The sequence below is a fragment of the Stenotrophomonas sp. YJH_SMC_37 genome, assembly GCF_059370035.1.
This window is the reverse complement of sequence record NZ_JCAFTG010000010.1, coordinates 107,479-165,149: the sequence shown is the minus strand read 5'-3', so window position 1 is coordinate 165,149 and position 57,671 is coordinate 107,479. Positions and strand designations below refer to the sequence as shown.

Annotated in this window: 46 protein-coding genes (2 of these 46 only partly in view); 18 read left to right on the top strand and 28 right to left on the bottom strand. The window is 66.9% G+C overall.

The features are described from left to right. Together prfB and AC5P8J_RS15350 are read right to left on the bottom strand one after the other, a co-directional pair. Nucleotides 1-885 (bottom strand): peptide chain release factor 2 gene (gene prfB, locus AC5P8J_RS15355; RefSeq protein ID WP_134735681.1). Its coding sequence is split into 2 segments (ribosomal slippage): nucleotides 1-809 and nucleotides 811-885, totalling 1,125 coding nucleotides; it reaches 241 nt to the left of the window's first position; the frame shifts between segments, so codons are not numbered across the junction. 253 nt (nucleotides 886-1,138) lie between these two features. Then, nucleotides 1,139-4,048 carry a DUF2135 domain-containing protein gene (locus tag AC5P8J_RS15350; protein WP_494540244.1) on the bottom strand — a complete coding sequence of 970 codons (2,910 nt, stop codon included), beginning with the start codon at nucleotides 4,046-4,048 and terminating at the stop codon, nucleotides 1,139-1,141. 131 nt (nucleotides 4,049-4,179) lie between these two features. Between AC5P8J_RS15350 and AC5P8J_RS15345 the strand changes: the two genes are divergently transcribed. Then, entirely contained in the window at nucleotides 4,180-5,214 is a 1,035-nt protein-coding gene (locus AC5P8J_RS15345; protein WP_164145175.1) for a DUF1176 domain-containing protein, read from the top strand. A gap of 64 nt (nucleotides 5,215-5,278) precedes the next feature. Here the strand turns inward: AC5P8J_RS15345 and recJ are convergent, their stop codons facing one another. After that, nucleotides 5,279-7,036 carry a single-stranded-DNA-specific exonuclease RecJ gene (recJ, locus tag AC5P8J_RS15340; RefSeq protein WP_478405840.1) on the bottom strand — a complete coding sequence of 586 codons (1,758 nt, stop codon included), beginning with the start codon at nucleotides 7,034-7,036 and terminating at the stop codon, nucleotides 5,279-5,281. 158 nt (nucleotides 7,037-7,194) lie between these two features. Here recJ and AC5P8J_RS15335 point away from each other — a divergent pair, with 158 nt between their 5' ends. Beyond that, nucleotides 7,195-8,235, top strand: a complete 1,041-nt coding sequence (locus AC5P8J_RS15335; protein ID WP_206621747.1) for a DUF1176 domain-containing protein — start codon at nucleotides 7,195-7,197, stop codon at nucleotides 8,233-8,235. A gap of 99 nt (nucleotides 8,236-8,334) precedes the next feature. Here AC5P8J_RS15335 and AC5P8J_RS15330 read toward each other — a convergent pair whose 3' ends face one another. The 5 genes from AC5P8J_RS15330 to dapB form a co-directional block, all read right to left on the bottom strand. Further along, nucleotides 8,335-9,252 (bottom strand): Regulatory protein, RpfE type, encoded by a 918-nt coding sequence (locus AC5P8J_RS15330; RefSeq protein ID WP_014646995.1) that lies wholly within the window; start codon nucleotides 9,250-9,252, stop codon nucleotides 8,335-8,337. 4 nt (nucleotides 9,253-9,256) lie between these two features. After that, entirely contained in the window at nucleotides 9,257-9,721 is a 465-nt protein-coding gene (greA, locus tag AC5P8J_RS15325; RefSeq protein WP_026347191.1) for a transcription elongation factor GreA, read from the bottom strand. A gap of 8 nt (nucleotides 9,722-9,729) precedes the next feature. Then, the gene (gene carB / locus AC5P8J_RS15320) at nucleotides 9,730-12,972 is read right to left on the bottom strand and encodes a carbamoyl-phosphate synthase large subunit (RefSeq protein ID WP_188250568.1); all 3,243 of its coding nucleotides are present in this window, start codon (nucleotides 12,970-12,972) and stop codon (nucleotides 9,730-9,732) included. A 148-nt stretch (nucleotides 12,973-13,120) separates the two neighbouring features. Further along, entirely contained in the window at nucleotides 13,121-14,248 is a 1,128-nt protein-coding gene (carA, locus tag AC5P8J_RS15315) for a glutamine-hydrolyzing carbamoyl-phosphate synthase small subunit (RefSeq protein ID WP_031270821.1), read from the bottom strand. A 289-nt stretch (nucleotides 14,249-14,537) separates the two neighbouring features. Further along, the gene (gene dapB, locus AC5P8J_RS15310) at nucleotides 14,538-15,266 is read right to left on the bottom strand and encodes a 4-hydroxy-tetrahydrodipicolinate reductase (protein ID WP_031270820.1); all 729 of its coding nucleotides are present in this window, start codon (nucleotides 15,264-15,266) and stop codon (nucleotides 14,538-14,540) included. Nucleotides 15,267-15,483: 217 nt separating this feature from the next. Here dapB and AC5P8J_RS15305 point away from each other — a divergent pair, with 217 nt between their 5' ends. Then, a complete protein-coding gene (locus AC5P8J_RS15305) occupies nucleotides 15,484-15,945 on the top strand; it encodes a DUF4304 domain-containing protein (protein WP_019661458.1) in 462 nt (153 codons plus the stop codon). Nucleotides 15,946-16,032: 87 nt separating this feature from the next. On the opposite strand, the gene AC5P8J_RS15300 is transcribed toward AC5P8J_RS15305, so the two are convergent. From AC5P8J_RS15300 to AC5P8J_RS15290, 3 genes are read right to left on the bottom strand one after another with little or no spacing between them, the layout of a single operon-like run. Next, nucleotides 16,033-16,281, bottom strand: a complete 249-nt coding sequence (locus AC5P8J_RS15300) for a DUF6587 family protein (protein WP_021204545.1) — start codon at nucleotides 16,279-16,281, stop codon at nucleotides 16,033-16,035. Next, nucleotides 16,281-18,146, bottom strand: coding sequence for a ferrous iron transporter B (gene feoB, locus AC5P8J_RS15295; RefSeq protein WP_180877888.1), 1,866 nt, complete (start codon nucleotides 18,144-18,146; stop codon nucleotides 16,281-16,283). The genes AC5P8J_RS15300 and feoB overlap by 1 nt, the downstream gene beginning before the upstream one ends. Continuing rightward, nucleotides 18,143-18,397 carry a FeoA family protein gene (locus tag AC5P8J_RS15290; RefSeq protein WP_494540245.1) on the bottom strand — a complete coding sequence of 85 codons (255 nt, stop codon included), beginning with the start codon at nucleotides 18,395-18,397 and terminating at the stop codon, nucleotides 18,143-18,145. Before AC5P8J_RS15290 ends, feoB begins: the two co-directional genes overlap by 4 nt. A 119-nt stretch (nucleotides 18,398-18,516) precedes the next feature. On the opposite strand from AC5P8J_RS15290, the gene AC5P8J_RS15285 reads away from it, so the two are divergent. The 5 genes from AC5P8J_RS15285 (at nucleotide 18,517) to yeiP (ending at nucleotide 22,091) form a co-directional block, all read left to right on the top strand. Beyond that, nucleotides 18,517-19,305, top strand: a complete 789-nt coding sequence (locus AC5P8J_RS15285) for an enoyl-CoA hydratase-related protein (protein WP_134731727.1) — start codon at nucleotides 18,517-18,519, stop codon at nucleotides 19,303-19,305. Between the two features lie 2 nt (nucleotides 19,306-19,307). Next, nucleotides 19,308-19,709 (top strand): VOC family protein, encoded by a 402-nt coding sequence (locus AC5P8J_RS15280; RefSeq protein WP_134731729.1) that lies wholly within the window; start codon nucleotides 19,308-19,310, stop codon nucleotides 19,707-19,709. Then, the gene (locus AC5P8J_RS15275) at nucleotides 19,706-20,602 is read left to right on the top strand and encodes a hydroxymethylglutaryl-CoA lyase (RefSeq protein WP_494540246.1); all 897 of its coding nucleotides are present in this window, start codon (nucleotides 19,706-19,708) and stop codon (nucleotides 20,600-20,602) included. The genes AC5P8J_RS15280 and AC5P8J_RS15275 overlap by 4 nt, the downstream gene beginning before the upstream one ends. A 101-nt stretch (nucleotides 20,603-20,703) precedes the next feature. Continuing rightward, the gene (locus AC5P8J_RS15270) at nucleotides 20,704-21,474 is read left to right on the top strand and encodes an SDR family oxidoreductase (protein ID WP_014646983.1); all 771 of its coding nucleotides are present in this window, start codon (nucleotides 20,704-20,706) and stop codon (nucleotides 21,472-21,474) included. Nucleotides 21,475-21,524: 50 nt separating this feature from the next. Continuing rightward, entirely contained in the window at nucleotides 21,525-22,091 is a 567-nt protein-coding gene (gene yeiP / locus AC5P8J_RS15265; RefSeq protein WP_005409468.1) for an elongation factor P-like protein YeiP, read from the top strand. 162 nt (nucleotides 22,092-22,253) lie between these two features. Here the strand turns inward: yeiP and AC5P8J_RS15260 are convergent, their stop codons facing one another. From AC5P8J_RS15260 to AC5P8J_RS15245, 4 genes are all read right to left on the bottom strand, one after another. Continuing rightward, on the bottom strand, nucleotides 22,254-22,946 hold the full coding sequence (locus AC5P8J_RS15260; protein WP_021204541.1) for a COG3650 family protein: 693 nt from the start codon (nucleotides 22,944-22,946) through the stop codon (nucleotides 22,254-22,256). An 83-nt stretch (nucleotides 22,947-23,029) separates the two neighbouring features. After that, entirely contained in the window at nucleotides 23,030-23,422 is a 393-nt protein-coding gene (locus AC5P8J_RS15255; RefSeq protein ID WP_019661450.1) for a nuclear transport factor 2 family protein, read from the bottom strand. Further along, on the bottom strand, nucleotides 23,403-26,552 hold the full coding sequence (locus AC5P8J_RS15250) for a multidrug efflux RND transporter permease subunit (protein ID WP_021204540.1): 3,150 nt from the start codon (nucleotides 26,550-26,552) through the stop codon (nucleotides 23,403-23,405). The genes AC5P8J_RS15255 and AC5P8J_RS15250 overlap by 20 nt, the downstream gene beginning before the upstream one ends. A 36-nt stretch (nucleotides 26,553-26,588) precedes the next feature. Further along, nucleotides 26,589-27,734: an efflux RND transporter periplasmic adaptor subunit gene (locus AC5P8J_RS15245; RefSeq protein WP_021204539.1), complete on the bottom strand. Its 1,146-nt coding sequence runs from the start codon at nucleotides 27,732-27,734 to the stop codon at nucleotides 26,589-26,591. Nucleotides 27,735-27,863: 129 nt separating this feature from the next. Here AC5P8J_RS15245 and AC5P8J_RS15240 point away from each other — a divergent pair, with 129 nt between their 5' ends. Both AC5P8J_RS15240 and AC5P8J_RS15235 read left to right on the top strand, forming a co-directional pair. After that, nucleotides 27,864-28,580, top strand: coding sequence for a response regulator (locus tag AC5P8J_RS15240; protein ID WP_010482545.1), 717 nt, complete (start codon nucleotides 27,864-27,866; stop codon nucleotides 28,578-28,580). After that, nucleotides 28,580-29,656: an ATP-binding protein gene (locus AC5P8J_RS15235; RefSeq protein ID WP_021204537.1), complete on the top strand. Its 1,077-nt coding sequence runs from the start codon at nucleotides 28,580-28,582 to the stop codon at nucleotides 29,654-29,656. Before AC5P8J_RS15240 ends, AC5P8J_RS15235 begins: the two co-directional genes overlap by 1 nt. Here AC5P8J_RS15235 and AC5P8J_RS15230 read toward each other — a convergent pair. The 3 genes from AC5P8J_RS15230 to AC5P8J_RS15220 form a co-directional block, all read right to left on the bottom strand. After that, entirely contained in the window at nucleotides 29,634-31,469 is a 1,836-nt protein-coding gene (locus AC5P8J_RS15230) for a DUF7844 domain-containing protein (RefSeq protein WP_495216941.1), read from the bottom strand. The two genes, AC5P8J_RS15235 and AC5P8J_RS15230, sit on opposite strands and share 23 nt — an antisense overlap. 70 nt (nucleotides 31,470-31,539) lie before the next feature. Then, nucleotides 31,540-31,839: a DUF2388 domain-containing protein gene (locus tag AC5P8J_RS15225; protein ID WP_021204535.1), complete on the bottom strand. Its 300-nt coding sequence runs from the start codon at nucleotides 31,837-31,839 to the stop codon at nucleotides 31,540-31,542. A 62-nt stretch (nucleotides 31,840-31,901) separates the two neighbouring features. Then, a complete protein-coding gene (locus AC5P8J_RS15220) occupies nucleotides 31,902-33,290 on the bottom strand; it encodes an FAD-binding oxidoreductase (RefSeq protein ID WP_021204534.1) in 1,389 nt (462 codons plus the stop codon). Between the two features lie 169 nt (nucleotides 33,291-33,459). Here AC5P8J_RS15220 and serA point away from each other — a divergent pair, with 169 nt between their 5' ends. Beyond that, nucleotides 33,460-34,701, top strand: a complete 1,242-nt coding sequence (serA, locus tag AC5P8J_RS15215; RefSeq protein WP_019661444.1) for a phosphoglycerate dehydrogenase — start codon at nucleotides 33,460-33,462, stop codon at nucleotides 34,699-34,701. A 76-nt stretch (nucleotides 34,702-34,777) separates the two neighbouring features. Here serA and AC5P8J_RS15210 read toward each other — a convergent pair whose 3' ends face one another. Together AC5P8J_RS15210 and AC5P8J_RS15205 are read right to left on the bottom strand one after the other, a co-directional pair. Beyond that, nucleotides 34,778-35,170 carry a hypothetical protein gene (locus tag AC5P8J_RS15210; RefSeq protein ID WP_021204533.1) on the bottom strand — a complete coding sequence of 131 codons (393 nt, stop codon included), beginning with the start codon at nucleotides 35,168-35,170 and terminating at the stop codon, nucleotides 34,778-34,780. After that, complete coding sequence (locus AC5P8J_RS15205) at nucleotides 35,170-35,784, bottom strand: NUDIX hydrolase (protein WP_495216940.1); 615 nt, start codon at nucleotides 35,782-35,784, stop codon at nucleotides 35,170-35,172. The genes AC5P8J_RS15210 and AC5P8J_RS15205 overlap by 1 nt, the downstream gene beginning before the upstream one ends. Before the next feature lie 132 nt (nucleotides 35,785-35,916). Here AC5P8J_RS15205 and AC5P8J_RS15200 point away from each other — a divergent pair, with 132 nt between their 5' ends. From AC5P8J_RS15200 to mtnC, 5 genes are all read left to right on the top strand, one after another. Next, complete coding sequence (locus AC5P8J_RS15200) at nucleotides 35,917-37,392, top strand: amino acid permease (RefSeq protein ID WP_005416354.1); 1,476 nt, start codon at nucleotides 35,917-35,919, stop codon at nucleotides 37,390-37,392. Between the two features lie 82 nt (nucleotides 37,393-37,474). Further along, a complete protein-coding gene (locus tag AC5P8J_RS15195) occupies nucleotides 37,475-38,902 on the top strand; it encodes an amino acid permease (protein ID WP_053500013.1) in 1,428 nt (475 codons plus the stop codon). Nucleotides 38,903-39,472: 570 nt separating this feature from the next. Next, entirely contained in the window at nucleotides 39,473-40,114 is a 642-nt protein-coding gene (locus AC5P8J_RS15190; RefSeq protein WP_026347187.1) for a methylthioribulose 1-phosphate dehydratase, read from the top strand. Between the two features lie 91 nt (nucleotides 40,115-40,205). Continuing rightward, nucleotides 40,206-40,763 (top strand): 1,2-dihydroxy-3-keto-5-methylthiopentene dioxygenase, encoded by a 558-nt coding sequence (locus AC5P8J_RS15185; protein WP_227853977.1) that lies wholly within the window; start codon nucleotides 40,206-40,208, stop codon nucleotides 40,761-40,763. Between the two features lie 3 nt (nucleotides 40,764-40,766). After that, nucleotides 40,767-41,462, top strand: coding sequence for an acireductone synthase (gene mtnC / locus AC5P8J_RS15180; RefSeq protein WP_021204388.1), 696 nt, complete (start codon nucleotides 40,767-40,769; stop codon nucleotides 41,460-41,462). A gap of 127 nt (nucleotides 41,463-41,589) precedes the next feature. On the opposite strand, the gene AC5P8J_RS15175 is transcribed toward mtnC, so the two are convergent. From AC5P8J_RS15175 to AC5P8J_RS15150, 6 genes are all read right to left on the bottom strand, one after another. Further along, entirely contained in the window at nucleotides 41,590-44,208 is a 2,619-nt protein-coding gene (locus AC5P8J_RS15175) for a beta-mannosidase (protein WP_227853978.1), read from the bottom strand. A gap of 101 nt (nucleotides 44,209-44,309) precedes the next feature. After that, nucleotides 44,310-45,536, bottom strand: a complete 1,227-nt coding sequence (locus tag AC5P8J_RS15170; protein WP_227853979.1) for an AGE family epimerase/isomerase — start codon at nucleotides 45,534-45,536, stop codon at nucleotides 44,310-44,312. Then, nucleotides 45,533-46,528, bottom strand: coding sequence for a carbohydrate kinase family protein (locus AC5P8J_RS15165; RefSeq protein ID WP_021204386.1), 996 nt, complete (start codon nucleotides 46,526-46,528; stop codon nucleotides 45,533-45,535). The genes AC5P8J_RS15170 and AC5P8J_RS15165 overlap by 4 nt, the downstream gene beginning before the upstream one ends. A 7-nt stretch (nucleotides 46,529-46,535) precedes the next feature. Beyond that, entirely contained in the window at nucleotides 46,536-47,849 is a 1,314-nt protein-coding gene (gene fucP, locus AC5P8J_RS15160) for an L-fucose:H+ symporter permease (RefSeq protein WP_019661435.1), read from the bottom strand. A 60-nt stretch (nucleotides 47,850-47,909) separates the two neighbouring features. Beyond that, the gene (locus AC5P8J_RS15155) at nucleotides 47,910-48,959 is read right to left on the bottom strand and encodes a LacI family DNA-binding transcriptional regulator (RefSeq protein ID WP_155029460.1); all 1,050 of its coding nucleotides are present in this window, start codon (nucleotides 48,957-48,959) and stop codon (nucleotides 47,910-47,912) included. Between the two features lie 96 nt (nucleotides 48,960-49,055). Then, nucleotides 49,056-51,521 (bottom strand): GH92 family glycosyl hydrolase, encoded by a 2,466-nt coding sequence (locus AC5P8J_RS15150; protein WP_495216939.1) that lies wholly within the window; start codon nucleotides 51,519-51,521, stop codon nucleotides 49,056-49,058. 1,092 nt (nucleotides 51,522-52,613) lie between these two features. Between AC5P8J_RS15150 and AC5P8J_RS15145 the strand changes: the two genes are divergently transcribed. Together AC5P8J_RS15145 and AC5P8J_RS15140 are read left to right on the top strand one after the other, a co-directional pair. Next, nucleotides 52,614-55,691, top strand: a complete 3,078-nt coding sequence (locus AC5P8J_RS15145) for a TonB-dependent receptor (RefSeq protein ID WP_021204510.1) — start codon at nucleotides 52,614-52,616, stop codon at nucleotides 55,689-55,691. 200 nt (nucleotides 55,692-55,891) lie between these two features. After that, a complete protein-coding gene (locus AC5P8J_RS15140; protein ID WP_021204511.1) occupies nucleotides 55,892-56,086 on the top strand; it encodes a heavy-metal-associated domain-containing protein in 195 nt (64 codons plus the stop codon). A 79-nt stretch (nucleotides 56,087-56,165) separates the two neighbouring features. Here AC5P8J_RS15140 and cueR read toward each other — a convergent pair whose 3' ends face one another. Then, nucleotides 56,166-56,621: a Cu(I)-responsive transcriptional regulator gene (cueR, locus tag AC5P8J_RS15135; protein ID WP_019661429.1), complete on the bottom strand. Its 456-nt coding sequence runs from the start codon at nucleotides 56,619-56,621 to the stop codon at nucleotides 56,166-56,168. An 11-nt stretch (nucleotides 56,622-56,632) separates the two neighbouring features. Beyond that, on the bottom strand, nucleotides 56,633-57,671 hold the 3' end of the coding sequence (locus tag AC5P8J_RS15130) for a heavy metal translocating P-type ATPase (protein WP_188249757.1). The gene runs 1,463 nt beyond the window's last position; 1,039 of the gene's 2,502 nt are visible here — the last part of the coding sequence; its start codon lies off the right edge, out of view — the gene reads right to left on this strand; it ends in the stop codon at nucleotides 56,633-56,635.

The window sequence follows — 57,671 nt, the reverse complement described above, 5'->3', positions numbered from 1 at the left end:
AGCTTGGCGGCCAGCATCTTCATCGCGTTGTCGCGGTTCTGGTGCTGGCTGCGGCCGGTCTGGCAGGCCACGACGATGTTGGTCGGGATGTGGGTGATGCGCACCGCCGACTCGGTCTTGTTGACGTGCTGGCCACCGGCACCGGACGAACGGTACACGTCGGTACGCAGGTCGGCCGGGTTGATGGTGATGTCGATGTTGTCGTCGATTTCCGGCGACACGAACACCGAGGTGAAGCTGGTGTGGCGGCGGTTGTCCGAGTCGAACGGCGACTTGCGCACCAGACGGTGCACGCCGGTCTCGGTCTTCAGCCAGCCATAGGCATAGTCGCCTTCCACGCGCAGCGTGGCCGACTTGATGCCGGCGACGTCGCCACCGGACACTTCCATCAGTTCGGTCTTCCAGCCGCGTGACTCGCACCAGCGCAGGTACATGCGCAGCAGGATCTCGGCCCAGTCCTGGGCTTCGGTGCCGCCGGCACCGGCCTGGATGTCGACGAACGCCGCCGCATTGTCCATCTCGCCGGAGAACATGCGCTGGAACTCCAGCTTCTCCACGTGGGCCTGGTGCTTGTCCAGGTCGGCGACCACGGCCAGGGCGGTGTCCTCGTCCTGCTCGGACTCGGCCAGCTCCAGCAGCTCGGTGGCATCGTTCAGGCCATCGAGCACCGAGGCGATGCCGCCCACGGTCTTTTCCAGGCTGGAACGTTCGCGGCCCAGGTTCTGGGCGTACTCGGCGTTGTTCCAGACGTCGGGGCTTTCCAGCTCCCGCGTTACTTCTTCAAGACGCTCTTTCTTGGCGTCGTAGTCAAAGATACCCCCGAAGCGACAGCACGCGATCGGTCAGATCGGTGATGCGCTGGCGGACAGGATTCAGTTCGATCATGTCGGCGGTTATGCATTCAAAAGATGACTGGTAATGATACCGCAGGCCGTGGGCGCCCGGAATGAGGGCCTGGGCCTGCGCCGGGGAGGCTCGAGCGTGATGTGTCGGCGCTGCATTCAGGCAGGCGGTACCCGCCTTGGCGCGGGGAGCCGGCCAGGCTGCAGCCGACCCCACACAGGGCCTCCTTGCCCCAGAGCGGCGTCGACGAGGGTCTTCCTTGGTCCACCCTCGGACGGCCACTTGGGGCAGATGACTATTTAACCTCGAACTCGCCCACCAGCACGGTTTCGGCGCGGTCCTTCAACCGCATCGTGACCATCTGGTCCTTCTGCTTCGACGTGCCCCAGTGGGTGGTCAGGCGCAGCATCAGCGTCGTCGCCCCGGTCACCAGCTGCTGGCGGCTGCCGAAGTAGTTCGCCTCCACCTTGTACTTGCCCGGCTTGGCATTGCGTAGCGAGAACTGCTCGGGACCATAGCCGCCGGTGAAGTCCTGCGACATCTGCCCGCCCTGGTAGGTCAGGCGGTTGCCGTAGTAGGCGCGCTCGCCGTTCGGGTCGGTCACCCACAGGTCCATGTCGCTGTTGTCGGCATCCCACGACAGCACCACCCGCAGGTCCAGCGGCATCGCCTGCAGCAGGCGCGGGTCGATGCTGGTGGTATCCAGCCGGGGCGTGCTGCGGGCCACCAGGTTGGTCAGCTCATCCAGTGCGATCAACGCGATGCCATCGAAACGGCTGTCCCACGGCCGCACGACCACCTGGTAGAGCGGCACCAGCGCCTGCTGCGGCTTGCCGGCCGCTGCCAGTGCCAGGCCCAGGTCGCGGAAGCTCTGCGGTTCTTCCTGGCCCATGGCCAGCACCTGCTCGAACACCGGCACCGCCAGCGCGGGGGCATCGGCCTGCATCAGCCGGTAGCCGAGCACGCGCAGCAGGTGGCGGTTGTCCAGGTCCATCTCGGCCAGGTTCGACAACACGCGCAGGGCCAGCTCGCGCTGGCCCTGCTCCAGCAGCAGGTCGGCCACGTCGAGGAAGAATGCGCTGCTGTCGGCATGTGCATCGCGCTCGGCCAGATAGCGGTCGTACAGTTGCGACGCCGGGCCCTGGCGCAAGCGCCGGGCGACGGCCGAATCCGGCTGCCACGCCGCCAGCTGGATACCGAGCTCGCCATCGTTGGCGGCAGCGGGTGTGGCGACAAGGCTGCCGGTGACCGTGATCAGATCCAGTGCCTTGTTGGATGCAGACGCCGAGCGACGTGCACGCGCGCTGCTGGCTTCCATGCGTTGCTCCGCTGCCGCCATCGGCGCGGGGGCAGGCGGAGCGGCAGGTGCGGGCGCGGCGAGCATCGCAACTGGCGCCGATTCCATCGCATGGTCCGCAGAAGCCACTTCCAGTGCCCCGCCCTTCGCCTGCGGCGGAATTCCCTTCGGCCAGCTGCGGTTCCACCACTGCTGGCGCTCCTTCCAGCGTGCCGCCACTTCATCCAGGCGCTGGCGATCTGCCGCGGCGCGATCCGCCAGCTGCACTGCGAAACGTGCATCGTATTCGGTGCGAAGCGTGCCAGACGGACGGATCGCATAGCGCAGGTAGTCCTCCAGGGTCTCCAGCACGATCAGCGAGGTATCCGGCCCCACCAGGCCAAACTGCTGGGACAGGCGCTGCATGGCCTCGCGGTTGCCGCGACGGTCGGCGGCCAGCTGCTGCAGGCGCGCCTGCGCCCACAAGCCCGCCAGCAGTTCTCCGTCGTTGCTCTTCTGCGTGGCGGGCAGCGCCTGCCATTCGCCACCACCCACGCGCACCCGCATCGGCACGCCGTCGGCGGCCAGTCGTGCGTGCAGCCACAGCCAGCCCTGGGCCTCACTGCGACGATCGATCACCACGTCCTGAACGCCACGACCCGCATCAACCTGCACGTCCAGCGGCGACGACAGCAGCTCGCGCGCCGCCGAATCGACATCCTCGCCCAGCGCAACGAAGCGGCCGCCACGCGCTTCGCTCCAACCACGCAGTCGCACGGCATCGGTGCGCGCACCGGCGCTGCTGACCGCAAACAAGCGTTGATCCGGCGCCATCGCCGGCAGCTGTTCCGGCCCGTAGGTCAACAGTCCATCGCTGACCAGCAGGTATTCCTTCACGCCCGGCTGCGGCTGCCACTGCGCCAGCGCGCTGGCACCGTCAGGGCGCACCGCCTGCAACGCTGCGCGCAGCTCGTTCCAGTTGCCGGCGCGGATACGGAATCGACGCACCGGCTCGGCGCGATCGCGCAGTACGGTCAAGGCCACGGTGCCGTCACCCAGCGCGGCGAAATAGCGATCCAGCAGGGCGAACTCACGTGTGCGATCGCGCTGCCCCGCCGAACCGGAGCCGTCCCACAGCAGGCCGATCTCGCTGGGCAACGTGCGGGGTGTACTGCTGGCCGCCACCGGCAGCTGTGCCAACAGGTAGTGCCCATCCTGCCAGGGCGCCACCTGCACCTGTGCGTGGCGGGCTGCCGGCAGGTTCCACTGGAGTTGCTTCGGCAGCTGCGCACCCTTGCCCTGCCACTGCAGCTGGCCCGCGCTGATGCGGAATGGCGCAGTACCTGCGGTGGCCGCGTCGGGAGCATGCACCTTCAGTTCAACCGAGGCTGCACCGGCGGCGAACTGCAGCGGCAGCGTCCACTGCCAGCTTTGGCCGGCGAAGGCCAGCGGTTCGCGGATCACCAGCTGCACACGCCGACTGCCACCGGGCGGCAGCGGGTAGACGCGCAGGCGGAACTGGTTGCCGGCGGTCTGTTCCAGCAGGCCCGGATCGACACCACGGCGGGCGATTTCCTCGAACACCTGGCGGCCGCGGTCCTTGGCCACCGGCACCGCGTCACGCATCTCGCCGTTGATATCCAGCGCGAAGCCGGTGATCTGCTGGCCATCAGCCAGCGGGAACTGCAGCTCACCCTCCAGCACACGACGGTTCGGGTTGTGGAATTCCAAGGTGATCCGGGTCTGGGCAACGCCGGCCTGGACCTCGCCTTCGATGCGGGCGTGTCGCAGTTGGACCGCCTGCTCGGCAGCCGGGGCAATCAGCAACGGCGTGCTAGCCTGCGGCCGGGAGATCGGCGGCGACTGTGCGCCAGCGGGCCAGGCCGCAAGGGCCAGCAACAACACAGTGCAGCAACGGACGAAGACCATGACCGGACTCCAGTGGGATCGTGGATCGTTGAACGCACCAGCAACCGTAACGGGGTTGGCGCCTGTGCTCGCATCGACACACGCCCCTCCCAACCAGCACCATGGAAGTCCTCGCCACACAGGGATGCACCATGCGCCCGTTGATTGCCTTGATCCTGCTGGTCCTGGCCGGCGCCGCCGCCGCTGGCAGCGTGAAAGGGGTGCGCTTCGCCCACTACGACTGGATGCTGGCCTGCGACAACACCCGTACCTGCCGCGCCGCCGGCTACCAGGACGATGTCGGCGGCAACTTGCCGGTGTCGGTGCTGCTGACTCGCAAGGGCGGACCCGGCCAGCCGGTCAGCGCCGAACTGATGCTGGGCCAGTACAACGAGGTCAAGCTGCCGACACAGCTGTCGCTGCAGATCAACGGCAAGGATCTGGGCGCGCTGTCGTTGACCGCAGACACGGCGACACTGTCTACAGCGCAGACCAAGGCACTCCTGGCCTCGCTGGCGCGCAGCAGCCGCATCGTGGCGGTCGGCAACGATGGCCAGCGCTGGACGCTGTCCGATCGTGGCGCCTCGGCGGTGCTTCTGAAGATGGACGAATTTCAGGGCCGGCTGGAGACTCCCGGCGCGCTGATGCGCAAGGGGTCGCGCGCCGAAGCCTCAGTTCCTCCCGCACTTCCGGTGCCTACGCTGGTTCTGGCGCCATTGGTGGCGGCACGAGCCACCGATGCCGCACTGGAACACTCACCCGCACTGCGCGGGGCGCTGGCCGCGGCCAACCCGGGCGGCGACTGCGTCGCACTGACACCCGAAGGCCTGCCGATGGTGGACGGCCCGCAGGAGCTGCGCGTGTCCCGGCTGGGGAGGACTTCCCTGCTGGTGTCTACGCTCTGCTGGCGTGGCGCCTACAACGAAGGCATCGGCTACTGGGTAGTGAACGATGCACCGCCCTTCAAGGCCACGCTGGTGACCGCATCGGGCGGCGATGACGATGGTCGGGTAATCAGTTCGGCGCACAAAGGCCGCGGCTTGGGCGATTGCTGGTCCACCGCGAGTTGGGGCTGGGACGGGCGCCGCTTTGTGCAGACCGATGAATCCACCTCCGGCCTGTGCCGGCTGGTCGCGGCTGGGGGTGCATGGCACATGCCGACGCTGGTGACCGAGGTGACGCCCTGAGCTTGGCCAGTTGATTGGATCCACGCATAGCGCGCCGCCCACGGCCCCGCTCGCGAAGCGGCGCTCAAACCGGCAGGCAGTGCTCCACGATCAGCTGGATGGCGCTGCCGCCACGGTAGTCATCGCAGGCCAGCCGGTAGGCCAGGTGGACGTGACGTGATGGCGCGTTGCCGTGCCAGCCGCCGAAATGGATGGCGTTGATGGTGCCGGGTACGCCCGGCAGGCGCAGTTCCAGCTTGAGGTGGCGCTCCTTCAGCACGCGCCAGTTGGCCACTTCGAAGTGGCCGTCGAACAGTGGCTCGGGGAAACCCTGGCCCCACGGCCCGGCCAGGCGCAACGCGTCGGCGTGGCGATGGTCCAGCTCGTCCACGGCCAGCTCGCCGTCACTGAGCACCTGCTGCTGCAGTGCCGCCGGATCGAGCATTTCCAGCACCACCGCGACGAAGGCGGCCTTGAAGTCATCGACGTGGTCACGCCGCAGGCTGAGGCCGGCCGCCATGGCGTGGCCACCGAAGCGTTCGATCAGGCCCGGATGGCGCGCATCGACCAGCGCCAGGGCGTCACGGATGTGCAGGCCGGGAATGGAGCGCGCCGAGCCTCGCAGGATCTCGGCGCCGGGTTCGGCCGGGGCGAAGGCGATCACCGGGCGATGCAGGCGATCCTTCATCTTCGATGCGACCAGGCCGACCACACCCGGATGCCAGTCAGCATCGAACAGGCAGGCCGCCACCGGTCGCTGACCGGCCATGTCCAGCACCACCCGGGTCAACGCCTGCTCGGCGTCATCGGTCATCGACTGCTGCACGGCGCGCCGTTCCGAATTGATCTGCTCCAGCGTCTGCGCGATCTCGCGCGCCTGGCGCGGGTCTTCGGTCAGCAGCAGCGCGATGCCCAGCGCCATGTCTTCCAGCCGGCCCGCGGCGTTCAGGCGCGGGCCGAGTGCGAAGCCGATGTCGGTGGCGGTCAGTCGCGCGGCATCCCGGCCACTGGCTTCGATCAGTGCACGCAGGCCCACACAGCCCTGCCCTGCGCGCAGACGGCGCAGGCCCGCGCTGACCAGTGCCCGGTTGTTCGGATCCAGCGCCACCAGGTCGGCAACGGTCCCGACCGCCACCAGGTCCAGCAGCGTGGTCAGGTCCGGGCCCTTGCCATCCGCAAAGACACCTGCCTCGCGCATGTGCCGGCGCAGCGCCATCAGCACGTAGAAGATCACGCCGACGCCTGCCAGCGATTTGCTCGGGAACGCATCACCGTCCAGATTCGGATCGACGATGACATCGGCCGGCGGCAGCTGCGGCCCGGGAAGGTGATGGTCGGTGACCAGCACCTGCCAGCCGCGTGCCTTGGCCGCGGTCACGCCCGCATGGCAGGCGATGCCGTGATCGACCGTGACCAGCAGGTCCGGCTGCAGCGCGGCCAACTCTTCCACCAGCGACGGTGACAGGCCATAGCCATGCACCATGCGGTTCGGCACCGCGTGGAAGACGTGTTGCGCACCGAGCATGCGCAGACCGCGCACGCCGACCGCACAGGCGGTGGCGCCATCGCAATCGAAATCGCCGACCACCAGGATGCGCTTGTCGTTGGCGATGGCCTCGATCAGCAGACCCACCGCATCATCGATGCCGGTCAGCAGCTCAGGCGCGTGCAGATTGCCCAGCTTCGGCTGCGCCAACTCCGGTGTACCTGCGCCACGGCTGGCATAGAGACGCGCCAGCAGCGGCAGCGTGCCCTCCGGCCAACTGCCGGGTACGACCGCATCGCGGCGGCGGATCATCGGCGTATCAGAGGCGGGCTGCACAGCATCGGCGGCAAGGGACATCGGCATCGCCGGTTACGAAAGACCTGCACATCATAACGTGCACCACTCTCCCAGTCGGCTGCCGCTGCTGACGAGGCACCTTGGCTCTTCGGCCAGCAGCATTTGGATTTCACGACCGCATCTTCCATGCTTGCCTGCCCTGGAACGGACTTCCATCCATGACCCGCACCCTGCTGACCGCGCTGATGGCACTCACCGTGGCGCCGGCCGCCCACTCCGCCACGCCTGAGCCCAGGCCCGGGGTCGAATTCGAACACAACGACTGGTCGCTGGCCTGTGACAACACCCGCACCTGTCGCGCCGCCGGCTACAGTCCGGAACAACCCGGCAACCTGCTCAGCCTGATGCTTGAGCGCGCCGGCGGCCCGGGTACGAAGGTGCTCGCGCGGCTGCGCAATGGCGAGGATGGCGAAAGCCCGACGCCGACCGGGGCACTGCGCCTGCGCCTGAACGGCAAGGACCTGGGCCCGGTGCGCGACACCGGCGACGGGGACAAAGTGTTGTTGCAGCAGGCACAGACCGATGCACTGGTCGCCGCACTGCCGCGCCAGGCACGCATCGAGATCATCGACGGCAAGGGCAAGGCCTGGCCGATCTCCGACCGCGGTGCAGCGGCCGTACTGCTGAAGATGGACGAGGCACAGGGCCGGCTGGGCACCCCCGGTGCGCTGGTGCGGCGTGGCGACAAGCCCGAAGCAGGCGTGCCTGCGGCGTTGCCGGTGCCAGTGATCGTGCGCGGCACGCTGGTGGCACCGCGCGCCTCGGACGCGGCACTGGCGAAAGCACCGGGCCTGCGCAAGGCACTGATCGCCAGCCTGCCCAAGCCGGATGAGTGCGGCCGCCTGAGCGATGGCGGGACAGATGAAATCGAGATCCAGCGACTGGACGCCCAACATGTGCTGGCAAGCACCAGCTGCTTCGTGGGTGCCTACAACTTCAGCAGCGGCTACTGGGTAGTGCAGGACAAGCCGCCGTACGAAGCACGCTTCGTCACGTCCGATGCAGAAGACTTCGATCGCGACGACGCTACGTTGAGCGGTCGCTTCCGTGGGCGCGGCGTCGGTGACTGCTTCTCCGGCCACGACTGGGCTTGGGATGGCGCGCGATTCGTGAAGAGCAGCGAGTTCACCACCGGGCAGTGCCGGGGCGTTGCGGGTGGGCACTGGACGCTGCCGACGGTGGTCAGCGAGGTCCGTTGAGGCGCCGCCACCTGCGGTAGTGCCGGCCGCTGGCCGGCAGCCCCGACAAACCCTGGGGGGTCAGAGCCGTTTTCCGATGGAGAACGGATCAGACCCCGGTCAGTCGTGCAGCTGGCGCGGCTTCTTCCAGAACTGCCAGCGCTGGCCACGGTCCAGCTGGAACTGCAGGCCGTCCTCGAAATCCAGCACCAGCCGCTGCAGCTCGCCGCGCTTCAGCGCGGCCAGCAGCGGACGGATCGCATCGTTGCCGAGCTGCTGCAGGGAACGCAGCTGGCGCAGGTCAACCAGTGCATCCACCGCCTGCTCGCCATCGACGGCTACGCCAGCCGCCAGGGCCAGGCCCTGCAGCAGGGCATCGCGGCTGCGCACCTGTGCGTGCGGCGTGCTGACCGACACCGGCATCACGCCACCGCCCCAGAACCACAGCGAATTGATCGGCTGTTGCCCCTGCGCGGCGCGCTGCTGGTTCCAGGAATGGTTGTGCAGCAGCACCTGCGCCTCGGTCATCAGCGCCCGCCAGCGACGGCCGCCCTCGCCCTCCGGCAGATGCGAGAACAGGTCATCGCCCAGCACCTCGTCCGGACTATTGAAGTCCGGCAGCACCAGGTCGATTGGAAGCCGCAGGTACCAGCGCGAAGGGTCCGGTGCGTCAAGCACGAACCCGGCATCGGCAAACAAGGGCTGCAGCACCGGCAGCAGGGCCAGGCTGTCAGCCAGCGTCGGCCGCAGCGTTTCGCCGTAGGCCATCATCCGCGCGCCATGCATGTCCGGCACCATGCAGGCCGGATCGGCACGCAGCCAGCTGGCGCCGGCCGCATCGCCGACGTCGCGCTGGCGGGTCAACGCGGCCACCGGCCAGTGCGGCGCGGCAACCGCAAAATGGCGCGTCAGCTGCGCGCGTTCGCCCGGCGCGACCTGCACGGTCGTGGCACGGCCGAGCGCACGTGCCACATCGTCCGGCAACGCAGCCGCGGCAAAGCGGCTGCGGGCCGGCAACAGCAGGGTCGCCGTTGCCACCGTGTCAGTCCACGTAGCTGACGCTGACGATCTCGTACTCGCGTTGGCCAGCCGGGGCGTCGATCACGATCGAATCACCTTCCAGCTTGCCGATCATCGCGCGCGCCACCGGCGAGGAAATCGCGATCAGGCCCAGCTTGATGTCCGCTTCCAGGTCACCGACGATCTGGTACTTCTTCTCTTCGTCGGTTTCCACGTCGGCCAGCGTCACGCTGGCGCCGAACACCACCTTGGAGCCGGCGTTGAGCTTGCTCACGTCGATGATCTCGGCGTGCGACAGCTCGCCTTCCAGCTGCTTGATGCGGCCTTCGATGAAGCCCTGTTCCTCGCGCGCGGCGTGGTACTCGGCGTTCTCCTTCAGGTCGCCATGCTCACGCGCTTCGGCGATGGCGGCGATCACCTTCGGGCGCTTGACCGACTTCAGGTGATCCAGTTCGTCGCGCAGCTTCTGCGCGCCCTTCATCGTGATGGGGGCTCTCATGCATTCAACTCCTTGTGCAGCTCCTGCAGCGACCAGACGGGGCCGGTGCCGCGGAATTCCAGTGAATCCACCAGCGCCTTGGCGCCGGCAATGGTGGTCGAGTAGGTGACGCGATGCTGCAGCGCCTCGCGGCGGATCGAGAACGAGTCGTTGATCGCCGAACGACCTTCGGTCGTGTTGACGATGTAGACGATCTCGCCGTTCTTGATCGAGTCGACGATGTGCGGACGGCCTTCGACCACCTTGTTGATGATCTCGCAGTCCATGCCGTGCTGCTGCAGCCACGCGGCAGTGCCACGGGTCGCGACCAGGCTGTAGCCCCGCGCCAGCAGCGCCTTGGCCACCGGCAGCACGCGCTTCTTGTCCGGATCGCGGACCGAAACGAAGGCCTTGCCGACCGGCGGTGCCTTGATGCCACCGGCTTCCTGCGCACGCGCGAAGGCGGCGTTGAAGCTGCGGCCCACGCCCATCACCTCACCGGTGGAGCGCATCTCCGGCCCGAGGATCGGGTCGACGCCCTGGAACTTGGCGAACGGGAAGATCGCTTCCTTCACCGAGTAGTAGTCCGGTACGATTTCCTTGGTCGCGCCCTGCTCGGCCAGGCTCTTGCCGGCCATGCAGCGCGCGGCGATCTTGGCCAGCGGCATGCCGGTGGCCTTGGACACGAACGGCACGGTGCGCGAGGCACGTGGGTTCACTTCCAGCAGGTAGATGGTGTCGGCACCCTCGTCGCTGGTCTGGATCGCGAACTGGGTGTTCATCAGGCCGACCACGTTCAGGGCCTTGGCCAGCTCCACCACCTGGCGGCGCAGCTCGGCCTGGGTTTCAGCCGACAGCGAGTACGGCGGCAGCGAGCACGAGGAATCGCCCGAGTGCACGCCGGCTTCTTCGATGTGCTCCATCACGCCGCCGATCAGGACGTTGCCCTGGGCATCGGCGATGATGTCGACGTCGCACTCGACGGCGTTGTCGAGGAAGCGGTCCAGCAGCACCGGCGAATCGTTGGACACCTTCACCGCGTCGCGCACGTAGCGGGCCAGGTCGGCTTCGCCGTAGACGATCTCCATCGCACGGCCGCCCAGCACGTAGCTCGGGCGCACCACCAGCGGGTAGCCGATCTCGCGGGCCAGCAGCAGGGCTTCCTGGTCGTTGCGGGCGATGCGGTTCGGCGGCTGCTTCAGGCCCAGCTTGTCGACCAGCTGCTGGAAGCGCTCACGGTCTTCGGCCAGGTCGATCGAGTCCGGGCTGGTGCCGATCACCGGCACGCCGTTGGCTTCCAGCGCGCGCGCCAGCTTCAGCGGGGTCTGGCCGCCGTACTGCACGATCACGCCCTTCGGCTGTTCCAGATCGACGATTTCCAGCACGTCTTCCAGGGTCAGCGGTTCGAAGTACAGGCGGTCGGAGGTGTCGTAGTCGGTCGACACGGTTTCCGGGTTGCAGTTGACCATGATGGTTTCATAGCCATCCTCGCGCAGCGCCAGTGCCGCGTGCACGCAGCAGTAGTCGAACTCGATGCCCTGGCCGATGCGGTTCGGGCCACCGCCCAGGATCATGATCTTGTCGCGGTTGCTCGGCGCGGCCTCGCACTCGTCCTCGTAGGTCGAGTACAGGTAGGCGGTACCGGTGGAGAACTCACCGGCACAGGAGTCCACGCGCTTGTAGACCGGGCGTACCTTGTGCGCACGACGCAGCGCGCGGATGGCGGCTTCATTGGTGCCGGTCAGCTGCGCCAGGCGCGCGTCGGAGAAGCCAGCGCGCTTCAGCTTGCGCAGGCGTGCGGCGTCCAGCGCGTCGATGCCACCGGCAGCGACTTCGCCTTCTGCAGCGATGATTTCCTCGATCTGGTCCAGGAACCAGTGGTCGATGAACGACAGTGCGTAGATCTCTTCCACGCTCATGCCGGCGCGGAACGCGTCGGCGACGAAGAACAGGCGCTCCGGGCCCGGCGCCTTCAACTCGCGGCGCAGGGTCTGCAGGTCGTCTTCGTTGGCCAGGTCCAAGCCGGTCGGGTCGAAGCCGACCTTGCCGGTTTCCAGGCCACGCAGGGCCTTCTGCACCGACTCCTGGAAGGTACGGCCCATCGCCATCACCTCGCCCACCGACTTCATCTGGGTGGTCAGGCGAGCGTCGGCGGCCGGGAACTTCTCGAAGGCGAAACGCGGGATCTTGGTGACGACGTAGTCGATCGACGGCTCGAACGAGGCCGGGGTCAGGCCACCGGTGATCTCGTTCTTCAGTTCGTCCAGGGTGTAACCCACGGCCAGCTTGGCGGCGACCTTGGCGATCGGGAAGCCGGTGGCCTTGGAGGCCAGCGCCGAGGAACGCGACACACGCGGGTTCATCTCGATGACGACCACGCGGCCGGTCTTCGGGTTGATGCCGAACTGCACGTTCGAGCCACCGGTGTCGACGCCGATCTTGCGCAGCACGGCGATGGAGGCATCGCGCAGGCGCTGGTATTCCTTGTCGGTCAGGGTCTGCGCCGGGGCCACGGTGATCGAGTCACCGGTGTGCACGCCCATCGGGTCCAGGTTTTCGATCGAGCAGACGATGATGCAGTTGTCCGCAGTGTCGCGGACCACTTCCATCTCGAACTCCTTCCAGCCCAGCACCGACTCTTCCACCAGCACCTCGGTGGTCGGCGACAGTTCCAGGCCGCGGCTGACGATCTCGACCAGCTCTTCGCGGTTGTAGGCAATGCCGCCACCGCTGCCGCCCAGGGTGAAGCTGGGGCGGATGATGGTCGGGTAGCCGACGCGGGTCTGGATCTCCAGCGCTTCGTCCAGGGTGTGGGCGACGGCGGCGGTCGGGCATTCCAGGCCGATCTCACCCATGGCCACGCGGAACAGCTCGCGGTCTTCGGCCATGCGGATCGCTTCGCGCTTGGCGCCGATCAGTTCGACGTTGTACTTCTCCAGCACGCCGTTGTCGGCCAGGTCCAGCGCGCAGTTCAGCGCGGTCTGGCCACCCATGGTCGGCAGCAGCGCATCGGGCTTTTCCTTGGCGATGATCTTCTCGACCGTCTGCCAGTTGATCGGCTCGATGTAGACGGCGTCGGCCATCTCCGGGTCGGTCATGATCGTGGCCGGGTTGCTGTTGACCAGCACCACGCGGTAACCCTCGTCACGCAGGGCCTTGCAGGCCTGGGCGCCGGAGTAGTCGAACTCGCAGGCCTGGCCGATGACGATCGGGCCAGCACCGATGATGAGGATGGTCTTGAGGTCAGTGCGCTTGGGCATTTTCTTCTCTAAGTCAGTACAGCGTGACAAGGGGGGTGATCGCACGCTGTCGATCAGGAATCTTGATCCGCAGCGCCGCGCCAGGGGCAGCAGCGATGCGGGGTTTACGGTCCATCGCGACGCCACCGGCAGGCCGGCGGCGTACTGATCACGCCTTGGCCTGCTCCATCAGCGCCACGAAGCGGTCGAACAGCGGACCGACATCGTGCGGGCCCGGGGATGCTTCCGGATGGCCCTGGAACGAGAACGCCGGCACGTCGGTGCGGGCGACACCCTGGTTGGTGCCGTCGAACAGCGAACGGTGGGTCACGCGCAGGGTCGGCGGCAGGGTTGCTTCATCGATCGCAAAACCGTGGTTCTGCGAGGTGATCATCACCCGGCCACTGTCCAGGTCCTGCACCGGGTGGTTGGCACCGTGGTGGCCATGGCCCATCTTCATGGTCTTCGCGCCAGAGGCCAGGCCGAGCAGCTGGTGGCCCAGGCAGATGCCGAAGGTCGGGATCTTCACGTCGATGAAGGCCTTGATCGCGTCGATGGCGTAGTCGCACGGTTCCGGGTCACCCGGGCCATTGGACAGGAACACGCCGTCCGGCTTCAGTGCCAGCACTTCGGCGGCCGGGGTCTGCGCTGGCACCACGGTCACTTCGCAGCCGCGCTCGGCCAGCATGCGCAGGATGTTGGTCTTCACGCCGAAGTCGTAGGCCACGACCTTGAACCGGGCCGGCACGCTGACGAAAGCATTGGCATCCAGGTCCAGCTGGCCCTCGGTCCAGGTGTAGGTCTTCTCGGTAGTGACGACCTTGGCCAGATCCATGCCCTTCAGGCCCGGGAACTTGCGGGCGGCTTCCAGTGCCTTTTCCACGTCGATGTCGCCGGCCATCAGCGCACCGTTCTGCGCACCCTTCTCGCGCAGGATGCGGGTCAGCTTGCGGGTGTCGATGCCGGCGATGGCGACCACGCCCCGCTGGATCAGCCAGTCCTGCAGCGACAGCTGGCTGCGCCAGTTGCTGGGACGGCGCGGGACGTCGCGCACGATCAGACCGGCCGACCATACCTTGGACGCTTCATCGTCCTGGTCGGTCATGCCGGTGTTGCCGATATGCGGATAGGTCAACGTGACCATCTGCCGGGCGTAGGACGGGTCGGTCAATACTTCCTGATAGCCGGTCATGGCGGTGTTGAACACCACTTCACCGACGGACAGGCCGGGCGCGCCTACGGATTCGCCCTCGAATACGGTGCCGTCTTCGAGGACGAGGATTGCGGCTTGGGTCACGGGAATCTCACTTTGGCTACCGAGGGGGCTGCCGAAGTCACGCCTGCGCTTCACGGAAATCCGGTTGCAAAAAAGCGCGGACGTGCGGTCTGGGACCGGTCCGGCTTTCGTGATTCGGCGAGTGCGAATTGTAACGCTGCCGGGGCGCTCGCGCCAGCGGTTATCGCGCTTCATGAACAGGCGATTGCGTATTCATTTCAATCCGGCGGCGTATGCGGCGCCCGCTGGTAGCGCCGGGCCATGCCCGGCGAAACCGACACCGACGCCGGGCACGGCCCGGCGCTACCGGTTAACGCGGCCCGTCCAGCAGATCGCGCACCCGGTAGCTGCCCGGGGCCCGGCCCTGCAGCTGGCGGGCGGCGAACAGCGCACCGCGGGCGAAGATGTCGCGGTTGGTGGCCCTATGCACCAGCTCGATGCGCTCGCCCAGCCCGGTGAACTGCACCAGATGCTCACCTACGATGTCGCCAGCACGCAGGCTCGCGTAATGCGGCTCCGCTCCGCCGCGCTGCGCGGCCGCGCCCAGGGTTAGCGCGGTGCCTGATGGTGCGTCCTTCTTCTGCGTGTGGTGCGATTCGACGATATCGCAGTCCCAGCCGGCCAGCGCCTGCGCGGCGCGCTCCACCAGCTCGTCCAGCACCGCCACGCCCAGGCTGAAGTTCGACGCCCAGACCAACGGGATCTTCGCCGCTGCTGCATCCAGCGCCTGCCGCTGCGTGCCGGAGATGCCGGTGGTACCCGACACCAGCCCCGCGCCGCGTTCCACGCACAGCGCCAGCATCGGGTCGAAGCCCTCCGGCAGGCTGAAGTCAATGGCCACGTCGAACACCGGCGCACCGGACAGTTCGCTGGCACCAAAGAACGGCACGCCGTCGACCACGCGCTGCGCCGGCGCACGGCCGGTCACGGCGGCCACGATCTGCAGGGTTTCGGGATGTTCGGCGGCCAGCCGCAGCAGGGCCTGGCCCATGCGCCCGGAGGCGCCGTGAATGAGCAATCGCAGGGGAGTCTGGTTCATGCCTGCAGGCTAGCGGCAGCACGCCTGCTCCGGCAAGCGCCGTCACTGCGACGCTGGGTGACCTTCCGCGCAATGGATGCTCGTTCCTCCCTGGGTACGCCTCTCTTGACCGCACCAGGCGGAGCGCATGCGACACCGTAGATGTCGCGTTTACCACTGGACGCAGAAACGCGGCCACTCAAGGCTGTGGTCCCCTCTTCCGGCCCAGGCAACGCCCATGAAATCCGCGACCGTCTTCAGCAAGTGCGCCAGGAAGACCGGCTATGCCGGGACGACGACCACCCGCTACCGCTTGCTGGATGACGCCCTGCTTGTCGTGAATCACCAACGCGCCAGCGAAAGCCGCGGTTTCTATGTGAATGCCGGACTCTACTTTCCAGAGTTGCTCGTGCACCCCCTCACGCCCGACGATCTTGAAACGGCTTTCAGGTACCGCTCCAGCATCCCCACGCCGCATGTCGACTGGCGTATCGAAGAGACGCCAGGCCTGCGCCGGGCTTTCACCCAGCAGGATCTTCATGACCTGCTCGATGCTGGCGATCGCAACGCGATGAAGCGCCTGCTGCTCAATGCCCTTGCCGACGTGGCGGGCTTCGCAGCGACCCATGGAAATCGCGCCTCGGTACGGCGGATGCAGCAGGAGGGACGCTTTCGCGCGATCATCCGCAAAGAGGTCTGAACCCCGGAAAGCGTGCGAACCAAGGTTCGCACCCACAGGCCGAAAGTTCGCACCCGCCGCACAGCCGCCGTCGAGCATGGCTCGACGCTACTTCTTGTTGGTCGGCCCGCAACTGTCGCAACCGCCACAGGCACCGCCACCTCCGCTGGCAGGCGGCGCGATCTTCCGCCCCAGCGCCTGCGCCCAGGCCGCGCGGCCCGGCTTCAGCAGAGCCAGCGCCAAGGCACCGCGCAGCTTGCGCACCGTGCCGGGGAACTGCTTCTTCAGCACCACCCAGGCGCTGACCAGCACGGCCACCGCGATGATCAGGTACTGGATCAGCAGCCCGGTATCCATCAGCCACCTCCCAGCGCCCTGGTCACCTGGTAGGTGATCAGCGCCGCCACGTAAGCTGCGGCGAACAGGTAGAACGCGGCAAAGGCCATCTGCTTCCACGAGTTGGTCTCGCGCTTGATGGTGGCCAGCGTCGAGATGCACATCGGTGCGTAGATGTACCAGACCAGCAGCGACAGGGCCGTGGCCAGCGACCAGCCATCGCTGATCAACGGGGTCAGTGCCTGGCTGGCCGCATCGTCATCCGCCGCCGACAGCGCATACACCGTCGCCAGCGACGACACCGCCACCTCACGCGCGGCCAGGCCCGGGATCAGCGCGATGCAGATCTGCCAGTTGAAGCCCAGCGGTGCGAAGAACACCGCCATCGCATGGCCGATCTGGCCGGCGTAGCTATAGTCGATGGCCGGCATCGTGGCGCCCGCCGGCGCCGCTGGGAACGACAGCAGCACCCACAGCAGGATGGTCAGCGCCAGGATGATGCCGCCGACGCGCTTGAGGAAGATCATGCCGCGCTCGTACAGCCCCACCGCCAGGTCGCGCGCATGCGGCAGCCGGTACGACGGAAGCTCCAGCATCAGCGGATGCTCGCTCTTGTCGCGGCGCCACTTCTTCATGATCCACGACATCGCCAGCGCACTGAGGATGCCGGCGGCGTACAGGCCGAACAGCACCAGGCCCTGCTGGTTGAACACGCCCCACACGGTCTTCTGCGGAATGAACGCACCGATCAGCAGCGCGTACACCGGCAGGCGCGCCGAACAGGTCATCAGCGGTGCGACCAGGATGGTGGCCAGGCGGTCACGCGGGTCCTGGATGCTGCGCGTGGACATGATGCCCGGCACCGCGCAGGCGAAGCTGGACAGCAGCGGGATGAACGAGCGGCCAGACAGGCCGGCAGCGGCCATCATGCGGTCGAGCAGGAACGCCGCGCGCGGCAGGTAGCCGGATTCCTCCAGCACCAGGATGAAGAAGAACAGGATCAGGATCTGCGGCAGGAACACGACCACGCCACCGACACCGGCGATGATGCCGTCGGTCAGCAGGCTGGCCAGCGGACCCTCCGGCAACACGCTGCCAACGAGAGTACCGAGCCAGGCGAAGCCAGCCTCGATGCCATCCATCAACGGCGTCGCCCAGGCATACACCGCCTGGAAGATCAGGAACATCACCACCGCAAGGCTGATCAGCCCGAACACCGGGTGCAGCAGCCAGCGGTCCAGCGCGTCGTCGATCTTCGCGGTTCGCGCCGGCATGCGCACGGCGACCGAAAGGATCTCGCGCACCTTGGCGTGGTAGTCGATGCCACCTTCCGGGCCCGGCACCGGCGCATCCAGGTGCGGCACCATCGCATCGAGGCGCTCGACCAAGGCCTTGGCGCCCTGCTTGCGCACCGCCACGGTCTCCACCACCGGCACGCCCAGCTCGCGTTCCAGCGCGGCCACATCCACCTGGATGCCGCGGCGTTGTGCGGCGTCGACCATGTTCAGCGCGACCACCATCGGCTTGCCCAGCTCGCGCAGCTCCAGCGCGAAGCGCAGGTGCAGGCGCAGGTTGGTGGCGTCGATCACGCACAGCAGCACGTCCGGCGCGGCTTCGCCCGGGTAGAAGCCCCGGCACAGGTCGCGGGTGATCGCCTCGTCCAGGCTGGCCGGATGCAGGCTGTAGGCGCCCGGCAGATCAAGCACCGCGAATTCACGGCCGGACGGCGCACGCAGGCGGCCCTCCTTGCGCTCTACGGTGACGCCGGTGTAGTTGGCGACCTTCTGCCGACTGCCGGTCAGCTGGTTGAACAGCGCGGTCTTGCCGCTGTTGGGGTTGCCGACCAGCGCAATGCGCAGCGGGGCGGTGGCAGCGGAAGCGCTCATGCGCGTCGCTCCTGGCGGTTGGCGTCTACCACGACGCGCTTGGCCTCACTGATCCGCAGCGCGAACCGGGTGAACCCGACCTGCACCAGCAGCGGCTCGCCCCCCACCGGACCTTTGGCCACCAGGCGCACTTCCTCGCCAGTGACGAAACCCAGCTCGCGCAGGCGACGGGCGATGGCATCGTTGGCGTGCAGGTCCTGCACGGACTCGACCACGGCCGAGGTGTGCAGCGGCAGTTCGGACAGCGTCATCTAGCGTGTTCTCTGCTGGATGTAAATGGTTCTCGATTCTAACATTCCCGCGTCGCGTCATGGCCCATGACCAATGGCCCGCTATGATCCATACAGGTATGGAGTGACCCTGGAATCCCATGAACGATGCTTTGCAGATCGAGCGCCGCGGCGCCGTCATCACCCTCTGGCTGAACCGGCCGGAACTGCACAATGCCTTCGACGCCAGCCTGATCGCCCGGCTGACCGCCGCGCTGGAGGCCGCCGGACGGGACGATTCGATCCGGGCCGTGGTGGTGGCCGGCCATGGCGCCTCCTTCTCGGCCGGCGCCGACATGCAGTGGATGCGCGGCATGGCTGCGGCCAGCGAAGCCGCTAACCGCGAGGACTCGCTGGCCCTGGCCCGGCTGATGCGCACCCTGGACGAGCTGCCCAAGCCGACCCTGGCACGGGTCCACGGCGCGGCCTTCGGCGGCGGTGTCGGCCTGGTCGCCTGCTGCGACATCGCCATCGCCAGCACCGCGGCCCGCTTCGGCCTGACCGAAAGCCGCCTGGGCCTGCTGCCGGCGGTGATCTCCCCCTATGTGATCGAGGCCATCGGCCCACGCCAGGCCCGTCGATGGTTCGCCACCGGCGAGCACTTCGATGCCGAGACCGCACTGCGGATCGGCCTGGTCCACCAGCTGGTCGAACCCGAGCGCCTGGACGAGGCGCTGGAACGCCAGCTGGCCCTGCTCGACAAGGCAGGCCCGATCGCCTCGTCCACCGCCAAGCAGCTGGTGCGGCAAGTCCGGGACAGCCATGACCGCGACGCCCTGGATCGCGATAATGCCGCCCTGATCGCGCGCCTGCGGGTGTCCGCCGAGGGCCAGGAGGGCCTGGGCGCCTTCCTCGACAAGCGCGCCCCCCATTGGGTCACGGAAGCCTGAACATGCTCGATCATCTTGGTTTGACCAGCGCCGACCTGGCGCGCAGCAAGGCCTTCTTCCTGCAGGCACTGGCGCCACTGCAGATCGACGTGGTGATGGAAGTGAGCGCCGAACTGACCGGCGACCACGACCACGTCGGCTTCGGCAGCGACGGCAAGCCGTTCTTCTGGCTCGGCAATGGCGGCACCGCCAGCCACGGCGTGCACGTGGCCTTCGCCTGCGCCAGCCGCGCGCAGGTGGACGCCTTCCACGCCGCCGCCCTCACCGCCGGTGGCCGCGACAACGGCGCGCCGGGCCTGCGCCCGTGGTACCACCCGGATTACTACGCCGCCTTCGTGCTCGACCCGGACGGCAACAACATCGAAGCGGTCTGCCATCGCCCCGTCGGCGAGGTGGCTGCATGAGCGACTACGTCCGCATCGTCGAGGTCGGCCCGCGTGACGGCCTGCAGAACGAAAAGCAGTCGGTGTCCACCGCCGACAAGATCGAACTGATCAACCGCCTGTCGGCCACCGGCCTGCGCAGCATCGAGGCGACCAGTTTCGTCAGCCCGAAGTGGATTCCGCAGCTGGCCGACGCCGCCGAGGTCTACGCCGGCATCCAGCGCCGCCCCGGCATCCACTACCCTGTACTGGTGCCGAACGAACAGGGCTACGACCGCGCCCGCGCGGTGGGCGTGGAGGAAGTGGCGGTGTTCACCGCTGCGTCCGAGGCCTTCAACCGCACCAACACCAATGCCGGCATCGACGAGTCGCTGGCCCGGTTCGAGCCGATCCTCCGCCGCGCCGCCGCCGATGGCGTGCGCGTGCGCGGCTACGTCTCCACTGTGCTCGGCTGCCCCTACCAGGGCGAGGTTCCACTGACCGACGTGGTACGGGTGGCGCGCGCCCTGCACCAGATGGGCTGTTACGAAATCTCGCTGGGCGACACCATCGGCGTCGGCACCCCACGCAAGGCACGGGCGATGCTGCAGGCGGTCGCTGCCGAGATTCCGATGGAGGCATTGGCCGTGCACTTCCACGACACCTACGGCCAGGCCATCGCCAACATCGCCACCTGCCTGGAAGAAGGCGTGCGCGTGGTCGACAGCGCGGTCTCCGGCGCCGGTGGCTGCCCGTATGCGAAGGGTGCCAGCGGCAACGTCGCCAGCGAGGACGTGGTCTATCTGCTGCAGGGCCTGGGCCTGGACAGCGGCGTGGACCTGCCGGCACTGGCCGAGACCGGCCGCTGGCTGGCCGGCCTGCTCGGCCGTGCCACCGCCAGCCGCACCGGACAGGCGCTCGCAGCGGCCGGCTGAGCACCCCGCTGCGCCGCTCCTGCCGGGGCGGCGCAGTGCACAACGGCGACGGTCGCCGCTTCCGTTAGAATCGGCGGTTCTCGAACCTGCAGGACCGTTCAATGCAGCTGTCTTCCGTACGTGCCGTGATCACTGGCGGCGTCTCCGGCCTCGGCCTGGCCGTGGCCCAGCACCTCGTCGCCCAGGGCGGCAAGGTGGCCCTGTTCGACCTCAACGATGACAAGGGCGCAGCTGCCGTTGCCGGGCTGGGTGCCGACAAGGCCCGCTATTTCAATGTCAACGTCAGCGATGAGGCGGCCGTGGCTGCAGCCATCGACCAGGCCCACGATTTCCTCGGCGGCCTGAACGTGGCGATGAACTGCGCCGGCATCCTCGGCGCCGGTCGCGTGCTCGGCAAGGAAGGCCCGATGCCGCTGGCCGGCTTCCAGGGCACGGTGATGGTCAACCTGGTCGGCAGCTTCAACGTGGCCAAGGCCGCGGCCAACCGCATGCAGCACAACGACGCCGGCGAAGACGGCGAGCGCGGCGTGATCATCAACACCGCCAGCATCGCTGCCTATGAAGGACAGATCGGCCAGGCCGCGTATGCGGCCAGCAAGGGCGGCGTGGTGTCGATGACGCTGCCGATGGCGCGCGAACTGTCGCGCTTCGGAATCCGCGTCAATACGATTGCTCCTGGCGTGTTCTGGACGCCGATGGTCGATGGCATGCCCGAAGCCGTGCAGCAGTCGCTGGCCGCCTCGATCCCGTTCCCGTCGCGCCTGGGCAAGCCGGAAGACTTCGCCAGTCTGGTCGGCTTCATTCTCGGCAACACCTACCTCAACGGCGAGACCATCCGCCTGGACGGCGCTACCCGCCTCGCTCCGAAGTGATTCCCCCCCGGGCGCCGGGACGGCGCCCTCCCCCAACGACCTAGATCACCATGAAAGCCAACGACATCAAGAAGGGCAACGTCGTCGAGTACAACAACGGCGTGTACCAGATCCGCGACATCGAGCGCAGCTCGCCGCAGGGTCGCGGCGGCAACGTCCGCTTCCGCTTCATCATGTACAGCGTGCCGGGCGGCAACAAGCTCGACGCCAGCTTCGATGCCGACGACAACCTGGTCGAGGTCGAACTGCTGCGCCGCCAGTCCACCTATTCGTACAAGGACGGCGACGCCTTCGTGTTCCTCGATGACGAGGACTACACCCCCTACACTCTGGACGCGGACGTGATCGGTGATGACGCCGGGTACATCACCGACGGCCTGACCGGCATCTATGTGCAGGTCATCGACGAGCAGCCGGTGGCGATCCAGCTGCCGGCCTCGGTGGTGCTGGAAGTGATCGAGACCCCGCCGGAACTGAAGGGTGGCACCGCCACCAAGCGCCCGAAGCCGGCCAAGCTCAACACCGGCATCGAGATCATGGTGCCGGAGTACATCGTTAACGGCGAACGCGTGCTGGTGAACACCGCCACCGGCGAATTCGCCGGCCGTGCCGACTAAGCGCCCTGCGCCGATCGCCTGCCGATCGCTGCCTGCGGCAAGTTCGCCGCAGGCAGCAAGCAGCGCATCGCTGACAGTAGTTGTGTAGAGCCGAGCCCGTGCTCGGCTGCGGTGGGTTGGACAGGTACTACAGCCGAGCGTGGGCTCGGCTCTACAGGTAACTTACGGCTGCTTCGCGCCGAAATTGCCGCAGCCATGGTACTGGCGGGTACCGACAGTCAGCATCGCCTTGGCCTCGAACGCCTCGCCGCTCATGTCATCCTGGCAGGTGGTGCGCTGGAAGCTGAGCTTGACGTCGGTGCCGTCGGACGCCTTTCCGCTCCATCCATCAGCGCCCTGTGTGGGTTTGGCCACGTCGAAGCGGCGCTCGCCATAATCGACCTCCACCTGCAGGCCCGGCGCATCGCCGTCGACGACTGCAAGCCAGCCGGGTTCATTGCCGGTGGCACGGAATGCCGCATTGCCGGCGCTGCCATCGCCTTCGGTAGCTTCCACCGCATGGCACTCGCGATCCGGTTCGCCCTTCAGGCTCAGCAGGCCATCATCGCTGCCCTTGGTCCAGAAGCTGTTGCCGAGACCATCGCTGTACTTGGCGCCGGATGCCGCGCGCTCGGAGGTCATGGCGAAGCTACGCTCGCCGATCACCAGCGTGGCAGCATCCTCGCCATTGAATGTCGCGCCCACACTCAGATCACCACACTGGTAGGCGGTCTCGCTGCCACCTTCCGTGTTGGCGCTCGGCTGCGGCGTGGCAGGCGGGGCGTCATTGCTGCCCGCCGCGGGTGCCTGGGCCGGCTGGCACGCGACCAGCACCAACCCCAGGGAGGCTGCCAACAGACTGGGAACTACACGCATGGCTCGACTCCTTGTCGACACTACAGGAATGCTCGACCCTACCACCTCGCGGTGAGCGGGGCCTGAAAGCGCCCTGACCGCGCTCATGCGGCCAGTACCGCCATCGACAGCAGCTGCGCGCCGCTTTCGCCGGAACTGCAGGTCCACACCCGCAGCAGGCGCAGTTTCAGCTCGCGCTCCTGGCCCTGCCCGCGCACCGACAAGCGCACGTCGCTGGACAACAATGCCAGGCGTCCGCACAGCAACGTTTCCACCGCGTACGACTGCAGGCTGCGCACCTGCAGGTTTCCGGTCAGCCAGTCGCCCAGCCACGGCAGGTCGAGCATGCGGCCGCCGTGGCCATCCATCATGAACAAGGCCGGCGATACCAGCGCGGTCAGCGCATCGTGGTCGTCATCCAGCAATGCCTGCCGCAGGCGCTGTTCCAGCGCTGCCAACTGCCGCTCATGCAGATCTTCAACGATGTTCCGTTCCATCCACGGTTCCTCCCGGCATCGGCCGGCGCCTGCGCAGGCGCTGCGCGATCCACTGCCGCGCGCCCTGCACCACTACATAGAAGACCGGCACGAAGAACACGGCCAGCACGGTCGCACTAACCATGCCGCCGAACACACCGGTTCCAATCGCCTGCTGGGTTTCCTTCGAGGCGCCCTGCGCCAGCATCAGCGGCACCACGCCCAGCGCGAATGCCAGCGAGGTCATCACGATCGGCCGCAGTCGCAGCCGCGCTGCCTCCAGCGCTGCTTCAACCAGGCCGCGACCCTGCTGCTGCAGCTGGCGCGCGAACTCGACGATGAGGATCGCGTTCTTCGCCGACAGCCCGATCACGGTGATCATGCCGACCTTGAAGAACACGTCGTTGGGCATGCCCCGCAACAGCACCGCAGCAACCGCACCAAGCAGGCCCAGCGGCACCACCAGCATCACCGCCAGCGGGATCGACCAGCTCTCGTACAGTGCCGCCAGCACCAGGAACACCACCAGCATCGACAACAGCAGCAACCACGGCGCCTGCGCACCGGACTCCCGCTCCTGCAGCGACTGGCTGGTCCACTGCAGGGCAAAACCGGACGGCAGCTTCTCCGCCAACCGCTCCATCTCCGCCATGGCCTGGCCGGTCGACACGCCGGAGGCCGGTGCGCCGGACAGATTCAGCGCCGGGAAGCCGAGATAGCGCTGCAGCTGCAGCGGCGCCTCGGTCCAGTGCGGCGTCACCAGTTCCGACAACGCCACCATGCCACCTTCGCTATTGCGCACATACAGCCTCAGCACATCCTCCAGCTCCATCCGGTGGGGTGCATCGGCCTGCAGGATCACCTGCTGCAGCCGCCCCTTGTTGGGGAAGTCGTTGACGTACTGCGAGCCCATCGCCGCCGACAGCGTGCTGCTGATCTGCTCGAACCCCACGCCCATCGCCTCGGCCTTGGCGCGGTCGATGTCCAGCCGCACGCTGGTACCTGCTGGCAGGCCATCGGCATGCACCTCCGACAGCAGCGGGCTGGCCTCGGCCAGCTTCAGCAGCTGCTGCAGGGCCGCACGCAGTTCGGCCTGGCTCTGCCCGGTACGCGCCTGCAGGGCGAGCGAGAAGCCGGACGAACGCCCCAGGCTGTCGATCGCCGGCGGCATCACGCTCATCACCTCGCCCTCGGCAATCGTCGCCATCGCCTTCTGCGCGGCCTCCACTTCGCCGGCCGCGGTGGCCCCTGCACGCTCGCCCCAATCCTTCAGCATCGTGTAGGTCAGCGCCGCGCTCGGGCCGGAACCGGAGAAGCTGTAGCCGAGGATCGACTGGTTGGAGCCGATGCCCGGGCGTGACGCCACGTGCCGTTCGTAGGCTTCGACAACGGCCAGCGTACGCTCGGCCGTCGCCTCGGCCGGCAGCTGGATCGATGTCATGAAATAGCCCTGGTCTTCTTCCGGCAGGAATGCACCCGGCAGCCAGTGCAGGCCCAGCAGCAACGCCGCCACCAGCGCGGCGAACACGCCCATGACCCGCCCGCTCCGCTGCAGCACCGACGCCACGCCACGCTGGTAACGTCCGGTCATCCGCTCGAAGCCACGATTGAAGGCACCGAACAGCCCGCCACGGCCATGATGGCCATGGGTGTTCGGGCGCAGCAGCGTCGCGCACAACGCCGGCGTCAGGCTCAGGGCCAACAGCGCCGAAAACAGGATCGATACCGCCATCGCCACGGTGAACTGGCGGTAGATGGCGCCCACCGAGCCGCTGGCCAGCGCCATCGGGATGAACACCGCGGTCAGCACCAGGGTGATGCCGATCACTGCGCCGGTCAGCTCGCGCATCGCCTTGATGGTGGCCTCGCGCGGCGGCAGGCCCTCCTCGGCCATGATCCGCTCCACGCCCTCGACCACCACGATGGCGTCATCGACGATGATGCCGATGGCCAGCACCATGCCGAACATGGTCAGCACGTTGATCGAGAAGCCCAGCGCCAGCATCACCGCAAAGGTACCGAGCAGCGCGATCGGTGCGACCAGCGCCGGAATCAGCGTGTAGCGCCAGTTCTGCAGGAACAGGTACATCACCGCGAACACCAGCAGCATCGCCTCCAGCAGCGTCTGCACCACCTTCTGGATCGAGATCTTCACGAACGGCGCGGTGTCGAACGGGATGCTCGCCTCCACGCCGCGCGGCAACAGCGGCGCCAGTTCGGCCATGCGCTCACGGACCGCCGACGCCGTGCGCACCGCATTCGCGCCCGGCCGCAGCTGCACCCCGGCAGCGGTGGCCGGATGGCCGTCCTCGCGGGTGCCCCAGGCATAGCTCTGCGCGCCCAGTTCGACGCGGGCGACATCACCCAGCACCACCCGTGAACCGTCGGCCCCGGCGCGCAGTACGATCGCCGCGAACTGTTCCGGCGTGGACAACTGGCCGTCGGCGCTGAGCGGCACCGTGATGCGCTGGCCTGGAACACCCGGCGAATCACCGATGCGCCCCGGCGAGATCTCCAGGTTCTGCTGCTCGATGGCAGCGGCCACGTCACCCATGGTCAGCCCATAGCCGGTCAGCCGGGTCGGGTCCAGCCACACGCGCATCGCCTGCTCCGCACCGAACAGCTGCACGCGGCCGACGCCATCGATGCGGCGCAGCTCCTCGATGATGTTGCGCGCCATGAAGTCGCCCAGTGCGGCCTCGCTGACGCTGGCATCGGGCGAACGCAGGCCGACCAGCATCAGGAAGCCGGAATCGGCTGCTTCCACGAACAGGCCGCTCTGGCGCACGCTGCGCGGCAGGCGCGGCTCGATCGCCTTGATCCGGTTCTGCACGTCCACCTGCGCCAGCTCCGGGTTGGTACCCGGCTTGAAGGTCGCAGTGATGGAGGCTTCGCCGGAGGTGTCCACCGACGACTCGAAGTACAGCAGGTGCTTGACGCTGGACAGCTCGCGCTCGATCAGGCCGACCACCGCGTCATTCAGCGTCTGCGGGCTGGCACCCGGGTAGCTGGCGTAGATGCTGACGCTGGGCGGCGCTACTGCCGGATAGCGCTCCACCGCCAGCCGCGGGATCGCCAGCACACCGGCCAGGATGATGAAGATCGCCAGCACCCAGGCGAACACCGGGCGATCGATGAAGAAACGTGCCATGTTGGATTTTCCTGGAGGGACCGGCCCGGTAGAGGCTCAGCCCTTGCTGCCGGCCTGCACCGCGCCAGCGCTGGCGACCGGCATCTGCCAGTCGCGCGCATCGACCACCACGCCTTCCTGCAGGCGTTCCTGGCCCTCGACCACCACTTTCTCGCCGGCCTTCAGGCCCGTGCGCACCAGCCATTGGCGATCGACACTACCGTCCACTTCCAGCGTGCGGATCACCGCCTTGCCATCGCCACCGATCACCCAGGCATAGGCCTGACCACCGGCACTGCGCAGTACGGCCTGCTGCGGCACGGTCAGTGCGCTGGCCGGCGCACCCCGCGGCACCTTCGCGCGCACGTACATGCCGGGCAGCAGCTGGCGCTGCGGGTTGTCGACCAGGATGCGCAGGATCACATCACCGGTGCGCGCATCGACATTGATGCCGGAGAACAGCATCTGGCCACGTTCGGGCAGCGGCCTGCCGGCCGCACCGATGATCGTCACCGGCAGCTCGCCGCCACCGGCACTGCGTTGCAGCGACTCGAGCTGCGCCGCTGGCTGGCGCACATCGACGTAGACCTGGTCGATCTGCTGCACCACCGCCATCGGCTCGGCATCGGCCACGCCGACCAGTGCACCTTCGGTCACCAGCGCCTGGTCGATGCGGCCGGCAATCGGTGCACTGACCGTGGCATAGCGCAGGTCGAGCTGGCGGCGGGCCAGGATCGCGCGCGCCTCGTTCACCGCGGCACGGGCCTGTTCGTACTCGGCACTGGCATCGTCGCGGTGCTGCTGGCTGACCGCCTGCGCGGCCGCCAGCGCATGCAGGCGCTGCGACTGCACGCGGCTGCGGCCCAGGGCTGCCTCACTGCGCTGCAGCGCTGCCAGTGCCGAGTCGACATCGGCACGGAACGCCGCCGGATCAATCTGGAACAGGGCCTGGCCGGCGCGCACTTCGGCGCCCTGTTCGAACAGGCGGCGCTGCACGATGCCGCCGACCTGCGCACGGATCTGTGCGGTGCGAACGGCGGCGACACGGCCGGGCAGTTCATCGTCGCGCTGCACGACCTGCGGGCCGACAGTGACCACGCTGACGCGCGGTGCCGCTTCGGGCGTGGCTTCGGGGGCGGAGCAGGCCGTCACGGCCAGGGCGAGGGCCGCGATCAACGCAACCGGAGTCCTGAAGGTTCTCATTGCTGTGCACAATGCCGCGCAGGCGGCTGATAGGTTCTGAAGCGTGAAGTGTGCGTGGCGATGATGGGGTTTCGATGGAGGAACTGTGGAGATACGATGGAGCCAAGCACCTTAAGGCCCCGCCCCTGCATGCATGCCGCCCCTGCCCTCGCCGCCCTCGTCCTGATCGTCGAGGATGAGGCCGAGATCGCCGATATTCTCACCGCCTATCTGGAACGCGAAGGACTGCGTACGCTGCGCGCCGCCGACGGCCACAGCGCGCTGGACCTGCACCGCAGCGCCCGCCCCGACCTGGTCCTGCTTGATGTGCAGCTGCCGCGCCTGGATGGCTGGAGCGTGCTGACCCAGCTGCGCCAGCGCGGTGAAACGCCGGTGATCATGCTGACCGCACTGGACCAGGACCTGGACAAGCTCACCGCGCTGCGCATGGGCGCCGACGACTACGTGGTCAAGCCGTTCAATCCGGCCGAAGTGGCAGCACGCGTGCGCGCCGTGCTGCGGCGTACGTTGCGCGCCTCGCGCATGGACGCACCGACCGCGCTGCGGGCGGGCCCGCTGCTGATCGACTCGGCTACCCATGCCGTGCATGTGGAGGGCGAAGGCTACAGCCACGAAGTGCTGCTCACGCTCACCGAGTTCAAGCTGCTGCACTGCATGGCGCTGGCGCCGACCCGCATCTTCAGCCGCAGCGAACTGATGCACGAATGCCTGCCGGAAAGCGAAGCGCTGGAACGCACCGTCGACAGCCATGTCAGCAAGCTGCGCCGCAAACTCGATGACGTGGGCATGGTCAACGTCCCGGCCAGCGTGCGCGGTGTCGGCTACCGGTTGATGGCCGACCGCTGATGGCGCGCCTGCGCCGTTCCGGGCTCAGCCGCCACATCATCATCTCGATGTCGCTGATGGTGATCGGCGTCATCGTGATGATGATCCTGTCGTCGTGGCTGCTGTACGCGGTGCTGGTCGAGTTCTTCCCCGGCAGCACCGAGGAGCCGGAAAGCTGGCTGCCGACCGGGCCGGAACTGGCATGGATGGTGGGCGTGATCCTGACCGGACTGGCGCTGGCCATCGCCGCTTCGTTCCGTCTTGCGCACCGTATCCTGTCGCCACTGAATTCACTGGTGGACAGTGTGCGTGCGCTTGCCGGCGGCGACCTCGGGGCGCGCGCGAGCGTCGAGGAGAATTCGCCGGGTGAAGTGGCGACCCTGGTCGAGGACTTCAATGCAATGGCCCGCCGCCTGCAGCACATGGAGAGCGAGCGCGCGATGTGGCACGCGGCCATCGCCCATGAGCTGCGCACGCCGGTGACGATCCTGCGCGGTCGCCTGCAAGGGCTCGCCGAGGGCGTGTTCCAGCCGGACGAGTCACAGTTCCGCAGCCTGCTGGCGCAGGTCGAGGGCCTCTCGCGCCTGATCGAGGATCTGCGCGTGCTGAGCCTGTCCGACAACGCGCGGCTGGACGTACGCCGCGCGCGCACCGATGTGGTGGCCGAAGTGCATTCGGTGATGACCCTGGTCGATCCGCAGTTCCGCGCCGCCGGCTTCGTGCTGGAGCTGGAAACCAGCCGCGAGGAACACAACGCGCACTGCGACCCGACCCGCCTCCGCCAGGCGCTGCTGGCGCTGCTGGAGAACGCACGCCGCTATGCCAGCCCGGGCAAGGTGCGGATTGCCGTGCATGACACACCGGGACATGTGCAAGTGGCAATCGAGGATGAGGGCCCGGGCATCGATCCGGAGCTGCACGCCGACATCTTCAGCCCGTTCATGCGTGCCGACGGCTCACGTTCACGCCAGGGCGGCGGCAGTGGCCTCGGCCTGGCGGTGGTCAAGGCCATCGCCGACGCGCACGGCGGCCGCGTCTACTGCACGGCGGGCAACGCCGGCGGCAGCCGTTTCGTCATCGAACTGCCGCGCCAGTAGCGGGCGTGGCTGCCTGTTCCCGCAGGCGCGCGCCAAGTGCGGCGAGGTTGGCATCGATCGCATCCATCTCGTTGCGCTGGCCCACCGGCAACTGCTGGCGCAGTTGCACGCGCAGCGCCTGCCAGGCCGGCACCGCCTCTGCGCTGGCAGTGGCAACCGCTTCGGCCAGCACCGCCTGCTCATCGGCCAGCGGCAACCCGTAGCCGCTCTGCAGCAGCGTCCCCGGGCGCAACCACTGCCCGCTCTGCGCCAGCAGGCTGCGCAGGCTGCGGGTTGCCGCGCTGTCCGCAGCAGCCAGTAGCTGCCGCTTGAGCACATCGCGTGCGCGCAGTTCGGCACGCCGCTGTGCCGCCTGTTCCAGCAGCAGCAGGCCGGCACTGGCGCGCAGGTTGCCCTTCAGCAGCCACGGTGCCCGTTGTTCTGCCGGCAGCTTCAACCAGCCGCGCACATCGCGCGCGGGCAAGGCCAGCTGGGTCGCCGCCACTGTGAACAACTGCCGGTAGTGGTCGCGCGCGGAAGCGAAGTAATAGCCCTGTGCCTGCGCTGCGTTGCGGTCCGTGAGTACCCGCTCGTCGAGCATGCCCAGCCGCGCCAGCCGCCGCTTGAGACCGCGCGGACTCAGCTGGGCCAGCCCGTCCTCGCCCAGCCGGGGCACTCCGGCCTGCAGCAGCCTGGCGGTCTCCACCGCACAGTTGTTGCTGACGAAGTAATAGCGCCCGTCATAGCTCCAGTGCACCTGCGCGGTGCGCTCGAGCAGGCTGGCGATCTCGTCGCGTTGCAGCTGCAAGGGCAACGACTGCAGGCCCCGCAGTTCCACCTTGGTGTACTCGTCCACCACCTGCTGCAGCGGCAGCACGAACAGCCGCGACGGGTAGCCGCCGGTCAAGCCGCGCCAGTTGGAAATCTGCACATCGCCGACGAACGCGCGGAACGACAGCACGCGGTGGTACTCCAGGTCCAGGCGGCAGTCCGGACCCGGTGCACGGCCCGGCCGGCAGATCACCAGCCGCAACATGCTGTGCCCCCAGCGGCTCATCGGCTGCGCACTGCCCTCGGCGAACAGGTAGTCCACGGCGTAGACACGCGCCGGGTCGAGCTGCAGCAGCGATGCCGCCCCCTCTTCCGATTCGGCCTGCAGCAATGGCAACGCGTTCGCGCAGTGCGACTGCGGCAGCGATGGCGGAGTTCCGAAATGGGCCCGGTACCACCGCGCCAGTGCCGGGCGCCGGCAGGCGAACTCGCTGTCGAGCACGAAATGCTCGGCGTTCACTGCCAGGTACTCGGCCGGGTCCTTCAGTTCATACGCATCGGGACTGCGGTCACGGAAATCGTTGTCGCCACGGCCGAGATGCCAGGGCTTGCGCTGCCATCCAGCCAGATCACGCCAGCGCACACTGCGTGACCAGTTCGCCCTCGTACGGTCGGCGACATGGGTCAGTTCGTGTACCAGCGCGCTGCGGCGTGCGCGGCGCGCGCCGGGCACGGCATCATCCAACAGCTCGCGACGCAGGGCGATGCGCCCGGCGAAAGCGCGGCCGTGCACATCGGCCGGCAGGTCATCGCGCCAGCGCACCTGGACCTGTGCCGGCAATGCGCGGAGCAGGCCATCCGGCAGCAGTGCCTGCACGTCGGCCAGGGTCTGCGTCGCCACCTGCTGCTGTGCAGGGCTCAACCCTGCCGGGTCCAGCTGCAGGCGATCAGCTGCGTGCGCGACGTGGGCGACCAGCAGTAGAGCCACGCCATGCGTGGCTGCGTTCCACCGGCCAAGCCTCTGTAGAGCCGAGCCATGCTCGGCTACTGTTGCGATCCGCATGCGCCAGGCATTCAGCCGAGCATGGCTCGGCTCTACAGAACGCGATGTCGCCGGGGTCATGCAGTCCGGATCAACGCGCCAGCAACGCGCGGGCCAGTTCCAGGTCGCTCTGCTGCTGTGCGGCAGCACTCTGCTCACGCAGGTGGGCCAGCGCGGCCTGCAGGCGGGCGCCACGGATCTGGCCGTCGCTGGCGACGAACGCCGCAGCGTCGTCGCGCGCAGCCAGTACCACCTTGTCGTCACCCGAGCTGCTACCCGAGGAGCCGGAGGAGGCACCGGTGGCGGAACCGGCCGAGGTGCCGGCGAAGCTGGAAGCGAAGCCGGCCAGCGGCAGGGACAGCAGGGCGAGCAGCAGAAGCGGACGGGTCATCGGTTCGAAGCCGGTTGTGAGGATGCGTGGAGCGTAACGGGTGCGTGAAGGATTTGCCCGGCTCAAACGTCGAACAGCTTGCCGGGATTCAGCCGCGCTTGGGGATCGAACGCACGTTTGACCGCCTTCATCAGGGCGATCTCGGCCGGGCCGCGGGTGCTGTCCAGGTAGCCCTTCTTGACCAGGCCGATGCCGTGTTCAGCCGAGATGCTGCCATCGAACCGGGCCAGCACCTGCGCCAACAGCTTGGTCACGTGTTCGCACTGCGCCACGAAATCGGCGTCGCTGGTGTCGTCGGGCTTGAGCACGTTGATGTGCAGGTTGCCGTCACCGATATGGCCGAACCAGACCACGTCGAAGTGTGGGTAGGCCTGCCCGATCAGTGCCTGGGTCTCGGCCAGGAACGCAGGCATCGCCGAGATCCGCACCGAGACATCATTCTTGTAAGGTTTGTAGCGCGCCAGCGATTCGGTGATGCCTTCGCGCAGGCGCCACAGCTGGGCGGCCTGGGCGTCGCTGGCGCTGATCACCCCGTCGCTCACCCAGCCGTTGCCCATGCAGTCCTCGAAGGCGGCCATCGCCGCCGCTTCCTGCGCTTCGTCGTTGGCGCCGAACTCGGTGACCACGTAATACGGGTGCACCTCGTCGAACGGTGCCTGCGCGCCATGCGCCAGTACGTGCTCCAGCGCCCGGTCGGTGAAGAACTCGAAGGCCTGCAGCTGCAGGCGCGCGCGGAACGCGGCGAACACCTGCATCAGCACCTCGAAGCTGGGCACGGCCAGCAGCATCACGTTGCTGGCTGGCGGCGGATCGGTGAGTTTCACTGTCGCCTCGACGATCACGCCCAGCGTGCCTTCCGAACCGATCAGCAGCTGGCGGAAGTCATAGCCGCTGGAGTTCTTGATCAGGCCCTTGTTGAGCTCCAGCAGTTCGCCGCTGGCGGTAACCACCTTCAGCCCGGCGATCCACTCGCGGGTGTTGCCGTAGCGGATCACACGGATGCCGCCAGCATTGGTGGCGATGTTGCCGCCGATCGTGCACGACCCGCGTGCAGCGAAATCCACCGGATAGATCAGGCCGTGGTCCAGCGCGGCGTTGTGCACGGCCTCCAGCGGCATGCCGGCCTGCACCACCAGGGTGCGATCGACCGCGTCGTAGGCCAGCGCCTTGTTCATCCGCTCCAGGCTGAGCACCAGCTCGCCATTGGCCGCCACCGCGCCACCGGAAAGGCCGGTACGGCCACCGGACGGCACCACGGGCACGCCCTCACCCGCACTCCAGCGCATCACCGCCTGTACCTCCTCGACCGTGGCCGGCAGTGCGACCGCCAACGGCGCCGGCGTCCAGCGCCGGGTCCAGTCGCGCCCGTAATGCTCCAGGTCGGCCGGGTCGGTCTTCAGCTTCAGGCCGGGACAGGCCTGCTGCAGCGAGGCAATGCGGGAATCGGTCATGACGGTCCAGCGCGGGGCATGAAGAACGGGCAAGCGTGCCAGCGGCACGCGCCAGCGTCCAGCCCTGCGAGCAGGCAGATAGCTACGGATGCAACCAATTGCGCACCGCACCATGAGCGCTGCGATCTGGCATAGTGGTTGGCCCCTGTCCCACTGGCCGTGTTGCCCCATGTCGCCGAAGAAGACCTCGTTCCCGAAGCAGGATATCCGCGTGCTGTTGCTGGAGGGGGTCAGCCAGACCGCCGTGGAGGTGTTCAGCGCGGCCGGCTACAGCCAGATCGAGGCGCACACCAAGGCACTGCCCGAGGACGAATTGAAGGCGCGCATCGCCGAGGCGCACATCGTCGGCATCCGCTCGCGCACCCAGCTCAGCGCCGAGGTGCTGGCCGAGGCCAAGCGCCTGATCGCGGTGGGCTGCTTCTGCATCGGCACCAACCAGGTCGACCTGGACGCGGCCGAACTGGCCGGCATCCCGGTGTTCAACGCGCCCTACTCCAACACCCGCAGCGTGGCCGAACTGGTGATCGCCGAGGCGATCATGCTGACCCGTGGCATTCCGCAGAAGAACGCCGAATGCCATCGCGGCGGCTGGTCGAAGTCAGCCAGCGGCAGCCATGAAGTGCGCGGCAAGACGCTGGGCATCATTGGTTACGGCCACATCGGCACCCAGGTCGGCGTGCTGGCCGAATCGCTGGGCATGCAGGTGATCTTCCACGACGTGGAAACCAAGCTGGCGCTGGGCAATGCCCGTGCAGCGGCCAGCCTGGACGACCTGCTGGCGCGCGCCGACATCGTCACCCTGCACGTGCCGGAGACCCCGTCCACGCAGTGGATGATCGGCAGCACCGAGCTGGCGAAGATGCGCAAGGGCGCGCACCTGATCAACGCCGCGCGCGGCACCGTGGTCGACATCGATGCGCTGGACGCGGCCCTGGCCAGCGGCCACGTCGGTGGCGCCGCGCTGGACGTGTTCCCGGTCGAGCCGAAGGGCAACGGCGATATCTTCGAATCGCCGCTGACCCGCCACGACAACGTCATCCTCACCCCGCACGTCGGCGGCAGCACGCTGGAAGCGCAGGACAACATCGGCGTGGAAGTGGCGGCCAAGCTGGTGCGCTACAGCGACAACGGCAGCACCCTGTCGGCGGTCAACTTCCCGGAAGTGACCCTGCCCGAACACGAAGACAGCCTGCGCCTGCTGCACATCCACCAGAACGTGCCGGGCGTGCTGTCCAAGGTCAACGAGATCTTCTCGCGCCACAACGTCAACATCGACGGCCAGTTCCTGCGCACCGACCCGAAGGTGGGTTACGTGGTGATCGACATCACCGCCAGCGAGGCGCAGGCCGCCGCCGTGCGCGACGAGCTGGCCGCGATTCCGGGCACGCTGCGGACGCGCATCCTGTATTGAGCAAGGCGTCGCCGGGCATGCCCCGGCGGATTGCTTCCGGCATCGCGCCATCCACGCATGGCGTGGATGGAACACCTCAGAACCTTACGGCGTGGAGGTTCTTGTAAAAGTCCCAATGGATCAGAACCCTGTCTTCCATCGACAGGAACAGCGTATCGACGAAATCCAGCTCCTCGGCATGAGCCAGCCAGTCCTGCAGGCGGCTGCCCAGTGAAGGTACCGCCCCATCCACCTGGACAACCGTCAACGCAGCCTCGCTTGGCAAGCCAACAGCATCTGCAATGGCGCTCAACTCCTGCGCCAGCCGCTCCCGCCCCACCCCGGGGACCTCCAGGCGCGATGGCACGCGCTCCCAGTCGATGCATGTGATGACTGGCAATGCAGCCTTGATCATCGCAAGGGCAGCATCCTGCTTCGCCTCGCCACAGGCATGAGCCGCAACAAACGCGGCACAGCCGTCCGAGAGCATCAACGTGCCAGCCAGCGGCGCGCCATGCGCTGCATGGATTCATCCGATTCGGGGTCGGCCGCGACCTCGGTCACCGGCCGCCATGCCAGGTCAAGCGACTCCTCGCTGAGCACGAATGCCTCGCCACCGAGCGCGCGGATCACGAAACGCACGTCGTAGTGCCAGTGCCCCGGCACATCCTTGCGCTCCGGAATCCAGTGCTTGTCCAGATCGAAGATGGCCGGGTCTTCCAGCACCAGCCCGCTCAGGCCGGACTCCTCCTCGGCCTCCTTCAGCGCCACCTGGGCCAGGTCGCGGTCGCCGTCGGCGTGGCCACCCAGCTGCAGCCAGCGCTGCAGCTTGCGATGGTGGGTCAGCAGCAGGCGCTGGCCGTCGGCGCTGACCAGCCAGCAGCTCGCGGTGAAGTGGCCTGCAAGCCGCTCACGCCGGAACGGATCTTCCGGATCATCCAGCAATGTGCCGAATTCGGCAGCCAGTGCGTCGTGGGCGGGCTCGCGGCGGGCATAGTCCCACAACAGACCGCGCAGGCGATCGTCAAGCACGGCAAGGGTTTCGGCGGTCTGGCGCATGAATGGGGGCGGTTCGGAAAAATACTGCTCATTATCGCCGTTCATTGTTGCGATTGCGCTTGTGCGTTGGCTTCAGCTTTGGCTAAGGTACAGCGGGCTGTTCGCACGGCCTTCACCATTCAAGGCAGCCGGCAACGTATCGGCCGCCCACCCCATCCGATCACTAGGAAGTACTGCATGCTGAAAGCTCTGTTGAGGGTCAAGCCGGTCCAGCCGGCCGGGCACGTCGATGCCGGCGAACCCATCGAAGGCAGCCTGGACGGCGAAGCCACGTTGAAACGGACCCTCACGGCTAAACACCTCATCCTGCTGGGCGTGGGTGCGGTGATCGGCGCAGGTATCTTCGTGCTGACCGGCCAGGCCGCAGCCAACCACGCGGGCCCGGCGGTCATGCTGTCGTTCGTGCTGGCCGGTTTCGCCTGTGCGCTGGCGGGCCTGTGCTATGCCGAGTTCGCGGCGATGATGCCGGTCTCCGGCAGTGCCTATTCCTATTCCTATGCCACCCTCGGCGAAGGCATGGCCTGGTTCATCGGCTGGTGCCTGGTGCTGGAGTACCTGTTCGCCTCGGCATCGGTCGCGGTGGGCTGGTCGGCCTACCTGATCAGTTTCATCACCACCACGCTGCACATGCCGTTCCCGGACCTGCTCAGCGCCGCGCCCATCGCCTGGACCGGCAGCGAGTTCGTCTCCTCCGGCAAGCTGTTCAACCTGCCTGCGGTGCTGATCGTGGCGGCGGTGTCCGGCCTGCTGTACGTGGGCGTGACCCAGTCGGCCTTCGTCAACGCCATCATCGTGGCGATCAAGGTCACCGTCATCTGCCTGTTCATCGGCATCGGCGCGGCCCATATCGACCCGGCCAACTGGCAGCCGTTCATCCCGGAAAACACCGGCGTGCCGGGTGAGTTCGGCTGGAGCGGCATCTTCCGCGCGGCCACCATCGTGTTCTTCGCCTATATCGGCTTCGATGCGGTCTCCACCGCCGCCGGCGAAACCAAAGACCCACAGCGCAACATGCCGATCGGCCTGCTCGGCTCGCTGGCGGTGTGCACCATCGTCTACATCATCGTCTGCGCGGTACTGACCGGCATGATGCCGTACCACCTGCTGGGCACCGACAAGCCGGTGGCCACCGCACTGGAGCCCTACCCGACCTTGTCGTGGCTGAAGACCCTGGTCGAGATCGGCGCCATCGCCGGCCTGTCCTCGGTGGTGCTGGTGATGATGATGGGCCAGACCCGCATCGCCTACACCATTTCCCGCGACGGCCTGCTGCCGAAGTTCTTCGGCAAGGTCCACGCCCGGTTCCGCACGCCTTACTGGGCCACGATCGTGGTCGGCGTGATCGCCGCCGCGCTGGCCGGCCTGGTGCCGCTGAACGTGCTCGGCGAACTGGTGTCGATGGGCACCCTGCTGGCCTTCGCCACCGTCTGCATCGGCGTGCTGGTGCTGCGCTATACCAAGCCGGAGATCCATCGCCCGTTCCGCGTACCGGCGGTGTGGATCATCTGCCCGCTTGGCGCCGCGGCCTGCCTGTTCCTGTTCTGGCAGGCGTTCGTGGTGCACTGGCACCTGTTCGTCGGCTGGACCGTGCTGGGCATGCTGATTTACCTCGGCTACGGCATGCGCAACAGCAAGCTGGCCAAGTCGCCCTGATCCGCCTACGGGCCGGCCTCGCGCCGGCCCGTCCGTTTTCCCCGCGCGCCGCTCCTGGCGCGCTTCGACAAGACCACCACACATGTTCAAGCAACTGTGGGCCACCAAGCACCCGCATGCCGCCCATGAAGACGCCAACGGCCTGAGCCTGCGCCGCCACCTAGGCCCCTGGGGGCTGACCGCCCTCGGCATCGGCGCGGTGATCGGCGGCGGCATCTTCGTCATCACCGGCCAGGCGGCCGCCAACCACGCCGGCCCCGCGATCATGCTGTCGTTCGTGCTGGCCGCCATCTGCTGCGCCTTCTGCGCGCTGGCCTACGCCGAGTTCGCCTCGATGGTGCCGGTCTCCGGCAGCGCCTACACCTATACCTATGCCACCTTCGGCGAACTGTCGGCCTGGTTCATCGGCTGGATGCTGGTGCTCGAATACGGCGTCTCTGCATCGGCGGTGGCGGTCAGCTGGACCGGCTACTTCCTCAGCCTGCTCAGCCAGTTCGACATCCATCTACCGGCGGCGCTGGTCAGTGCGCCACTGGACGCACAGCTGCGCCCCACCGGTGCTATCGCCAACCTGCCGGCCGCTGCGCTGGTACTGCTGCTGACCTGGCTGTGCTACGTCGGCATCAGCAAGTCATCGGCAATGAACATGGCGATGGTCGTGCTCAAGACCGGCCTCATCCTGCTGGTCATCGTGGTCGGCTGGAAGTACGTGGACACCAGCAACTGGACGCCGTTCATCCCCGCCAACGAAGGCCCCGGCAAGTACGGCATGGAAGGCGTGCTGCGTGGCGCGGCGATGGTGTTCTTCGCCTACATCGGCTTCGAGGCGGTCTCGGTGGCGGCGCAGGAATCCAAGAACCCGCAGCGCGACATGCCGATCGGCATGATGCTGTCGCTGGTGGTCTGCACCGTGCTCTACATCGCGATGGCCGCGGTGATGACCGGCCTGGTGCCGTTCCAGCTGCTGGGCACCGACGAACCGGTGGTGACCGCGGTGGCCGCGCATCCGCAGCTGGGCTGGCTGCGCTGGGTGGTCGAGGTCGGCGCGCTGGTCGGCCTGTCATCGGTAGTGCTGGTGATGATCATCGGCCAGCCGCGCATCTTCATGATCATGGGCCGCGACGGTCTGCTGCCGCCGGTGTTCACCAGGATCCACCCGAAGTACCGCACCCCGCACATCAACACGGTGATCACCGGCATCGGCATCGCGCTGCTGGCGGCGCTGTTCCCGCTGGACATTCTCGGCGAGCTGACCTCGATGGGCACGCTGATTGCGTTCGCGGCGGTCTGCGCCGGCGTGCTGATCCTGCGCCGCACCCAACCGGACCTGCCGCGCCCTTTCCGCATGCCGATGGCCTGGCTGATCTGCAGCCTGGGCGTGCTGAGCTGCCTGGCGCTGCTGTCGGCGATGACGATGCACAACTGGATGCTGATGGGGGTGTGGACGTTCGTCGGCTTCGTGATCTATTTCTGCTACGGCTTCAGGCACAGCCGGCTGCGGGGCAAGTAAGGTTTTGCATTGCAGGGCCTGCGGCCCTGCACCCGCTTTTGAAGCCGGAGCAACGGCAACGGCAACAGCTGGGTTGAGGGTTTGGCGGGGCGGGTTGGGTTCGCGGGGGACGCCGTTAACCCGTCCCTGGGGGCTTGGCCGCGGCATCCATGCCGCGGACACCCCCGCGAACCCAACCCGCCCCACCTCCGACAGTCTGCTGGTGCGTCCGGTGGATCCACGCCATGCGTGGATGAAACGTTCTCATGAACGAATGCTCCGGAATGAATGATTCTGTAGAGCGGAGCCATGCTCCGCTCCGAGCAAGCGCAGCGAAGCGACCCGCTTTCGCTTTTCCTTCTTCACTCCGTGGCTGGCCGCACGCCGGAACCTGTCAGAGGCGGGGCGGGTGGGCCGTGCAGGGGCGTTGGCGCCATGGATGGCGCCATCGAGCTTACAGGGACGTACTTGCAGCGTCCCCTGCACGGCCCACCCGCCCCGCCACCTCCATGAACCGCTTTCCGTGACCAACCAACCACCTCTCAGCCACGAGGGGCTCAGCCGTTGGCCGAATCCAGTAAAATCGCCGACATGAACGCCCCCACCTTCCCGTACGACACCGCGCGCCTGAGCGAACTGGCCCAGCTGCTGATCGACAACATCCGCGAACTGGCCCACGCCGGCTGGACCCCGGCCACCAGCAGCAACTTCTCCCACCGCCTGGACGACCGCCACGCCGCGATCACGGTGTCCGGCAAGGACAAGGGCCGCCTGATCGAGGATGACATCATGGTGGTGGACTTCGACGGCCAGGCCGTGGGCCGTCCGTTGCGCCCGTCCGCCGAGACCCTGCTGCACACCCAGCTGTACCGCCGCTTCCCGGAGGTCGGCTGCGTGCTGCATACGCATTCGCCGGTGCAGACCATCGCCTCGCGCCTGTATGCGCCGCAGGGCCACATCCGCCTGGAGGGTTACGAGCTGCTGAAGGCCTTCGCCGGCAACAGCACCCACGAGATGGCCATCGACGTGCCGGTGTTCGCCAATACCCAGGACATGAACGTGCTTTCGCAGCAGGTCGATGACCTGCTCGACCGGCAAAACCTGTGGGGCTACCTGATCGACGGCCATGGGCTGTACGCCTGGGGCCGCGATATGGCCGAAGCACGCCGCCACCTGGAAGCGTTCGAATTCCTGTTCCACTGCGAACTGGAACTGCGCAAGCTGCGCAGCTGAACCGGCGCGCAGGTGCAGATGCCGATCCGGAATCTGCGCCCCGCCCCCACCCTGCTACCCTGTCTTCCCCCGAGACGTTCAAGCTGCCGCCATGAGCCGACTGCGCATCTACGACGACACCCGCCCCGAATCGCCGCTGCTGGACACCCAGGACGGCGCGGTCATCGCTGCCGAACTGCAGAAGATCGGCGTCACCTTCGAGCGCTGGCAGGCCACCTCGCCAGTCGCGCCGGGCGCCAGCCAGGAGGAAGTGTTCGCCGCCTACCGTGCGGACATCGACCGCCTGGTCGCCGAGCGCGGCTTCAAGAGCGTGGACGTGGCCTCGATCGCCCCGGACAACCCGAACCGCGCCGAGCTGCGCAAGAAGTTCCTCGACGAGCACTTCCACAAGGAAGACGAGGTGCGCTTCTTCGTCGCCGGCTCCGGCCTGTTCACCCTGCACGTGGGTGACAAGGTCTATGAGATCGAGTGCGTGAAGGACGACCTGATCGCCGTGCCCGATGGCACCACCCACTGGTTCGACATGGGCGAGGAACCGAGTTTCGTGGCGATCCGCTTCTTCACCGAGCCGGACGGCTGGGTGGGTCATTTCACCGGCACCGACATCGCGCAGAAGTTCCCTCGTTACGTACCTACCCAGGCGTCCTGATCCATGCAAGCCCGCGTCATCCTGACCGACATCGAAGGCACCACCAGCAGCATCTCGTTCGTCAAGAACGTGCTGTTCCCCTATGCGCGCAAGGCGTTGCCCGCGTTTGTCGCCGAGCATGGCCAGCAGCCGGACGTCCGCCGCTGGCTCGATGCGGTGGCTACCGAGATCGGCGGTGCCTGCCAGGACAGCCTGGTGGCCGAAACGCTGCAGGGCTGGATCGACCAGGACCGCAAGCACACCGCACTGAAGGCGCTGCAGGGCCTGATCTGGGATGAAGGCTACCGCCGCGGCGACTACACCGCGCACTTCTACCCGGAAGTAGCGCCGGTGCTGAAGGGCTGGCACGCTTCCGGCCTGCCGCTGTACGTGTACTCCTCCGGTTCGGTGCCGGCGCAGAAGCTGTTCTTCGGTTTCAGCGATGCCGGTGACCTCAGCCCGCTGGTGTCGGGCTGGTTCGATACCGAGATCGGCGGCAAGCGCGAGGCCGACAGCTACCGCCGCATCGTGCAGTCGATCGGCGTGCCCGCCGGCGAGATCCTGTTCCTGTCCGATGTGGTGGAAGAGCTGGATGCCGCCCGTGAAGCCGGCCTGCAGACGCGCCTGATCGACCGCCGCGACGACTACCCGATGCCGCGCACCGGCCAGGCCGCCAATGGCCACGAGCGGGTCGAGAACTTCCAGCAGATCCAACTGTAAAAAAGAAAGGTGTGCGGACCAACGCTCCGCACCTACCCGGCTCTGCTTCTGTAGTTGCCAACCTTGGTTGGCATACGGCCGATGTGTCAACCAAGGTTGACACCTACCAACGCGGGGTGTTCCGCCCTCAACGGTCGTTGAGGGTCTTTACCTTCAGCGCTTCGCGCAGCGTCGTCAGATCCACCGGGCCACGCACCGCGATATCGCGGATTTCGCCCGGCAGCAAGTCCAGCAGGTTGTCTTCGACCTGCACATCCAATGCACCGAAATCAATCCACGCCGCGCGCACGTAAGCCGCGCTTTCCAGCCGTAGTCGATAGTGGTCGCCTTCGATGGACAACGTGGCCTTGAGCTTCTGCCGCGGCAACATCTGGTCCTTGGCTTCGACGAATCCGACCACCTGCCGCGCGCTCACCGCCCCGTTCTGCAGCAGCTCGAACACGGCCACCGTGCGCTTCGGGTCGGCACCGGCCAGCAGCTCGGCATCGCGGAAATCACCGATCGAGGTCACACCCGACGCCGCCAGCGTCACCGCGTCCTCGCGACGGCGCAGCACCTTCCCTTCCACGTCCATCACCCGCAGCCGCCAACGTGCATTCAGCGCCGCACCGTCATTGATCAGGCGTACCCGCGTACTGCCCTCATCGCGCAGCGCCGCTACCGTGACCGGCGCGAAGAAGCGCCGCGCGGCGAAGTGCAGCGCCTTCCAGCGACCGAAGTAGTCCACGCTGGACCATGAAGCACCCGGCCAGACATCGTTGAGCTGCCAGTACAGCGAGCCCATCGTGTACGGCCGCGAAGCGCGATGGTGCAACGCGGCCAGCGCGATGCCATCGGCCTGCATCACCTGGCTGAGGTAGACAAAGTCCTCGAAGTCCTTCGGCGTGCCGTAACCCAGTTCCATGTAGTGCAGCAGGCGGCTGTTACCCTCGCCGGCCATGAATTTCTGGTGCGCGCGGATCACCGGGCTGTCGATGCGCTGCTCGGCGCGGGTGGCGATCTGGTCCACGGTGGCCACCGACGGCCATGCCTGCAGGCCGTACTCGGACATGAAGCGCGGCGTCTCGCGCAGGTAAGCCTGCACCGGCAGCGCCGGATTGCCCCAGACCTGCCAGTAGTGCTTGTCGCCACGGGTCGAGTCGTTCGCCTTTTCGTCCAGGTCGTTGCTAGGCGAGCTGGACCAGTACGGCACGCCCAGCCCCTCCTCCCCCACTACCTGACGCAGATCATTGCCGAACAGGTCGACATAGCCCTGCCAGACCTTCGCTGCAAACGCAGGGTCGGCTGCCTTCAGGTCGCGACCGTGGCCCCAGTCCTTCCAGGCGGTTTCTTCCTCGTTGTTGCCACACCACAGCACGATGCTGGGGTGATGGCGCAGCCGGCGCACATTGTCGCGTGCCTCGGCCACCACGCTGGCACGGAAGGCCGGATCGTAGCCCGGCTGCATGCCACCACCGAACATGAAGTCCTGCCAGACCAGCAGGCCCAGTTCGTCGGCGATGTCGAAGAACGCATCGTCCTCGTAGTAGCCGCCACCCCAGTTGCGCAGCATGTTCATGTTGGCGTCGCGTGCGGCGGTCAGCACCTGGCGCAGGCGCGCGGCGTCGACCCGTGCGGGGAAGGCATCGAACGGAATGACGTTGGCGCCCTTGGCGAAGATCTCCACGCCGTTGATGACGAAAGCGAAGCCCTGCCCGCCCTTGCCGTCTTCCTCGCGGCGCAGTTCAACCGTGCGCAGGCCGATGCGCTGCTCGCGCACCAGCTCCGGCGCGCCACCTTGGTCCAGGCGGGCCCGCACCGTGTAGCGGTCCTGCGCGCCGTGGCCGACTGGCCACCAGCGCCGCGGATCGGCCAGTTCAACCGGAACCTCGATGCTGTTCTGGCCGGGCTTCAGCAGCACCGTGCGCTGCACCTGGGCCACGTTGCGGCCCTGCGGATCCTGCACATCCACATTCACCACGGCCGAGCCCGCCGCCGCACCCTGCTCCACTCGCAGCAGCACGGCCAGCTTCGCCTGCTCCGCGCTCAATGCATCCGTGCGCACCGCAAGATCGGTCAGGCGGTGCGCGTCCCAAGCCTGCAGATCGATTCCGCGCCAGACGCCGGCGGTGACATAGCGCGGACCCCAGTCCCAGCCGAAGTGGTAGGCCGGCTTGCGCGCGAAGTTGCCGACCATCGCGTCCTTCGGCTCATCGCCATACGGCGACGGGTAGTTGCCAGCGATCTTGTGCGGCATTGCCTGCACGCCCGGCAGCAGGGTGCGGATCGGCGAACGGAACACGATCTGCAGTTCATTGTTGCTCGCACGGAGGCGGCCTTCGACCCGGGCACGCCACGTGCGGTGTGCGTTGTCCGCGCGCAGCAGCGGCTTTCCGTTGAGGCTGACTTCGGCATAAGTGTCCAGCCCGTCGAAGCGCAGTTCGGCATTGGGCTTGGCCAGCATCGCCGCGTCCATGTCGAAGCGCGCGCGGTACTCCCAAGCCGCCAGGCCGATCCACTGCAGTTCGGCCTCGGGCGCACCGACATACGGATCACGGATCAATTCGTGAGCCAGCAGGTCGGTGTGCACGCTGCCCGGCACCGTCGCCGCCCGCCATTGCTGCAGGCCCGGATGGGCTGCACCCTGCGCGTCGCCGGGCAGCATGCGGAACTCCCACTGTGCCTGCAGCGGCGCTGCAGCTACCGGGAAGGAGGAGGCTGCAACCAGCAGCAGGAGCAGACGGACAACGAGGGGAAGGCGATGCACGGGATGCTCCTGTTTTTCCGCCGGGCATGGCCCGGCGCTACCAATTCAACACGCCACGGTAGCGCCGGACCACGTCCGGCGAGCGCGCAGCGCGGCAGACCTCAACGCACGACGTTCAACACTTCGTAGCATGCACCCATGGTGTGGTAATCCACCTTGCCGGCCGGGCTCTTCTCGTCGCTGTACTTGCGATTGTCGGCATCGAGGATGCGGAACCAGGCGCCGTACCGGTGATCGACGAAGTGTTCCCACGAATACGCCCAGATACGCTGGTACCACTGCCAATAGGGGTCATCGCCGGTACGCTTGGCCATCAGTGCGGCGGTCGCCAGCGTCTCCGCCTGCACCCAGAAATACTTGTCGTCGTCGCAGACGAAACTGTCGCCACCGATCGGGGCGCCATCCATGCCCGGCTGCCGGCGCGATTCCGGCGCGAAACCGTAGTACAGGCCACCCCGCGCCTCGTCCCAGCTGCGCGCCACGGCCACGTCGAACAGGTGCTGCGCGGTCGGCACCAGCCAATCGGCCTGCACATGGCGGTCCAGGATCAACAGCAGCTTGGCCCATTCGGTCTGGTGGCCCGGCTGGAAGCCCCACGGGCGGAACAGGTGCTTGGGGTCATCCAGGTTGTAATCCCAGTCGATCTCCCAGTTGGAATCGTAGTGCTCCCACACCAGGCCACCGGCCTTGGCGGCCTGGCGGCGGGTCATGTTGTCGGCCAGCTGCAGCGCGCGCTCCACATAGCGCTGTTCGCCGCTGGCCTCGAAGGCGGCCAGCATCGCCTCGCACATGTGCATGTTGGCGTTCTGGCCACGGTAGCCGGTGAAATTCCACTGCCCATCGGCTTCGTCCTTGTAGAGGCCGTGCTGCGGCTCCCAGAAACGCGCTTCCAGCAGCTGCCAGGTCTCGTCCATCCATGCGCGGGCCTGTTCGAGACCGGCCTTCAGTGCGCAGCTGTAGGCCAACAGCACGAACGCCACGCCATAGCAGTGGTTCATGTCGTCCTCGACCTTGCCATCGCGCAGGGTCCAGGCGTAGCCACCGGTGGCCGGATTGCGATGCACCTCGCGCAGATAGCGCACGCCATGCTCGACTGCGTCGCGGTATTCGGCGTTGCCGAACTCGCGGTAGGCCATCGCGTAGTTGAAGACGAAACGGGTGCTGCTCACCAGGTGGCGGTGGCTGGCATCGTAGATGCTGCCGTCATCACGGAAGTAGTGGAAGAAGCCGCCGTTCGGATCGATGCAGCGCGGGTGGTAGAACGCCATCGTGTCGGCGATGTGCGCACGCAGGAACGCGGGTGAACGGAAATCGGGCGAGGTGCTCATGCGGTAATGTCCTGGTCCTGCAGCAGCTGCTGCACTTCATCGAGCGAGGGCATCGCGGCGAACGCGCCCTTGCGGGTAACAGCCAGAGCGCCGACCGCGGCACCGAAGCGCAGCGTGGCGGTGATCGCCTCCGGGTCCTGGCAGAACGCTGCAAAGCCTGCACCAGCCCCGCCACGCTCCAGCAGCCCAACCAGCACGCCACCGACGAAGGCATCGCCAGCAGCCGTGGTGTCGACCGTGGCCACGCGGAAACTGGTGACCGTGCCGTGGTTGTCGCGGGTGTACCAGTGCAGCGTGGCCGCACCGTCGGTGACGATGACCCAGCGCGCCTGCGCGGCCAGCAGGCGCCGCAGCACTGTCGCCTCGCCGTCACTGCCCAGCGGCGCGGCCAGGTAGTCCAGCTCCTCGCGCGACAGCTTGACCAGGTCGGCACGTTCCAGCGCCTGCCACAGGCGCGGCGTCGGGTCCTCCTTGGCCGGCCACAGCGCCGGGCGCAGATTGAGGTCCAGGCTGACCACCGCACCGGCGTCACGGGCGCGCTCCATGCCGGCGAAGGTCGCCTCGGCAATGGCCGGCTCGGTCAGGCTGTTGGAGCAGACATGGAAGCACTGCGCGCTGTCGAAGCACGCGGCCTGGAAGTCGCTGTCACGGAACAGCAGGTCGGCCGCCGGTGGGCGGTAGAAACTGAAGCTGCGCTCGCCGCTGGCATCCAGCGCGACGAAGGCCAGCGCGGTCTTTGCCGCATCGGTACGCACGATGTAATCCGTGCCCACGCCGTGCTCGGCCAGGCTGTCCGCCAGGAAGTCACCGAACATGTCTCGGCCCAGCATGCCGACGAACTGGGTCTTCGCCCCCAGTCGCGCTGCCGCCACCGCAACGTTGGCCGGCGCACCGCCGGCGTACTGAAGGAATGCGCGCGGGGTGTCGGCCGAGGCCGGCGGCTGCGCTAGTAGATCGATCAAAATTTCGCCGAAGCAGACAATGGCACCCATTCCGGACTCAGCCTCCCTGCGTTGCGGAAGCCGGCGTACGTGCGCCGACCAGTCCGTAGAAAATGATGTAGCCGTAGCACAGCAGCGGCAGGATGAAGCTGGCCTGCACACCGATGTGGTCGGCCAGCACGCCCTGCAGGTACGGCACCACGGCACCGCCGACGATGGCCATGATCAGCAGGCTGGAGCCCTTGTTGGTCAGCGGCCCCAGGCGCTCGATGCTCAGCGCGAAGATGGTCGGGAACATGATCGAGTTGAACAGGCCGATCGCCACCACCGAGTACAGCGCGATGCTGCCAGAGGTCAGCATGGTCGTAACCAGCAGGGCCACGTTGACCAGCGCGAAGATCGCCAGCAGGCGGCTGGGCGAGAAGCGCGCCAGCAGCGCCGAGCCGGCGAAGCGGCCAATCATCGCCATCGTCCAGTAGGCCGACACGTAATGGGTGGCCTCCTGTTCGCTGAAGCCGCCGATGTTGGGCATCGACAGGTAATTGACCAGGAAGCTGCCGATCGACACTTCGGCACCGACGTAGAAGAAGATGCCCAGCACGCCCAGCAGCAGGTGGCGCTTGCGCAGTGCATCCAGGTAGCTGTGGTGGTGACCCTGGTCAGCCTGCTCGGTGGCGTCGCTCAACGCCGGCAGGCGGAACAGGAACACGAACAGCGCCAGCAGTACCAGCGCCACCGCCAGGCCCACGTATGGACCCTGCACGGCCTGCGCCTCGGCGGCACGGTAGGCCAGCTGCTCGGCGGCCGGCAGCGCCGCGATGTCATCGGCACTCTTCACCGTGTTGGACAGGATCAACATGCCGCCAAAGATCGGGGCGATGGCCGTGCCCAGCGAGTTCAACGCCTGCGCCAGGGTCAGGCGGCTTGAGCTGGTCTGCTCCGGTCCCAGCAGTGCGACGTACGGGTTGGCGGCGACCTGCAGCACCGTGATGCCGGTCGCCAGCACGAACAGTGCACCGAGGAAGGCGCCGTAGACGCGCAGCTCGGCCGCGGGCCAGAAACCCAGTGCGCCGATACCGGCGATCAGCAGGCCGGCCACGATGCCCTTCTTGTAACCCAGCGCCGCCACCAGCCGACCCGCCGGCAGCGACATCAGGAAATAGGTGCCGAAGAAGGTGAACTGCACCAGCATCGCCTTGGCGTAGTTCAGCTCGAACACCGCCTTCAGGTGCGGGATCAGGATGTCATTGAGGCAGGTCAGGAAGCCCCACATGAAGAAGATCGTGGTGACCACGGCCAGCGCCTTGCCGTTGGTGACGGCGGGTGCGTTGCCCGAAGAACCCGATGGACGGGGCGTTGCGGAGATCGGCATGCGGTACGCGCCTCGATGCGCGGAAGGTCGTTGTTGCGTGGAAGGGATGTATGAAAGGAATCAGTTCGGTCGTGCGGCACTGCTTTCGCGGATGCGCAGCTGCACCGGCGCGACCGTGCGCCGCGGCGGCGCATCCGGTTCGTCCAGTCGTTGCAGAAGCAGCGCCGCAGCTTGCCGGCCACGCTCGCGCGGGTCGGCGGTCAACGTGGTCAGTGGCGGCACCGCCACCGCAGCCTCGGAAATATCATCGAAACCGGTAACGGCAAAATCGCCGCCCGGACGGATGCCACGCGAATTCAGGCCCAGCATCAGGCCCAACGCGACGGTGTCGTTGTAGCAGACCGCCGCACTCGGACGATGGCCATCGGCAAACAGTTCATCGGTGCGCGCGGCGGCTTCCAGGCGGTTCGGTGCAGATTCGATCATCCAGCCCGGCGGCAGCGACAGACCGGCCTCGGCCAGCGCCTGCTGGAAACCGGCACGGCGCTGGTGGCACGAACTGGATGCGGCGTGGCCCCCGAAGAACGCGATCTGGCGGTGGCCGCGCTCGATCAGATGGCGCGTGGCCAGATAGGCGCCGTGCTGGTTGTCGAGGGTGAGGAAATCCCAGTCAGCCCCTTCAAGCTCGCGGTTGAACAGCAGCACGTTGGCATTGGCACCCAGCGCCTGCCGCAGCAGCGTGGTATCACTGCCCTCGGCCGGCGACAGGATCAGGCCGGCCGGGGTGTGCTCCATCAGCGTGGACAGCACCGCCTGCTGGCGCTCCGGCGATTCGCCGGTGCTGCCCAGCAGGGTCACATAACCACGCCCGCCCAGCGCCTCATCCACACCGGATGCGAATTCGGCGAAGAACGGGTTGGACAGATCGTTGATCACCAGCGCGATGCTTGATGACGTGCGCCGGCGCAGGTTGGCCGCCGCGCGGTTATAGACGTAACGCTGGCGGCGCAGTTCGGCCTCGACCTTGGCGCGGGTATCGACGTTGACCAGCGGGCTGCCACGCAGCACCAGCGACACGGTTGCCCGTGACACGCCGATCGCGCGCGCGATGTCGGTCACCGTCACCGCCTTGCCGGCGCGCTTGCTGGGACTGTTGCCGTTGTCGTTCATCGTCTTCCCGGACTCCGCTGGAGGCTCAAGCCTAATGGATCAGGGCCGTGTCGTGCCGTGCCGTTCGCTGGGTCAGCGCGAACGGCACAGTCCGGCTCAGCGCAGCTGGCTGCCCGGTGCCGCGCACCAGGACACCGGCAGGTCCTTCACCGCGGTGCCCCAGCCCTGCTCCGGCGCCTTCGCGTCGAGCGCGAACTGCAGGCGCGGGCCCTGCTGCAGCTGGTTCCAGTCCAGCCAAACCGGCGCATGCGGCTGGCCGTCGACCCGCACACCCTGCACGTACTGCAGGCGGCGGCCATCGGCACCCGGCGCGTCGATGCGCAGCGTGCGGCCATTGCCCATGTCCACTTCCACCTTGCTGAAGCGCGGGGTGTGCAGCAGGAACTGGCCACTGCCCGGCACCGCCGGGTACACGCCGATGGCGCTGAACAGGTACCAGGCCGACATCGTGCCGAGGTCATCGTTGCCGGTCACGCCGTTGGGGGCATTGGTGAACAGCTGCTGCGCCGCACGCACCACGGCGGCGGTCTTCCACGGCTGGCCGATCAGTGTGTACAGCCACGGCGCGTGCAGGTCCGGCTCGTTGTTCGGGTTGTAGCGGAACTGGTTGTAATAGCTGTACGGCCCGACCACCCACGCCTTGCGGGCGGCATTGAGCGGGTCGGCCTGCAGCGCGTCCATCGCGAAGAACGCATCGAGGCGGCGGCCGGCCTGTTCGCGGCCGTCCATGGCTTCGACCAGGCCCGGCACGTCCTGCTGCGCCAGCCACTGGTACTGCCACGCCGTGCCTTCATGGAAACCGTGATGCGAGCGCGGGCTGTAGTGGCCATCGGCCGGGGTGTACCACTGGCCATCCTCGGTACGCGGGCGGGGGAAACCGGTGAAGCCGGTCTCGGCGTCACGCACCTGCGGGTCCCACACCTTCCGCCAGTTGCGGCCGCGCTCACGCAGCGTCGCCGCGTCCTGCGCATGGCCGAGGCCATCGGCCATCTGCGAAAGCGCACAGTCGGCCAGCGCGTATTCCAGCGTCGCCGAACCGCCGTGATGCGGATCGACGTCCATGCCCTTGGACGGGAACGCGCGGTCGTAGACCACGTAGCCCTTGTCCAGATAGGTCGGGTTGCCGGAGCGGCCAGCCATGCGCGAGTCCAGCGGCGGCGTGCCGAACGCGTTGCGGCGCAGCGCATCCCAGGCCTGCGATTCACGGCCCTTGAGCGCGCCGAAGCGCCACAGATCGACCATGAACGGCGTAACCGGATCGCCGGTCATGATGTTGGTCTCGAAATTGGCATAGCCCCAGCGCGGCAGCCAACCGCCCTGCTCGTCGATCGCCAGCAGGGTACGGCCGATGTCACGCGCCACGTCCGGGCGGGTCAGTGCCAGCCACTGGTTCTGCGCGCGGTAGGTATCCCACAGCGAGAAGTACTCGTAGTAGGTCCAGCCGTCGGCACGGTGGATGCCATCGTCATAGCCACGGTAGCGGCCGTCGGCGTCGTTGCCGGTCATCGGCTGGAGCAGCGCGTGGTAGACCGCGCTGTAGAACACCGCGCGGTCGTCGGCGTTGCCGCCCTGCACACGCACCCGGCCCAGCTGCTCACGCCACGACTGCTGGGACAACGCACGCATGCGGTCGAAACCGAGCAGCGCTCCACCCTGCATGCCATCTGCGCGCAGATTGATGCGCGCGCCTTCGGCATCCACGTGCGAGATTGCGCTGACCGCCGTCACCGACTGGCCCTTGGCCAGGTCGAAGGTCAGCCAGGCACCGTTCGGCTTCTGCTCGCCTTCCATGCTGTGCCGCGCACCCGGCAGGCCACCGCCCTCGCCCCAGGTGCCATGCGCCTTGAACGGACGGTCGAACTCGATGCGGAACCAGGTGGTGTACTGATGACCGCCACAGAAGCTCTTGGTCACCAGCTTGCCCTCGACTACACGGTCGCCGACCACATCGACCACGCTGCCGATCACTGAATGGCGTTCGTTGGCCTGGCCGACATTGACGAGGACGTGGCCATCGCCGCTGCGCTGGCTGAAGGTGTAGCGCTCGGCCGCGGCACGGGTACGCGCGGTCGCCTCGGCATCGATGCCGCCGTAGCTGGTCAGGCGCACCTTGTAGTAGCCAGCCTGGCCGATCTCGCCGTCATGGGTGTAGTTCGAGGCATACGTCTTGTGGTCGAATTTCTTGGGGTTTCCGGTATCGAAATCGCCGCCCGGGCCGATCGAGCCGGTCACCGGCAGCACCGACACCTGGCCGCCCTGTTCCCAGCAGCCGGCACCGGAGATGAAGGAGTGGCCAAAGCCACGGATCTTCTCGTCGTCATAGCGCCAACCCGAATAGTGGCTGCCGATCGGGCTGACCTGGATCAGGCCGAACGGCGCCGACGCGCCCGGGAACGTATTGCCGTCGTCCTTGCTGCCGATGAATGTATTGACCTCCCGCTCCAGCGCTGCCGGCGCGGCCTGCAACAGCATCGGCATGGCCGAAAGTGCCAACAGGCAGGCCAGGCGCGCCAGCGGGCGCGAGGTCGATGGGACGGCGGGAGCGGACGGCACTGGGCGCATGTCGGGTTCCTGTAGTCGATGACGCGGAGGCAGACGGCCGGGGTCGTTCGGCACCGTTCCGCTGAGTCCCGCCGTGACTGGCAGAGAGCTCCCCCTGGAATGACGCCCGACCCGCGCGGTCGTGAATTTAGATCGATTCAAGTAGAGCATGCAGGTTCAGCCGAATGCATTCTGCGGCGCAGCATGAGGGGGTGTTCGGCAGGGCTGCGCCCTGCACCGCTCCGAGCTGGAGCAACAGCAACAGCAACAGCAGAAGCAACAGCAGAAGCTGGTTTCCTGTGGGGAGTCGGGGTGGGTCCGGTTGCGGGGGACGCTGCAAGTACGTCCATGTAAGCTCGGTCGCCGCATCCATGCGGCTCACGCCCCCGCAACCGGACCCACCCCGCCTTCGACAGATTTCCGCGATCTGTAGATCCACGCCATGCGTGGATGAATCTCTGTCGGATATCGAAATCAATCGGGGTCAGATCCGTTTTCCAACGGAAAACGGATCTGACCCCATGACCCCATGCCGCACCAAGGTCAATCCAACCGTCACCGGGAAACTGTCAAAGGTGGGGCGGTGTGGGCTGGCAGGACCGTTGGCGCCATGGATGGCGCCATCGAGCCCCCAGGGACGGGTTTACGGCGTGTCCTGCCAGCCCACACCGCCCCGCCAAGCCACAGACAACCCAGAGCCGCTTTGGCTTTGGCTTTGGCTTTGGCTTTGGCGTTGGCTTTGGCTGTTGCCGGCCAGCGGCCGGCACTACCGCAGGTGCAGGGCGCAGCCCTGCCGACCCACCCTTCCCCTGCGCACGAAAACGATTTCACTGATTTCAGCAAACCGTCATCCCTTCGCCACGCCAGTACCATATTGCGCAGCAGCATGCGCCCACGGGCGACCCGTGCTAAAAATCGCCCGCCCATCGCTTAGATCGATCCAAGAACGACACTGCGATGGCCCGGAGTTGGGGGAGCAGCAACAGGACGTACACCAGGCCACGCGTGCGGTGCTACTGCCACTGCATGGCGACAGCGACAAATTCACTTCAAATTAGATCGATTCAAGTTGTCCGTGCCACGTCACCGGATCAATCCAGGAGAGAGGGAGAGATGGGAATGAAGCATTCAACACGTACGCACGGCCAGGACGCATTGTCGCTGGCCATCGCGCTGGCATTGGCCGCCGCCGTCATTCCGGCAGGCGCCGCCGCGCAGCAGGCCACGACCACCAGCTCGCAGGACGCCACGACTCTGGACAGCGTCCAGGTCACCGGCTACCGCTATGCCATTGAAAAGAGCCTTGAGCAGAAGCGCGATGCCAACGCCGTGGTCGAAGTGATCACCGCCGAGGACGTCGGCAAGTTCCCCGACAAGAACGTGGCCGACGCACTGCAGCGCGTGCCCGGTGTGGTCATCACCCGCAGCGGTGGTGAAGGCAAGAGTGTCAGCGTGCGCGGCCTTGCGCCGGACCTGACCCTGACCCAGTTGAATGGCAACTACGTGGCCACGTCGGAAACCAACGACGAAGCCACCCGTTCGTTCAACTACACCCTGCTGCCGTCGAACATGCTGTCCAGCGCCGAGCTGTTCAAGTCGCCGGAAGCACGCATCGACGAAGGCGGCATCGGCGGCACGGTCATCCTGCACACCCGCCGTCCGCTGGACATGGAGTCCAACTCGGGCTTCGTCACGCTCGAGGGCACCTCCTCCGATACCCACCACGATATCGACCCGCAGGCCTCGGCCCTGTATTCGTGGCACAGCAAGGATGAGCGTTTCGGCGTGCTGGTCGGCGTGACGCAGCAGAAGCGCACGACCCGTACCATGGAAGCCAGCACCGAGGACTACCAGTGGTACGGCGCCGGCAGGGCACGCGACGCCTATGGCAACGTGCAGCAGCAGGATGGCATCCACTACTGGTGGGGCAAGTCCGGCTTCAACAACCAGACCGGCGGCAACTACAGCGACTTCTTCATGCCGACCTCGGTCAACTTCGCGGTGAAGGAAGAAAAGCGCGAGCGCAAGGGCGGCCAGCTGACCTTCCAGTTCAAGCCGGTCGACAACGTCACGATGACCGCCAACTACTTCCGCTTCGAGCTGCAGGGTGACTACACCCAGAACATGCTGAAGATTCCGGAATGGAGCATGGCGCGCTACAACCAGGACGGCAACTGGGCCGGAGGCCGCCTTCTCAATGGCCTGGACTTCGATGCCAGCGGCAACACCGTCACCGGTGCCCAATTCGAAAAGCTGGCTGGAAAGACCTACTACTGCAGCGAAGACCAGGCCAAGGCCGCCGGCCTCAAGCCCGGCGGCTGGGGCCCGGACGACTGCACGATTCCGACACCGCAGCTGACCGGTGGCTACAGCAAGGAAAAGGCGCTGTCGCAGACCGCCGACCTGACCATCGACTGGGACATCAGCCCGCTGTGGAAGGCCTCGTTCACCGGTGGCCGCACCTGGTCCGAAGGTGGTCCGTCGATGAACTTCCGCATGTCGGCCAAGCCGCGCCGCAAGGTCGGCAACGACTACCTGTCCGGTAACCAGTACAGCGCATGGGACCTGACCGGCACGCCGTCCGCCACCTTCTCGCCCGACCTGCAGCAGCAGTTGATGAACGGCATCGCCGAAGTCGACACCGGCTCGACCGATTCGTCGTGGAAGCGCACCGAGGTCAAGCAGAACTACTTCCAGGCCGACGTGACCAAGCTGTTCGAGTCCGGTTGGCTGGATTCAATCCAGTTCGGTGCCAAATACCGCGACGGCAAGGTGCACCGCAACACCGGCAACACCTACTGGGTGTGCCCCGGCCGTGACCCGGCCGACTATGACAACAGCCGCTACCAGAGTGGCTGCGATCCGACTGCCGGCGATGCGCAGCCCGGCTTCTTCCTGTCCAATCCGATCAGCAACATTGCCGGTGGCTTCAATGCCAACGTGTTCCCGGGCATCAACTACCCGGCGTACATCGACTATCTGAACAAGACCTACGGTGGTTCGCACAACCGTACCGAGGAAGACTTCGTCTACAACGTCAACGAGAAGATCTACTCCGGCTACTTCCAGGCCAACTTCCGCACCGAGCGCGTGCGCGGCAATGTCGGCGTGCGCGTGGTGCGCACCAAGCAGTTCGCGCAGTCTTCCGACTCGATCGAGAAGTTCAACGACTACTTCCTGGACAACGCGTCCGGCGCGCCGATGGCGTGCACCGACCCCGCCGCTGCGGCCTACCCGACCTACAGCTGCGAGAGCGGCTTCGTGCGCCTGCCGCATGACCTGGCGCAGAGCAAGACCTACAGCCTGATCGGCGTGGACCGCACCTACACCGACGTGCTGCCGAGTTTCAACATCGCATGGGACATCACCGACACGCTGGTGCTGCGTGGTGCCGCATCGAAGGTGATCGCCCGCCCTGGCTACACCGACATCGCAGCACCGGGCGCACTGAGCTACTACAGCGAGGAGTACGTCAATGATCGCCGCGTTGCCGGTGGCGCATCGACCGCAGGCTGGGTCGGCCAGGGCAGCAACAAGCAGCTGGAGCCGTTCAAGGCCACCCAGTTCGACCTGGGCCTGGAGTGGTACTTCCAGCCGGGCGCGGTCGCCGGCGTCAGCCTGTTCCGCAAGAACGTGGACAACTTCACCCTGCCGGTGGTGCGCGACACGCCGATGGTCATCAACGGTGAAGCGGTGAACGTGCAGCGCTACGAGACCCAGGCCAATGGCCGCGATGGTGTGTCGCAGGGCGTCGAACTGTATGGCCAGTACACCTTCGATTTCGGCTTCGGCGTGCAGGCCAACTACACCTACAACGACACCAACCTGGCTTCCATTGTTCTGGACGGGCAGGAAATCGGCTCCTCGCCGCTGGTCGGCAGCGCCAAGAACCAGGCCAACGTGACGGTCTTCTACGAGAACGAGAAGTTCCTCGCGCGCGCTTCGTTCAACCGTCGCGGCCAAGTGGTCGGCGGGCTCAACAATGGCCTCACCGTCTACACCGAACCGTATGACCAGCTGGATCTGAATGTTGCCTACAACCTGACCCCGGACTGGACCCTGACCGCCTCGGTGATCAACGCCACCAAGTCCGAGCAGCGCGTGCACCTGGGAAGCGACACCAAGGCACGCCTGATCTCCAATACCTATGCAGGCCGCCAGCTGTACTTCGGCGCTACCTGGAAGTTCTAAGGCAACACCGGGTTGCCCGGGCGCGCCCCGGTGCAACCCACGCCCCGCCCTGGCGGGGACGTTCCTCCACGGCAGCCGCGCTGGTACAGGCGGCTGCCGTTTTTTTTCCCGCCTTGCCTGTCGTTCAGCCCGGCACTTGACCCTGCCATCGTTGGAAGGTGCACACTGACTCGACCCCAAGAGCACCCAAGGAGCTACGGATGGAATTCCATGTTGAAGGCATGACCTGCGGCGGTTGCGCGCGCAGCGTGACCAAGGCGATCGAACTGGTCGATCCGCAGGCCAGCGTGCAGGCAGATCCGGCCAGCCGCCGAGTGCAGGTGCAGACCTCGGCCAGCGAAGCGCAGATCGTGGCGGCACTGACCGATGCCGGCTTCCCGCCGCGTACTGCCTGATCCCCTGTCCTGTCCCATACTGAAAAGCCCGCCGGGTACTACAGCACCCGGCGGGCTTTTTCATGCATGCGATATCGAGTCAATGCTTGTGCGTACGCCGCCGCACCGCACCAGTCTTCGCGGTATCGACCGGTACCAGCGTCCCATCGTCCTCACCCAACCGCTCCAGGATCGGGCACTCCGGGCGCTCATCACCCGCGCAGCAGCTGATCAGCGACTTCAGCGTGTCGGCCATCTGCCGCATGTGCTCGATGCGTTGCTCCAGATCGGCGATGTGCTGCTCGGCCAGGTGCTTGACGTCGGCGCTGTGCCGCGAGGTATCGTTCCAGAGGCCGAGCAGATCGGTGATCTCGGCCACCTGGAAGCCCAGATCGCGTGCGCGGCGGATGAAACGCAGGCGGTGGATGTCCGCCTGCGAATACGCCCGGTAGCCCGACTCGGTTCTATCAGCGGCGGGAATCAGGCCGATCTGTTCGTAGTAGCGGATCATTTTCGCCGACACGCTGGAGGCCTTGGCGGCTTCACCGATGTTCATGGGTATTCCCTTCAATGAGTGACGGCGGCGGCATCCGCCATCGGTGGCTGGAAGCGGCGCAGGCGCAGCGCATTGCCCAGCACGAACACGCTGGACAGGGCCATCGCACCGGCCGCGAACACCGGTGACAGCAGCACGCCCCAGACCGGATACAGCACGCCGGCGGCCACCGGAATCAACGCGGTGTTGTAGGCGAAGGCCCAGAACAGGTTCTGCCGGATGTTGCCCAGCGTCGCCTTCGACAACGCAATGGCATTCGGCACACCCTGCAGGTTACCCGACATCAGCACCACGTCGGCCGATTCCACCGCGATATCGGTACCGGTTCCGATCGCCAGGCCGACATCGGCCTCGGCCAGTGCCGGCGCATCGTTGATGCCGTCGCCGACGAAGGCGACATGGCCATGTGTGGTCTTCAAGCGGCGCACCGCCTCGACCTTGCCTTCCGGCAGCACCTCGGCCACCACTTCGTCGATGCCGAGCTGGCGCGCGATCGCGTGCGCGGTACCAGCGTTGTCACCGGTGATCATCGCCACCTTCAGGCCAAGCTGATGCAGTGCCGCGATTGCGGCCGGCGTGCTCGGCTTGATCGGATCGGATACCGCGATGATTGCGGCCAGGCGACCGTCAATGGCGGCATACAGCGGCGACTTGCCCTGGGTGCCCAGCTCTGCCGCCAGCGCCGCAAACAAAGTGATGTCCACGCCCAGATCGCGCATGAAGCGATCGGCACCGACCTCCACCCGCGCACCATCAACGCTGGCACGCACGCCCATGCCGGTGACCGATTCGAAATCGACCATCGACGGCAGTGCAATGCCCTGTTCAGTGGCTGCATCGACGATGGCGCGGGCGATCGGATGTTCAGAGCGCGATTCCACTGCAGCCACTGCCGCCAACACTGCGCTGCGATCGAAGCCGTCCGTGATCTCGAAGTCGGTCAGGCGCGGGCGACCTTCGGTCAGCGTGCCGGTCTTGTCCACCGCCACCACCTGCGCATCCTTCAGCAGCTGCAGCGCTTCGCCCTTGCGGAACAGCACGCCCATTTCG

Bases quoted from the DNA above. Each gene is read 5' to 3' on its own strand.
- AC5P8J_RS15195 (WP_053500013.1), top strand. From the start codon at position 37,475: ATGTTCAAGCAACTGTGGGCCACCAAGCACCCGCATGCCGCCCATGAA.
- AC5P8J_RS15260 (WP_021204541.1), bottom strand. From the start codon at position 22,946: ATGCGTGTAGTTCCCAGTCTGTTGGCAGCCTCCCTGGGGTTGGTGCTG.
- mtnC (WP_021204388.1), top strand. From the start codon at position 40,767: ATGCAAGCCCGCGTCATCCTGACCGACATCGAAGGCACCACCAGCAGC.
- AC5P8J_RS15140 (WP_021204511.1), top strand. From the start codon at position 55,892: ATGGAATTCCATGTTGAAGGCATGACCTGCGGCGGTTGCGCGCGCAGC.
- carB (WP_188250568.1), bottom strand. From the start codon at position 12,972: ATGCCCAAGCGCACTGACCTCAAGACCATCCTCATCATCGGTGCTGGC.
- AC5P8J_RS15170 (WP_227853979.1), bottom strand. From the start codon at position 45,536: ATGAGCACCTCGCCCGATTTCCGTTCACCCGCGTTCCTGCGTGCGCAC.
- AC5P8J_RS15345 (WP_164145175.1), top strand. From the start codon at position 4,180: ATGCGCCCGTTGATTGCCTTGATCCTGCTGGTCCTGGCCGGCGCCGCC.
- AC5P8J_RS15300 (WP_021204545.1), bottom strand. From the start codon at position 16,281: ATGGATACCGGGCTGCTGATCCAGTACCTGATCATCGCGGTGGCCGTG.
- AC5P8J_RS15150 (WP_495216939.1), bottom strand. From the start codon at position 51,521: ATGCGCCCAGTGCCGTCCGCTCCCGCCGTCCCATCGACCTCGCGCCCG.
- AC5P8J_RS15250 (WP_021204540.1), bottom strand. From the start codon at position 26,552: ATGGCACGTTTCTTCATCGATCGCCCGGTGTTCGCCTGGGTGCTGGCG.
- AC5P8J_RS15155 (WP_155029460.1), bottom strand. From the start codon at position 48,959: ATGAACGACAACGGCAACAGTCCCAGCAAGCGCGCCGGCAAGGCGGTG.
- AC5P8J_RS15220 (WP_021204534.1), bottom strand. From the start codon at position 33,290: ATGACCGATTCCCGCATTGCCTCGCTGCAGCAGGCCTGTCCCGGCCTG.
- AC5P8J_RS15255 (WP_019661450.1), bottom strand. From the start codon at position 23,422: ATGGAACGGAACATCGTTGAAGATCTGCATGAGCGGCAGTTGGCAGCG.
- dapB (WP_031270820.1), bottom strand. From the start codon at position 15,266: ATGAACCAGACTCCCCTGCGATTGCTCATTCACGGCGCCTCCGGGCGC.
- yeiP (WP_005409468.1), top strand. From the start codon at position 21,525: ATGAAAGCCAACGACATCAAGAAGGGCAACGTCGTCGAGTACAACAAC.
- AC5P8J_RS15205 (WP_495216940.1), bottom strand. From the start codon at position 35,784: ATGAACGGCGATAATGAGCAGTATTTTTCCGAACCGCCCCCATTCATG.
- AC5P8J_RS15165 (WP_021204386.1), bottom strand. From the start codon at position 46,528: ATGGGTGCCATTGTCTGCTTCGGCGAAATTTTGATCGATCTACTAGCG.
- AC5P8J_RS15210 (WP_021204533.1), bottom strand. From the start codon at position 35,170: ATGCTCTCGGACGGCTGTGCCGCGTTTGTTGCGGCTCATGCCTGTGGC.
- feoB (WP_180877888.1), bottom strand. From the start codon at position 18,146: ATGAGCGCTTCCGCTGCCACCGCCCCGCTGCGCATTGCGCTGGTCGGC.
- fucP (WP_019661435.1), bottom strand. From the start codon at position 47,849: ATGCCGATCTCCGCAACGCCCCGTCCATCGGGTTCTTCGGGCAACGCA.
- cueR (WP_019661429.1), bottom strand. From the start codon at position 56,621: ATGAACATCGGTGAAGCCGCCAAGGCCTCCAGCGTGTCGGCGAAAATG.
- AC5P8J_RS15145 (WP_021204510.1), top strand. From the start codon at position 52,614: ATGGGAATGAAGCATTCAACACGTACGCACGGCCAGGACGCATTGTCG.
- AC5P8J_RS15290 (WP_494540245.1), bottom strand. From the start codon at position 18,397: ATGACGCTGTCCGAACTGCCGCTGCACACCTCGGCCGTGGTCGAGTCC.
- serA (WP_019661444.1), top strand. From the start codon at position 33,460: ATGTCGCCGAAGAAGACCTCGTTCCCGAAGCAGGATATCCGCGTGCTG.
- AC5P8J_RS15225 (WP_021204535.1), bottom strand. From the start codon at position 31,839: ATGACCCGTCCGCTTCTGCTGCTCGCCCTGCTGTCCCTGCCGCTGGCC.
- AC5P8J_RS15275 (WP_494540246.1), top strand. From the start codon at position 19,706: ATGAGCGACTACGTCCGCATCGTCGAGGTCGGCCCGCGTGACGGCCTG.
- AC5P8J_RS15245 (WP_021204539.1), bottom strand. From the start codon at position 27,734: ATGAGAACCTTCAGGACTCCGGTTGCGTTGATCGCGGCCCTCGCCCTG.
- AC5P8J_RS15190 (WP_026347187.1), top strand. From the start codon at position 39,473: ATGAACGCCCCCACCTTCCCGTACGACACCGCGCGCCTGAGCGAACTG.
- AC5P8J_RS15240 (WP_010482545.1), top strand. From the start codon at position 27,864: ATGCATGCCGCCCCTGCCCTCGCCGCCCTCGTCCTGATCGTCGAGGAT.
- recJ (WP_478405840.1), bottom strand. From the start codon at position 7,036: ATGTCCCTTGCCGCCGATGCTGTGCAGCCCGCCTCTGATACGCCGATG.
- AC5P8J_RS15285 (WP_134731727.1), top strand. From the start codon at position 18,517: ATGAACGATGCTTTGCAGATCGAGCGCCGCGGCGCCGTCATCACCCTC.
- AC5P8J_RS15235 (WP_021204537.1), top strand. From the start codon at position 28,580: ATGGCGCGCCTGCGCCGTTCCGGGCTCAGCCGCCACATCATCATCTCG.
- AC5P8J_RS15335 (WP_206621747.1), top strand. From the start codon at position 7,195: ATGACCCGCACCCTGCTGACCGCGCTGATGGCACTCACCGTGGCGCCG.
- AC5P8J_RS15350 (WP_494540244.1), bottom strand. From the start codon at position 4,048: ATGGTCTTCGTCCGTTGCTGCACTGTGTTGTTGCTGGCCCTTGCGGCC.
- AC5P8J_RS15185 (WP_227853977.1), top strand. From the start codon at position 40,206: ATGAGCCGACTGCGCATCTACGACGACACCCGCCCCGAATCGCCGCTG.
- AC5P8J_RS15230 (WP_495216941.1), bottom strand. From the start codon at position 31,469: ATGCGGATCGCAACAGTAGCCGAGCATGGCTCGGCTCTACAGAGGCTT.
- AC5P8J_RS15270 (WP_014646983.1), top strand. From the start codon at position 20,704: ATGCAGCTGTCTTCCGTACGTGCCGTGATCACTGGCGGCGTCTCCGGC.
- AC5P8J_RS15305 (WP_019661458.1), top strand. From the start codon at position 15,484: ATGAAATCCGCGACCGTCTTCAGCAAGTGCGCCAGGAAGACCGGCTAT.
- AC5P8J_RS15280 (WP_134731729.1), top strand. From the start codon at position 19,308: ATGCTCGATCATCTTGGTTTGACCAGCGCCGACCTGGCGCGCAGCAAG.
- AC5P8J_RS15200 (WP_005416354.1), top strand. From the start codon at position 35,917: ATGCTGAAAGCTCTGTTGAGGGTCAAGCCGGTCCAGCCGGCCGGGCAC.